Below are 57671 nucleotides of genomic sequence, written 5' to 3' on the forward strand. Positions count from 1 at the left end.
GTGCGCGGTGATCGAAGTCGCCCGCCATTTGGCCAAAATGCCCACGGCCCACTCCACGGAGTTCGCGCCCAAAACCGCGCACCCGGTCATTTGCAAAATGGAGGAGCAGAAAAAGATCACCGCCCTGGGCGGCACCATGCGCCTCGGGGTGTACCCCTGCAAATTGAAGGGCGACGGTCTGGCCCACGCGGCTTACCGCCGGGACACCGTGGGGGAACGCCACCGGCACCGCTACGAATTGAACAACAAATACCGGGCGGCTTTGGAAAAAGCCGGTCTCCGCGTGACCGGGGAATACGAAAAACACCATTTGGCCGAAGTGGTCGAATTCAGGAACCACCCGTGGTATGTGGCCGTTCAATACCACCCGGAGCTTAAAAGCCGGCCGTTGCACCCCCACCCGCTTTTCCGCGATTTCGTCGGGGCCGCTCTTCGCCGCCTGTCGCCCCGCCTCGCCCGGTAAATGCGTCGTCGGGTTCGACGGTGGTTTCGCCCCGTCGGCCTCTACGCGTTGGGTCTTCTGTGGGGGGCCGCGCTGTTGGTGGCGGTTCGTCGACACCTCGACGCCGATCGCCGCTCCCGTTGGCGGTCCGACGGCCTCCGCGCTCTCGCGCTCGCGGCCGCCGGCTTGGGCGATCCGGGCCTCCCCCCGTCTTTCCGGTCGACGCGGGTCCGCCGTCTTTCCGGCGAACCGGACACCCGCTTCGCCGCGCTTTGGACGGCCGCGGGAGATCCGGTCGTCGTTTTCGGGCCGGCGCCTTGTTCCCGCGCGCCCGCCGCGTGGACGGACGGAAGCGCCGACCGCCTCGAAGAGGACCCCGGGGACTCCACGGCGAGCGTGTTCCTGTCGCCTCTCTGGCGGGAGGGGAAAAAAGCGGGGGTCCTCTCCTGGGGCCGGTGGCGCCCCCTCCCGGGGGCGGCCGGGGAGGCCGAGGGTCGGGCCCTGTGGGCGGCCTTCCTTTGGTGGGCCGCGGCGGGCGCTTTGGGGATTTGGGGAATCGGCCGTCGTCGGACCTTGGTCAAATCACGGCCGGCGGTCGCCCCCCTGGACAATCCCCCGTTTGAGGGGTAGATATGGAGGAAGGACGTTCGCGTTTTGGGCGAACGGCGCGTCCCGGTGACCGTGCCCGGGGCGACAACAGGAGGTAGCGCTTCATGGCCACCCGTGGCAACATCGGCCGAAAACAGGCCAAAGAAATTTTGTTCGAAGCGCGCCTGGTCAACGCCGACGGTTTGGCGGCGGCGGAAAAAGAAACCCTGAAGTCCGACCGCCCCCTTCAGCAAGTCGTGGTCGATTTAAAATTGGCCGACAAAGTGGACGTGCTCCAGGCGCTCTCCCGGGAGTGGCGCACCAAAGCCGTCGACTTGGCCGAGATGGAAATCGATCCCGAAGTCGTCCGCATCCTTCCCGAATCCTCCGCCCGCAAAAGCCTCGTGCTCCCCTTCGCCAAGGAAGATCAGGTCCTGCTGGTGGCCATGGCCGATCCCCGGGACTTTTTGGTTTCCGAGGACATCCACCTTCGAACGGGCCTGGAAGTCCAGCGCTATCTGGCCATGCCCGAGGACATCCTCAAGGAATTGGACAAAGTCTACGGCGTGGGCGCCGCGGGCAAAGCCGAAGAACTGCTCAAGTCCGTCACCGATTCCGCGATTCCGGAGGGCGAAGGGTTGGAGCGGGTGCAGGAGAAGTCCGACGTTACCGAGGTCGACGCCTCCGCCCCCGAAGTCGAGAAGATCGTCAACGCCATCATCTTGTCGGCGTTGCAAATGAAGGCCTCCGACATTCACGTCGAACCGTTTGAAGACCCCGCCGGGAAGCACTCTAAAATCCTGGTGCGGTTCCGGGTGGACGGCTTTTTGCGCATGGCGAATTTTCAAGTGCCTTGGATGTACCGCGCCGCCGTCATGGCCAAGATCAAAATCATGACCAACAGCATGAACATCACCGAGCGGCGCATCCCGCAATCCGGGCGCATCCAGGTCATGGCGAAAGGAAGCCCCATCGAGTTCCGCGTTGAAATCATCCCCACGGTCTATGGCGAAGCCTGCGTCATGCGTATTTTGGACCGAAAAGCGGTCCAAGTGGACATTCAACGCTTGGGGTTCTACCCGGAAACCTTGGACAAATTTCTGGGTCTTCTGAAGGGCGTCGGGGGCAAAAAGAACTTCGGCATTGTCATTGTTTGCGGTCCGACGGGGTCCGGCAAATCGACCACGCTGTACGCGGCGCTCAACCACATCAACCGGCCGGACATCAAGATCCTGACCGCGGAAAACCCCGTCGAATACAACCTGGACGGCATCGTGCAGGTCCAAGTGAACCCCGACCTCCACATGGGGGAAGACAAGTGCTTCGACTTTGCCACCGCCCTGCGATCCTTTTTGCGGTTGGACCCCGACGTCATCATGGTCGGTGAAATCCGGGACCAGGAGACGGCCCACATCGCCATGGAAGCCGCCATGACCGGTCACTTGGTGTTCTCCACCATTCACACCAACGACGCGCCGTCGACGGTGGCCCGGTTGGTGGACATGGGCATTCCCTCCTTCATGGTGGCGAGCACGGTCAAATGCGTCTTGGCTCAGCGGCTTTGCCGCCGCGTTTGCGTCGATTGCAAAACCGCCCGGGCGCCGACGCCGGACGAAATTGAAGTCTACAAGACGGCCAATTTCCCCCTGCCCGCCAACGCCCAGCTTTATTACGGAAAAGGGTGTTCCACCTGCAACGATTCCGGGTTTAAAGGCCGGTGCGGTATTCACGAGCTGTTGGTGGTGGACGATCCGGTCCGCGCCGCGGTGCTCAAAGACGTGAACGCCGACACGGTGCGGGAAGCGGCCACGGCGGTGTCCCCCCAGAAAATGCGGACCATCATTGCCGACGGGCTGCAAAAGGCCTTGGACGGCATGACCACGGTCCGCGAGGTTCTGGGCGGCGCCAGCGAAGAAATCGAAGGGAAAGAAAAAAAGAAATAAATTCGCGTTGATTTCGGCGCCCGCGGGGTTTTCCCCAGTTTTGGTGGAAACCTGGCCGCGGGCGTTTTGGCTTTTTGGGGGGGGCGAAGGACGACCGACCGTGCACCCGGCGGGGACTCGTTTGCCCCCGTGGGCCTGGAGCGTTGCCGAAAATCCGGCGGCCAAGCGGAACAAACAGTAAAGACATGACGAATTGAAAAAAAGTTTAAATATTAGTATTGTGGTATCCATTCAGCGCACTGCGCGGGAATTCGAGGGAGGGCATCATGAGGCGGAAAATCAGCGTCATCGGAGCGGGAAACGTCGGGGCCACGTTGGCTCAGCGGTTGGCGGAAGCGGAGTTGGGCGATGTGGTGATGGTCGACATTCCCCAAACCGAAGGCATGCCGGCGGGGAAAGCCCTCGACATTTTGCAGTCCGGCGCGGTGTACGGCTACGACAGCCGAGTGACCGGCGCGACGGACTACGCCCCGACGGCCGGGTCCGACGTGGTGGTGATCACGGCGGGCATTCCGCGAAAGCCCGGCATGAGCCGCGACGATCTTTTAAACACCAACGCGGGCATCGTGAAAGCGGTGTCGGCCCAGGTCGCGGCGCACTCGCCCCAGGCCATTGTCATCGTGGTGTCGAACCCCTTGGACGCCATGGCCCACGTGGCGCTGCGCACCACGGGGTTCCCCAAAAACCGGGTCATCGGCATGGCGGGGGTGTTGGACTCCGCCCGCATGGCCACCTTTTTAGCGGAAGCCTTGGGAGTGTCCGTGGAGGATATTCAGCCGACGGTGCTGGGCGGCCACGGAGACACCATGGTCCCCTTGGCGCGTTACACCACGGTGGCGGGCGTGCCGGTCACCGAGCTGCTGGCGAAAGACAAGTTGGAAGCCATTTTGCAGCGCACCCGGGACGGCGGCGCTGAAATCGTTAAATTGCTCAAAACGGGTTCCGCCTATTACGCGCCCTCGGCGAGCGTGGTGGCGATGGTCAAGTCCATCCTGCTCGATAAGAAACGGATTCTGCCCTGCGCGGCCTATTTGGAGGGCGAATACGGGGCGCGGGGTCTTTTTGTGGGCGTCCCGGTCAAGTTGGGCGCCCGGGGCGTGGAACAGGTTCTACAGCTTTCCTTGACGGCGGAGGAGTCGGCGGCTCTTCAAAAGTCCATCGCCGCCGTTCAAGAGTTGGTGGACGTTTTAAAAAAACAGAACATCGTCACTTCGTAGACGGCGGCGCCCCACGCGGCGCGCCCGGGGAGAATGGGCATGAGCACGGAAACCGTCCAGTGCGGCAAGCGGGAATACACCTTGGAATGTCAAATCACCAAGAACGGCCATCGGTTCCTGATGATCACGGAACGCAGTTTCGGCCGGATGTCCAAGGTGATGGTTTTTCAGGATCATTACCAAGCTTTCCGGGAAGCCCTGGACCGGGTTTGCCAATCCGCCCCGGGTCCCGCCGGCGAGGCCGACGGGTCCTGCCCACGGGAGGCGTCCCCCCTCGGGGCGGCCCCGGCCGAGGTTCCCCAGCCGACGTTGAGTTGACCCCTCCGCGTCTCTCCGGACCGGGCGAGACCGGGGCGAAATTGCTACACTGACCCGCGCGTCCGACGACGCCTTCCATGCTTGTCGCCATCGACATCGGAAACACCAACATCACGCTCGGCGTTTTTCCCGCCGATCCGGCGGTGGCCCGTCCCTCGGGCCGTCCCTCCCCCCCGAAAGCCGTCCACACCTGGCGCCTCTCCACCCGCGCCCACCTGACCGTCGACGACTACGGCCCGTCTCTCCTTTCCTTGTTGAAAAGCGCGGGCCTCGGTCCGGGCGGGTTCGCCGGCGTGGCCGTGGCCAGCGTGGTCCCGGCGTTGGACCCCGTGTTTCGCGAAGTGTCCGCGCGCTATCTGGGCCGGGAAGCCCTCTTTGTGGGCCCCGATGTGCTGACCGGGGTGCGGGTCCTTGTGGACGCTCCGGCCGAGGTGGGGGCCGATCGTATCGTCAACGCCGCGGCCGCCTTCGACCGGAAGCGGCGGGCCTGCATCGTGGTGGATTTCGGCACCGCGACGACCTTTGATTGCGTGTCCCCGCGGGGGGAGTACCGCGGCGGGGTGATCGCCCCGGGGCCGGTGATGGCCGCCGAGGCTTTGGCCCGGCGAACCGCCAAACTGCCGCACTTGGGCGTTTTCCGCCGTCCCGTCCGGGCCCTGGGCACCAACACCCTGGACAGCATCGCCTCGGGCCTTTACCACGGCTACGTGGGCCTCACCCGGGAAATTTTGCGACGACTCGTCCGTGAAATGAAAGGCCGGCCGGCCGTTTTGGCCACGGGCGGCCTCGCCCCCTTGATCGGTCCCGAAATCGGGGATATAAAAGAGATTGTACCGGACCTGACTCTGGAAGGGCTGTGGTTGATTTGGCGGTTGAATCAAGGAAAACGCCGCGGGACGTGAGTCCCGCGACAAACCCGGGAGGGCACCATGCGATTGACGAGTTTAAAGGCGGTTCCCATGGCGGCGCTAATGTTGGCCGCCGGGACAACGTTGCACGCGGCGAACGCGGACGCCGATCTCTACATCGACGGCGGGACGCTGGCCCACTGGTTCAGCGAGCAATTGTCCAACGCCAGCGCCTTTAGCGCGGCGGGTTCCCTGCCCCGCCCCGGGGTCGTGCACGACCTGTTGGGCGTCGAAGTCGGTTTGTCCGGCGCGGTGACGTCGACGCCTTTGGACGTGGACGGTTTCCACGGACTGCCCTTGACCCGTTACGATGGAACCACCGTTGACCTGCCGAGCCGCCTGTTGATGCCGGTGCCGGTGTTTCACGTTAAAGTGGGGGTGCCGGGGGGGTTCGACGTCGGCCTTCGCTTTGGGTCCGCCAATTCCAACGAGAACACCAACGACGCGAAAAGTGAATTTAAGAATCGGGTGGTCGGCGTGGAAGTCCGTCGGCGGCTGTTGGGCGGCGGTTTGACCGGGGTGGCCCTGCCGGACGTGGCCCTGGCGGTCTCCTACGACCGTTCCACGGGAAAAGTGGATCGGACGGAAGTCTACAACGGTCCCCTGAGCGGGGGCGGTTCCTTGAACGCCACGACCCGATGGAAATCGGATTGGAACACCTCCGCGCTGGCCCTCCGGGCCACGGCGTCCAAGACGTTGTTGATGTTCACGCCCTATCTGGGGGTCGGTTACGCCAAATACATGGGCGACACCGACACCTCCATCAACATCGCCGGCACCGTGTCGGACCCCGCGCCCACGGCCATCGACCAAACGTCGACGGCCAAGGCCAAACCCCGTTCGGGGGAGGCGCAGGTGACGGGCGGCGTGGAAATCGCCTTCTTCCCGCTGGTCCATTTGAATCTGGGCGGCGTGGTCGGCCAAAAAAATTGGGGCGCCAACGTCGGGTTGGTGGTGGGTTTTCGATAAGACCGGATTTTAAAAGCCCCCTTCCCCGTCCCGGGGAGGGGGGCTTTTTTTTAAGGGCGGGGGGGTTGTTTTCGGCGGAACAGATCCGTTTTAAGGTTGGAAACCCGGTCGAGGAACAGTAGACCGTCCAAATGGTCCATCTCGTGCTGAAGGGCGACGGCTTCGAACCCTTCGGCGTCGATGGCGATGGGGGAACCGTCGCGGTTAAGCGCTTCCACCCTTACGGCGGCCGCGCGACGGACGTCCGCCAGGAATTCCGGGATGGACAAGCACCCCTCCCGGAAAACCAATTCCCCTTCCCGTTTTACGATTCTTGGATTGACGAGCGCCAGGAGGCCGTGTCCCTTGATGGGGGGGTGTCCTTTTCGGGGGGGATAGCGCGTCGCGTCCACCACCACCGCCCGCGTCAGAGCGCCGATTTGGGGCGCGGCCAATCCCACCCCGGGCGAGGCGTAAAGGGTGTCCGTCAGGTCCGTTAAAAGAGCGGCCAGGGCCGCGTTCACGACGGGGGCTTCCGCGCAGATTTTTTTTAACCCTTCGTCGGGGAAGAGCAGGATGGGGCGAACGGCCACGAGGAAAAGACTAAAGGGCCGACGCGGCCAGAGGTTTGACTTGAACGGTGACGCCCCAGGCGGCGGCGCCGTCCCGGAGGGCGGATTGAAGGGATTCCGGGGTCAAACCCCGCGGCAATTCCCCCTCGATGTAGAGGATGTACCCGGCGCTTTTTCCGGCGCCCGTTCGGTGGGTCGATAAATCGGTGATGTTGACCTTGGCCCGGGCCAATCGGTCCGTGACGTGGTACACAATGCCCGGGCGATCGGCGCCGTAGACCGACACCAACACCCCTTCTCCGCCGGATTTGGGGGACCGTGTTTCCCGGCCCGAAAGCGCTTTGACGTGGGTCACGAGCCCGGTTTTCTTTCCAAGACGTTTTAGCGTTTTTTCAAGCGGGGCCGTCGAGACCGGGCCGGAGAAAATCAGAAGGATGGCGAATTCGCCCTGAAGCCGGGTCATGGCGCTGTCTTCCAAATTGCAACCGTGGTCGAACAAGGAGTGGGTCACGGCGGCCACGAGCCCCGGGCGATCGCCGCCGGCGGCGGTCAATAAATAGCGTTTCATGGGATTTTTTTACCACATTCCCGTCGGAGAAGCAACCGCGTCCTCTGGAACGTTCCCCCAAAAGGGTACAATGGGTTTTCCATGATTTCCGGTTGGATTGAAAAACTTCGAAAAGCCCTCGGCGACGACGCCGTGCGGACCGCGCCCGGGGACCTCTTCGCGTACGCCTTCGACGCGGCGCTGGAAAAAAGGCTGCCCGGCGCCGTCGCCCTGCCCCGCACCGCCGAGGACGTGGCGCTCGCCGTCCGGATCGCCGTGGACCACGGCGTGCCGTACGCCGCCCGGGGCGCCGGCACGAACCTCTGCGGCGGCGCCGTTCCCGCGACCGGCGGTTTGGTGATCCATTTGGCCCGGCTGAACCGCGTCTTGTCGATCGACCGGGACCGTCGGCGCGCCTGGGTCGAGCCGGGCGTCGTCAACCTCCACCTCCACAAACTCCTGGCCCCGCTGGGGCTCTTTTACGCCCCGGACCCCGCGAGCCAGAAGGCCTGCACGCTGGGCGGCAACGTCGGGACCAACGCGGGAGGCCCCCACTGTCTGAAATACGGCGTCACGACCACCCACGTCACGGGCCTGGAGATGGTTCTGCCCGACGGGACGCCGGGGCGTTTCTCCATCGACGACCCCGGGTTCGACCTTCCGGGGTTGCTCGTGGGGTCCGAGGGGACTCTGGGCGTCGCGACGAAGATTGAATTGAATCTGATGCCCGCGCCGGAAGCGGTGGAGACCTTTTTGGTCGCCTTTCCCTCCATGGAGGCGGCGGCTCAAACCGTGACCGACACGATCTCCACCGGCATCGTGCCCGCGACCTTGGAAGTCATGGACCGCCTCACCGTGGACGCCGTGGAGGCTTTCGTCGGCGCGGGCTATCCCCGGGGGGCCGAGGCCGTTTTGCTGATCGAGTTGGACGGCCCGCGGGCGGTGATCGCCGAAGAAGGAGAACGCGTTCGCGCGATTTGCCGGAAAAACGGCGCGACGGAATTCCGCCGGGCGGCCAACGAACGCGACCGGGAAAAATTCTGGGAAGGCCGCCGGGGGGCTTACCCCGCCATGGCGCGCCTGGCGCCGAACGTGCTGGTGGAAGACGGCGTCGTCCCCCGCACCCGCCTGCCGGAGGCCGTCCGCCGAGTTCGCGCCATCGCCGACCGGGAGAAACTGCGCATGGGACTCATTGCCCACGCCGGGGACGGGAACCTCCACCCCAATTTAATTTTCGACGAGCGGGATCCCGCCGAAACCCAGCGCGTCAAAGCCGCCGGCCACGAAATGCTTCGGGTGTGCGTGGAGTTGGGCGGGTCCATATCCGGGGAGCACGGCATCGGCCTGGACAAGCGGGAGGCCATGCGTTGGTTGTTCACCCCCCCCACCCTGGACCTTTTTCGGCGCCTCAAAACCGCGTTGGACCCGGCGGGCCTCTGCAACCCGGACAAGCTCATTCCCGCGGCGGACCCGGCGTCGGTCGCCGTCGAACTCCCCGTCGAAGAAAACGAGGTGTTGAACGCGACGATCTCCTCCGCGGTCCAGGCGCAACAATGGCTGCGACGGGCGGCGGCCGAAAAGCGCCCCGTCACCCTCGTCGGACACAAGAAGCGTTTGGCGGGGGAGGCGCGGGGCACGCTCCTGGACACGACCGGCCTGTCGGCGGTGGTGCGCCACGACCAAGCCAATTTCACCCTGACGGTGCAGGCGGGGGCCCTCGTTTCGGACGTGCATCGCCAATTGGCCGCGTCGGGCCAGTTCCTGTATGTTTTTGGCGAGGGCACCCTGGGGGGCGTGGTTTCGCGCAACGCCGGACGCGGGCCGCGCTTGCGCGATCAGATCCTCGGAATGACCGTCGCCCTGCCCGGGGGGGATCTGGTGGCCCTCGGCGCCCCGGTCGTCAAAAACGTCGCGGGTTACGACGCCGCCAAATTGTTCATCGGCGCCTGGGGTTCTTTGGGGATGATCATCGATTTGACGTTCCGGCTTCACCCGGTGCCCGCCCCGGCGGGGGAAGTCTCCGACCCGACCCGCCCCCCTTTTTGGAACGTTCCCGCGCTCGGGACCGTCCGGAACGCCTTCGATCCGGACCATTTGATGAACCCGATGCTGTTTGAACGCCCATGACCGACCGCGCCGCGCCCGATCTCGTGACCACCAAAGCGGTTCTCCCCGGTGGGGAGGACCGGCGGTCCTACGACGACACCCTGCACTGCAACCGGTGCGGGTTTTGCACGTCCTATTGCCCCACCTACCTGGCCACGGGGGACGAAACCCTCTCGCCCCGGGCGCGCAATCAGTCGTTCCGGGCCCTGCTCGAAAACCGCCTGGCGCCCGAGGACGCCAAGCGGGCCTTCGACACCTGCTTGTTGTGCGGGATCTGCACGTCGGTTTGCTTCGCCCAGGTGCCCACGGCCAAGCTCATGTCCGCCGCCCGGGAGAAGGCCCAGGAAACCCTGGGCGCGCCGTTTCTGGCCCGCCTGGTGGTCCGGGGGCTTCTGCCCCGTCCGCGCCTCTTTGAAGCCTTTTTGAAATGGGTCTACGCGCCCAAACGATGGGGACTCTCGGGCCTCTTGGCCCGTTGGGGAATTTTAAACCGGTTGTCTCCGCGTCTGGCGGCGGCCGAGGCCATGGTCGAGGAGGTGCCCGCGCGGTTCCTCCGGGCGGAACTCTCCCCCGCGCCGGTCGACGCCGAGGCGGTTCAATTCATCGCCTGCGGTCCCAACGTCGTTCTCCCCGAGGTGGGGCGGGCGACGGCCCGGCTTTTAAAGAAAACCGCCGCCCGGTCGGGGGCCGCGCCCAACGTGTGCTGCGGCCTGCCGGGTTTGAGTTTGGGCGACCGGGAAGGGGCCCGGGCGTTGGCGCGCCAAAACATCGAAATTTTGGAGAGGTATCCCCAAGCGCTGGTCCTGGTGGACGATTCCTCCTGCGCCGCGACGATCAAGGAATATCCCGCCCTTTTTGCCGACGACGCCCCCTGGCGGGAGCGGGCGGAGGCCTTGCGCGCGCGAACCCGGGACCTCTTGGAATGGTTGGCCCGGGCCGGGACGCTTTCGCCGGAAACGAAGGGCCCGGTGACCTACCACGACGCCTGCAAGGCCCGCCAGGGCCAGGGGCTCGTCCAGGAACCCCGGCGCGCCCTGACCGGGGCGGGGGTGGATTGGCGGGAGCTTCCCGAGGCGGACCAATGTTGCGGCGGTGGGGGGACCTACAGTTTCATCCAGCCGGGGATCTCCCGGGCCGTGGGCGCCCGAAAAATCGATCGGATTCTTTCCACCGGCGCGGGGGTCGTCCTGACCTCCAGCGTGTCCTGTCTGCTGCAGCTGCGGGCGGGCCTTCGGCGGGCCGGCTCCCGCGTCCGGGCCCTCCACATCGCGTCGTTTTTTTTCCCGGACCCTTCGGCTGGTTCTCCGGGGCCCTCCGACGATCTTTGACAGCCCCCCGCCGGTGTGGTAAACTGGCCGACAGCGCGTCGCCCCGAGGGAACTTTCGACCGGTCGGCGTGTTGAAGTAAGCGATCCCCCTTTTCCCAATCCGAAAGGAGCCTTTCATGGAAGTCCAACTCAGCGACAACGCTTTCGACAAAGACGTTTTGAAATCCCCCAAACCCGTGCTGGTGGACTTTTGGGCTCCCTGGTGCGGTCCCTGCCGCGTCCTGGGTCCGATCGTCGAAGAGCTCGCCAAGGAATACGACGGCAAAATCGTCGTGGGCAAGCTGAACACCGACGACAACCCAAACACCGCCTCCCACTACAACATCTCCGCCATTCCGACCATGCTCTTCTTCAAGGGCGGCCAGGTCGTGGACCAAATGGTCGGCGTCTACTCCAAAAAAGACATTAAAGCCAAGCTCGACGGCCTCCTGAAGTAACCCGATTGAACCGCCGCTTCCTCCCGCTGGCCGCGTTGCCCCTGTTGTGGCCCGCCCTGGGCGGTTGCGGCCGTCCGGAGCACGGCGGCGGGGCGGTCGCGGCCGACGCGGCGCCCGCCGGCGCGCCGGTCTTCTCCCTGCCGAACCTGGCGGGGAAAACCGTGTCCTTGGCGGAGTTCAAGGGGCGCGTGGTGTTCCTCGATTTTTGGGCCACCTGGTGCCCGCCGTGCCGGGCCTCCGTGCCCGAGGTGGAAAAACTCTTTGGCGATTACCGGGGACAGAATCTTCAAATCCTCGGCATGAACCTGGACGAAGACGCCGCCGACGTCGCCCGGTTCGTGCAGAAAAAGGGTCTGTCCTACCCGGTGATCCTGGCGGGCGGGTCCGGGGTGGCCGACCTTTACGGGGTCCGGGGGATTCCCCATTTCGTGCTCATCGACAAAAACGGCAAGGTGGCCGAATGGTGGGCCGGGTACTCCCCCGACATGCCGGCCGCCTGGCGGGCGGCCATCGACCGACTTTTGGTGGCGCCCCCCGCCGCGCCGGCCCAGAGCGGTCCCCGCACCTACTGATTTTTCCCTCGGGACAACCGTGACAAGTCCCGCCCGCCAAACCCTCTGCCTCATCGACGCCCACGGCTATCTCCACCGGGCGTACCACGCCCTGTCGCGGATGGGCCGTCCGATGACGAATTCCCGGGGCGAGCCCACCGGCGCCCTCTTCGGTTTCGCCAAGCTGCTGATCAAAATTCTCCGGGAGAACCGACCCGACCGCGTGGCGGTTTGTTTCGACGCGCCCGGGCCGACCTTCCGCCACCGGGCCTACGCCGAGTACAAGGCGCACCGGAAAGAGATTGAGCCGGACCTGAAGTTTCAGCTGCCCCTCGCCCAGGACCTGGTTCGGGCCTGGGGGCTGCCGATGGTCGTCAAACCCGGCTACGAAGCCGACGATTTGATCGCCACCCTGGCCGCGCGGGGGGTGCGGGACGGTTTTGACGTGTTGGTCGTCACCGGGGACAAGGACGCCCTTCAGCTCGTGGACGACCGCGTCTCGGTCTTGAACGAGGCCAAAAACATCGTCTACACCCCGGCGGAGGTGGAGAAAAAATACGGCCTGCGGCCCGACCAGCTCGTGGATTATTTCGCCTTGACGGGGGACGCGTCGGACAACGTGCCCGGCGTCCCCGGCGTGGGGGAAAAGACGGCGACCAAGCTTTTACAAGAATTCGCCACCCTGGAGGCGATCTACCGCCAACCCGACCGGGTCCCGGAAAAAGTCCGACAAAAACTTCTGGACCACCGGAACGACGCCGAGATGAGCCGCCGGTTGGTGGTGTTGGACCGGGAGGCCCCCATCGACGATAAACCCGCCGATTGCCGTCCGCCCGAGGGGTCGCGGCCCGCGCTGATGGATTTTCTGCGGCGGTATGAATTTAATTCCCTGTTGGTCGAACTGGGTGGCGGGCCGCGCCCGACCCCCGCGGTCCGTCCGTCCGGGACCCGGACCGACGGTGTTTCGGCGGCGGTTGAACTTCCGGCCCGCCCCGCGCCCGCGGCGGCCGCCCCGCCGGTGGAACGGCGGGTCCGTACCGTCCTCACCCCCGCGGATTTAAAAGACCTGGCGGCGGACATTGGGGGCGCCGATCAATTGGCCGTGGACGTGGAAACCACCGGATTGGACCCCTTCGCCTGTGCGTTGGTCGGGATCGCCCTCTCCACGCGGCCCGGGGAAGCCTGGTATGTCCCGGTCGGCCATCGCCTTCTGGGGGAGCCGCCCTCCTGGCCCCTGGACAAAATTCGCCCCGTTCTCGGCCCCCCGTTGGCCGACCCGAAAATTCCCAAAGTGGGACAAAACCTCAAATTCGACGGGCACGTGTTGGAGCGCCACGGGTTGCCCCTGGCCGGTGTCGCCTTCGACACGCTGGTCGCGTCCTATTGCCTCAATCCGTCCCGCCCGAACCACGGCTTAAAAACCCTGGCGTTGGATTTGTTGGGCGAGTCCATGACGCCCATTGAAAATCTCATCGGTTCCGGCGTCAAGGCGCTTACCATGGACCAAGTGCCCATCGAGCGGGCCGCGGCCTACGCCGGCGCCGACGCCGAAGTCACCTTGCGTCTCAAGGCGTTGATGGAAAAAGACCTTCGAGACCAGAAAATGGAACGGCTCTTTTATGACGTGGAAATGCCCCTGGTGGGCATCCTGGCGGACATGGAAACCGCGGGGCTGGGGCTCAACGTGCCCTACCTGCAAAAACTGTCCCGGGAGTTCGGCGACGCCCTGTCGGGCCTGGAAAAAGAGATTCACGGGTTGGCCGGGGAAACCTTCAACGTCAATTCGCCCAAACAATTGGCCGTCGTGCTTTTTGAAAAATTGAAATTGCCGGTGGTGCGGAAAACCAAAACGGGGTATTCGACGGACGAGGAAGTCCTGCGGAAATTGTCGGACCGGCACCCCCTGCCCGCCCGGATGGTGGCCTACCGGGAACTGGCGAAACTCAAATCCACCTACGTCGACGGACTCCTGGAACTGGTCGATCCCAAAACCCACCGGGTTCACACGCGATTAAACCAGGCCGTGGCCGCCACGGGGCGGTTGTCCTCGAGCGATCCCAATCTTCAAAACATCCCCATCCGAACGGAGGAAGGCCGTAAAATCCGCCGGGCCTTCGTGCCCGCCGAGGGGAATCTTTTTCTGTCGGCGGATTACTCCCAGATCGATCTTCGGGTGCTCGCCCACATGTCGGGGGACCCCGCGCTGGTCCGGGCCTTCCGCCGGGGGGAGGACATTCACGCGGCGACCGCCCGGGATATTTTCGACCTCGGGGCCGACGCCCCCGTCACCGATGAGCAACGGCGCGTCGCCAAGTCGGTCAACTTCGGCATCGTGTACGGTCAAACCCCCTTCGGGCTGTCCCAGCAGCTGGGCCTTCCTCTCCCCCAGGCCCAGGATTACATCCGGCGCTACCTGGAGAAATACGCGGGCGTAAAAGACTGGGTGGAAGCCACCTTGGCGCGGGCGCGGAAGGACGGCTACGTCACCACGCTTCTCCACCGCCGACGGTACCTCCCGGAGATCAACGCTTCCAACGGCAACCTGCGCGCCTTTGCCGAGCGCACGGCCATGAACACCCCGATCCAGGGGACCAGCGCGGACCTGATCAAGGTGGCCATGCGGGAGGTGGCGGCGTGGATGGCCAAAAGCGGCGGGCGGGCCCGCCTGTTGCTCCAGGTTCACGACGATTTGCTTTTCGAAGCTCCCCCGGGGGAATTGTCGACGTTGGCCCCGGCGGTGAAACGGGTGATGGAGTCCGCCGTGCCGCTCGACGTTCCCGTGGTCGTGGACGTGAAGACGGGCCCCAATTGGGCGGACTTGAAAAAAGAGAGAGCCGGCGCGTGAACGGCCGGCCGCGGGAAAGGCCCCGTGCCTGAACTTCCCGAAGTCGAAACCATTCGCCGGGACTTGGCCGCGCTGTTGGCGGGCCAAACCATCTTGGCCGTCCGGGTTCGGGATCCCCGGGCGGTCCAGGGGTTCGGCCCCGACGGAGCGCCGCGGCGCGCCGTCGAACCCGGGGACTTCGCCGGGCGCCTCGTCGGCCGACGGATCGCCGACGTCCGGCGACGGGGAAAATACCTGGCGATCGTTTTGTCGGACGGAGTTTTGCTGGCCCATTTGCGGATGACCGGCCAATTGATCTGGGGGCCGCCGTCGGCCCGGGCCCGGGTCGTTCTCGAATTTCGGGGAACGCCGACGGTGCTCAATTATTGCGACACGCGCCGTTTCGGGGAGCTCTGGACCGTGGACGCTTTGGCCGACGACCCCGCTCTGGCCGCCCTGGGACCGGAGCCCCTGGAGGATTTCGACGTCGACGCCTGGGGGCGGGCGCTCCGCCGGTCGGACGCCCGCGTGCAATCCGCCCTGCTCGATCAACACCGGATTGCCGGGTTGGGGAATATTTACGTGACCGAGGCGTTGTTTTTGACGGGCGTTCGGCCCACGCGCCGTTGCGGGCGACTTTCCCCCTCGGAGATTCCACCGTTGGTGGCAAACATCCGCCGGGTCCTGTCGGACGGTCTCCGCCACCGGGGCGTGTCGTTTCGGGACTACCGGGACGCCCGGGGCGAGCGGGGTCAAGCCCGGGCGACCCTGAACGTTTACGGAAAGGCGGGGCGGCCCTGCCCCCGCTGCCGCTCGGTTCTGCGGGGCGTGAAAGTGAACGGGCGGGGAACGGTTTTTTGCGCGAGGTGCCAAGAATGAAAAAAAAGATTCGCGTGATCGGCCTGACCGGCGGGTTGGGCTCCGGAAAATCCACGGTGGCGGCGGCCCTGCGGGCCCGGCGAATCCCGGTGGTGGACGCGGATCGAATAGTCCGGCGGGCTTTGGCGCCGGGCGGCGCGGCCCACGCCCGGGTGGTCCGCTTGTTCGGCCCGGGGGGCGGGGGTCCGGGGCGTCCCCTGGACCGAAAAAAAATCGCCGCCGTTATTTTTTCCGACCCCCCCTTAAGACGCCGACTGGAGGGAATTCTTCATCCGCTGGTCGCGCGGGAAATCCGCCGGGCGATCGCCCGGCGCCCCAAGTTGCTTGTGCTCGACGTTCCGCTTCTCTTTGAAAGCGGCCTTCACCGTTTGGCCGACGCGACCGCCGTGGTTTGGGCGCCTTGGCCTCTGCGGTATCGGCGGGTGGTTCGAAGCGGCCGGTTGACCGCGTCGGACGCTCGCCGTCGGGAAGCCGTCCAAATGCCCCTGGCGGAAAAAAAACGGCGGGCGGATTACGTGATCGATAACCGCGGGACTCTCCAGGACTTGGCTCGAGAAATAGGACGATTTCTAGAGGCGATAAAAAAATAAAAGCCTTTCCTTTTACAAAACATTTACAAACCCTTCCCCGGTTCTTTCCCCCGGACCTTCTATACTAAGGCTCTATGAACCGCCGTCGAGTCCGCCCCCCCCATCGATCGTTCTCGAACCCCGTTCGGCCCGTCTGGCGTCTGGGGATGGCGGCCTCCGTCTTTTTGACTTCCATCGGGCCCCTCGCCGCGGACGATTTGTGGTCCGATCGCCGCCGCGCCGCCCGTTCCCGGTTCGCCGACGAGATCGCCCCCGCGGCCGATTCCCTGAAGGCCGTTCTCCCGTCGGCCGAGGAGGCCTGGAGCGGCCGGATTTTCGGCCCCACCGAGGCCGCGGCCGGTGCGTCGATCCCGGGTCCCGGCCTGTTGCCGGCCTGGGTCCGCTCCACGGTCGGAATGGACGGCGACGTGCGGGACGTTCGTTTTCCGAATTCAGCGCCCCGGCGGGTCGTCATCCACATTCAGGATTTGCACGACGTGGAGGAAGCCCAGCGTCGGGTGGCGGGCCTCCTGGAGCAGCTGGCGGCTTCCCGGCCGGGGCCCCTGCCGGTGGTCCTGGAGGGCGCCGCGGGCGCTTTTGAGCTCCCCGCCTTCCGGGCTTTCGCCGACGATCGGGCCCGGGCCCGCGCGGCGGACCTGTTGCTCCGCCACAACGTGTTGTCCGGCCCCGAGGCCTTCGGCCTAACCACGGCCCGGGACGCGCGTCTGCGCGGGGCGGAAGATCCGGATTTGTACCGGGAAAACGTCGCCGTCCTGCGGGACGCTTTGCCGCGCCGCGAGGCCGATGCCGCCCGTTTGGCCGCCGTCGTCCGAGTTTTCGAGGGTCTTCGGGAAAAAAAGCTGCCCCCGGCCCTCCTCGCCCTGGAACGGAATTCCGACGCCTACGAAGCCGGGGCCCTGCCCCTGGCGGCCTACGTGAGCGCCCTCTCGTCGCCCGAATCGGCGGGGGGGGAAGGCCCGACGGTTCGCCGCCTGCGGCGCGTGTTGGACATCGAGCGCCGGGTTCGTCCCGAGCGCGTGGCCGAAGAGCGCGTGCGCCTCGTGGAGCGGTTGGCGCCCCTTTTGTCCCCGTCGGAAACCCGGGATTTGATGCGCGCCGGGTTGGACCACCGCCTCGGACGCGGCGCCCCCGATTTATTTCACGCCGCGTTGACCGCGTTGGCCGCCTCGCACGGCGTTTCCTGGTCGGAATTCCCCGCCTACGCCGCCTACGAAACCTCCCGAGCCGAGGCGGAAAAAATCGATCCCGCGCGCCTTCACGAAGAACTGGCCGCCCTCGCGGCCGCGCGGCGGGCCGCCCTCGCGACGGACGACGGGGCGCGTCAGCTCCTGGCGGCCGGGGAGGACCTTCGCTTGATCCGCCGCTTGACGGCGTTCGGCCTTTTGCCGGGGGATCTGCCGCGTCTGCAAGAACGGCAAAAAGAGTTGGAGCAATGGGCCGAGCGCGTGGCCGACTGGTCGCGGACGGACGTTCCCTCCGTCGCGGAAAGCGTTCGGCGGAGCGCGTTGTTTTATTCCTTGGCCGAACGCCGGAACGGGGCCTTGGCCGACCGGTTGATCGAAACCTTTGAGGACGCCGCGCCCGCGGGCGCCCCGTCCGTCGTCGTGCTGGTGGCCGGCGGTTTCCACGGCCCCGGCGTTCGGGACGCCCTTTTGGGTCGCGGGGTGGGTTACATCGGGCTCGTGCCCCGCGCCTTGGGATCGTCGGCGGCTTCGTTGGACGATTTTCGCCCCGGGTCTTCCCCCGTCGATCGAATGTGGTCCGGCGCCCGTCGGGCCCTCCACCGCCCGCTCGTTTTGGCGGCCGACCCGCTGGACGACGCGCCCGGCGCCTCGGAGCGGGCCCGCGGACTCTTGGCGGGCGCCCTGGCCGCGGTGTCCCTCGCGGGGGCGGCCGTGGACGCCCAGGCCGGTCCTCTTGCCCCGGGCCAACGCGTGTCCTTGGCCCGGTTCTCCCCGGAAGGGCGCGATCGATTGAACGCCCTGGCGCAAACCGCCCAGGAACGGGCCGCCGATCTGACGCCGCCCCTGGATTTGACGGTGGGCGTCGGGGGGCTGACCCTCGTTCGCGCGCCGGAAGGGGGACCGCAACTTCGGCTGCCCCTGGCGTTGGCCGGGCCCGCGGGCCCGGACCGACGGACGGCGGTGGTGACCTTTTCGCCGGACGGTTCGACGGTGGTCGATTTGGTTTTCGAGCGGGCCGCCGCCGAATGGCGCGCGTGGGCGAAGGACGAATGGCGGAAATTGATCGGTATTCCGGTTCGCCAAGGGTTGGCGGTTTTTCGAAGTTCCCTGGTGTCCCCCTGGAGCCCCGGGTTGGACGAATGGATGGGCCGCCGGTTGGCGGCGCTCGGCACCCGGAGCCTCTGGTCCGTCGGACAAGCCACGGGCGGCGTGGCTTCTTTCGGGTTGCTGGAAATAAACCGCGCCGCCCGTTGGACCGGTTGGAGCGGCCTGGCCCGGTGGACCGAGAATTTGCGCGAACGCCTTCTTTTGGACGAGGAGCGCCGGTGGGTCGGCCTCCTCCTTCGAAACGCTCCGTTGGGCGTCCGGTCCGCCCTCTTCCACCGCCTGGCCCTCGCCCACGGAATGCCCTGGGACCGGGCTTGGACCGAAGCCCTGCGGGAGTCGTTGCCGCGCCTGGGCCCCGGCGTGCCGCCGTTGTCCGTCGTCGGCGTGGACCTCCGCCCGGCGTTGCCGGGGGACCCCGGCGGGGCCACCGTCCATGTTCTTTTGAACGGGCAACCCCGAACCCTTCAGTTTTCGGCTTCGCGTTCGGCGGCTCTGGCCGATCGCGCGATGGACCACGCGTTGGTTCAAGTGTCGTGGGGTCGGAACGCGGCCGCTCCCTGGGTGACGCTTCAGGCGGCCGCCTTGGCCGACACCACGGTCATGGCCTCGGTGTTGCGCCACACGGTGCGGGAGTGGGACGCGCTCTTGACCGACCCGGACCTTTCCTTCAGCGAAGCCCACGCGTTGGTTCGCGAGGAGGGCGAGGATTTGCGCCTGGATTTGGTCCTTGAGCGCCGACGGTGGATCGACCCCGTGCAGACCTTCGAAAACGGTTTGTTGAACGGAAACTTGGTGGACGTGGAAATCGATCGGAGCCGCCTCCGGGGCCCCGCGTGGACGCCGGCCGACGCGGCCGCCGCCGTGCGCGTGCGTCCGTTGTCGACCAATCGGACCATCGAGCAGGGACGCCAGGGATTCTTTTCCGATTTCGGCCTCTCGCCGTATTTGTTGGGAACCACCGGCCCCTCGGCCTCGGAGATTTTGGAGGACGTGAATCGTTTGACCGCGCGGCTTCGTTCCCTGGACGTGCCCGAGCCCCGGGCCTGGGCGGAGCGGCTCGCGGAAGTTTCCTTGAAGGAAAAAATCGACGCCCTGCGCCTGTTGGCCCGTTATTTCCGGGCCCGGGACCGCCAAGGGGAGTTCTTCCCGTTGGGAAGCAAACGCGCTCCCCGGGTGCGGGCGTTGTCGGATTTTGTGTTGGGGCTCGCGCGTTCCGTGGGCCGGGAAGCCGGTCAGCTGGCCGCCCTTCGCGGGGGGGCCGTGCGACCGGCCGCGCCGGACGCGCTCCTCCGCGCCCGGGCGCAAAGCGCCGTGGAGCGTTTTCCGTCTCTGGCGCGCACCTTGTTCGCTCTGTTGGAAGAAGCCGGCGTGACGCCCGTTCCCGGAAAAGAAGCGGAGCGGACCGCCTTTGCCGCCGATTTGTTGATGGTCTACGCCCACGCCTTTGACGAGGGCTACGGCCGTCTCGCCGTTTTGACCACGGCGTTCGCCGCCCGGGAAGCCCCGGACGCCAAGGGCCTGGTCGTGGGGGTTTTCCATGTGCGCGACTCCCTGCGCGATTCCCTGGCCGCCGGCGAACTGGTCCGCTCCCTGCTCGAGCGTGGGCGTCAAGGGACGTCGGCCGGATTCGCCCCCGTCGTTCTCCTGGACGGGGCGGGTTTCGAGAACGCCACCGCCCGCCAACTGTCGTCGGAACTTCAGTACCGGCTGGCCGAGGAGGCCCCCGGCGCTCCCGCGGATCTCCGGGACGCCGCGCTCCGGAGCCTGGCCGAACGGCTTGTCGTGGTCCACGCCGACGCCGTCGCCCAGGACGGCCGCGTCAGCCTGCGCCGCCTCCTGAGTTGGACGCGTTCCCAATGGGCGGGACGAACGGTGGGGACGGTTCAGATTTTCACCCGGGACCGCGACCGTATTTTGGACGACGTCCGCGGCCGCCTCGTGGATTGGATCCTCTATCTGATCGAACCCCTGGGGCTCCGGCGCCTGTCCTCGTCCCTGGAGGACGCGGCGGCCGAGGACCGCCTGCGCCGTTTCATCGCGTCGAACGCCTAAGAATTCGCTAAAATGTTTTTCATCAACTTTTCTTCCAAAGGACATCTCCCATGACCACCCACAACGTAACGCTCATTCCCGGCGACGGCACGGGGCCCGAAATCTCCGCCACGGTTCAGAAAGTGTTGGACGCCACCGGCGTCAAAATCGCTTGGGACGTCGTGGAGGCCGGGGCCGATGTCGTCGAAAAATACGGCACCCCGCTCCCCGATAACGTGCTGGCCTCCATCCGGAAAAACAAAGTCGCCCTGAAAGGCCCCCTCACGACTCCCATCGGCACGGGGTTTCGCTCGGTCAACGTCGCCCTCCGAAAAGAACTCGACCTCTACGCCTGCCTCCGCCCCTGCAAGTCCTACGCGGGCGTCCGGTCCCGCTACGAGAAGATCGACTTGGTCGTGGTTCGGGAGAACACCGAAGATCTCTACGCCGGGGTCGAATACGAGGCCGGAACGAAGGAAGCGAAGGAAATCATCGGCTGGGCCAAAGGAAAAATTTTTCCCGACGCCGCCATCTCCATCAAGCCCATCTCCCGCACGGGCACCGAACGGATCGTGAAATTCGCCTTCGACTACGCCGTGGCCCACAAACGGCGGAAAGTCACCGCCGTGACCAAGGCCAACATCATGAAGTACACCGACGGCCTCTTCTTCCAGGTCGCCCAGGAAGTCGCCAAAAAATACCCCGGCATCGAATACGAGGAACGGCTGATCGACAACATGTGCATGCAGTTGGTGCAAAAGCCCGAGCTCTACGACGTGATCTGCCTGCCGAACCTCTACGGCGACATCCTCTCGGACCTCTGCGCCGGCTTGATCGGCGGCCTGGGCATCGCCCCGGGCGCCAATCACGGCAAGGACATCGCGCTTTTTGAGGCGGTCCACGGCTCCGCCCCCAAATACAAGGGGATGAACAAGGTGAACCCCACGGCCGTCCTGCTCTCCGGCGTTTTGATGCTGGAGCACCTGGGCGAAAAAGCCGCGGCGCAGAAACTCGAAGCCGCCATCGCCGCCGTGATCGCCGAAGGAAAGTCGGTGACCTACGATCTCAAGCCCCAACCCACCGATCCCACCGCCGTCGGTACGAGCCAAATGGGCGATGCCATCATTCGGGCCATGAAGAAATGACCCGGGCCGCCGGGGTCCTCCCGGGTCGATCAACGCGGCGCTTCGCAATCGTTCGGGGCGCGTTCCTCGCCGGAATTGTCTGTTGGACGGCGGGGCGCCTTTGGGCGTTGCAGGACGGACAAGCCGCCTTTGATCTGTTGGGTCAGGTGGACGTATCCGGAGCCCCCGTTTTTACCCAAAGCGGGATCAACAACAGTCAAGGGCCACGCCGAACGCCCGCGGGTTTCGGCTCGCGGCCGGACTGGCGTTGGATCCGGTCGCCCACCGTTTGTTCGTGAGCGACGCCCAAAATCATCGGGTGCTCGTTTTTAACCTGAACGCGGAAAACGGTCTGGAAGATCGGACCGCCGACGTTGTTTTGGGGCAACCGAACTTCTCGGCGAACGCCTCCGGGAACACCGCGCATTCGATGAGCGGTCCGTGGGCCGTGGCGGTCGATTCCTCCCGGGAACGGCTCTACGTGGCCGACGCCGGCAACAATCGGGTGTTGGTGTTCAACGTGTCATCGCCGACAAACGGGATGGACGCGACGGCCGTGCTGGGACAGACGGGGTTCGGACTGTCGGGGGCCACTCGAACCGTCGATGGGATGTCGGATCCCGAGGGCTTGGCGTACGACGCGGACGGACGTCGTTTGTTCGTCGGCGATGTCGGCAACCGCCGTGTTCTCGTTTTCGACCTGGCCGCGGTGGCCACCGGCCTTTCGGCGGCGGCCGTTTTGGGGCAATCGGATTTCGTTTCCTACACGAGCGCCGCCGATCAAGGGCATTTCGTCGCCCCGTACGGCTTGAGCTACGATTCCAAATCTCGACGATTGTTCGTTTCGGACTCGGTGGCCCACCGAATTCTGGTGTTCGACGCGGCGTCCGTGGTCAATGGGGAACCGGCCGTGGGGGTTCTGGGTCAGGCCACTTTTGCTGGGACTTCGCCCGGAGGCCCCAACCGGAATCGATTCAACAACCCCCTGGGAACGGCTTTCGACCCCGCCAGCGGTTCCCTGTTTGTCGTGGACGAAGTCAACGCGCGTGTCCTCGTCTTTGACGTTAACCGTTTGGACGATGGCGAAGACGCCGTGGGCGTCCTGGGTCAGCCGGATTTCCTTACGTCGAATTTGGCCACCTCCGCGGCGGGGGTCAGCGACCCCGTGTCTTGCTTTTTTGATGTTTCCTCCCGGCGGCTCTGGGTGGGGGAGGGTTCTCCGAACTGTCGGGTCGTCGTGCACCAGGTTTTTCCGTTCCCCTCCTACGCGGGCCCCGCGACGGTGCGGGCGTATCCCAACCCTTTTCGGTCAACGGCGGGAAATTCGTCCGTGACCATCGATCGATTGCCGGCGGGGGCTGCGGTGAAAATCCATGCCCTGGATGGACGGGAGGTCCGAGAATTGATGGCCGACGCCTTCGGTTCTTTAACCTGGGACGCCAAGGACGCCGGGGGGACCTCGGTGCCGAGCGGCGTGTATTGCGGGTTGGCGACGTCGGGCGGGGACACGAAGACCTTTAAAATCGTGATTCAGCGGTGAGGAGAATTCCCTTGAATGAAGCCGGAACAATGAGAAAACTTTTTTTAGCGACGATCGGGATGGTCCTCGGGGTGGGAGGGGCCTTCGCCGGGGACGGAAGTTCGACGGCGGGGTTTTTAAACCTGCCCTCCTCGAGTCGGCTGGCGGGGTTGGGGGAAGCGGGGCTGGCGTTGGTCGACGGATCCCAAGGCCTTGGCGTGAACCCGGCGAGTTTGGGGCGGTTTAAGGGGCAGGGAGTGGGTTTGACCCACGGGATCTACGTGGACGAAAGCGCCCTGGAAGACCTGACCTACGCCCGGGCGACGAAGGCGGGGGCGTTCGGGGTGGGGGTTCGGTATTTTTCGGCGGGGAAGATCGACGAATTGGACACGACGGGGGCGACGGTGGGGAGCTTTACGCCAAGCGACTTGGCCCTGACGGCGGGGTATGGCCGTGCGCTGAAGTATTTGAAAGTGGGCGGGGCCGTGAAATACATTCGGTCGAAGCTGGTGGACAGCGCGAGCACGATCACCCTGGACCTGGGGATCGAGTCCAGGCCCCTGCTGCAAAAGAAACTGCGGCTGGCGCTGGTGGGACAGAACCTCATTGGGAGTTTGAAGTATGAGACGGAGAAAAGCGACCTGCCGCGGATGATCCGCGCGGGCGGGACGTACAGCGTGAAGGACCCCTGGGACGTGGCGTTGGATTTTGGATTTCCCAAGGACGGGGACACCGAATGGTCCCTGGGGACGGAGTATCGATTAAGAATGGCCGAGCCCTGGGGCGTGGCCCTCCGGACCGGCTACAACAGCCGCCGTGCCGACGTGAGCGGGGGGGAAGGATTCGCCTTGGGTTTGGGCGTTAAACGGAACAAAATGACGGTGGACTACGCCTACGTGCCCTTCGGCGACATCGGATCGACCCATTGGATTACGATCGGGTGGGCCTGGTGAGCGCGGAACTGTCCTGCGTCATCGTCAAGCCCGACGGGGTGGGGAAAGCCCTGGTGGGGAAGATATTGGGCCGGCTGGAGGAGGAAGGGTTTCGCCTGTTGGCGGTCCGAATGGTTCGTCCCACGGTGCCGACCATGTCCGAATTCTACGCCGAACATCGCGGGAAACCTTTTTACGACGGTTTGATGAAGTTTATGACCTCGGGGCCCTTCGTAGTCACGGCGTGGACGGGGGAGAACGCCATCGCCCGCATTCGGGCCCTGGTGGGCGCCACGGACCCCCGAAAAGCCGCGCCGGGAACCCTTCGGGCGACCTGGGGAACGGACAATCGCCGAAATTTGATCCACGCCTCGGACTCCCCCGCCAGCGGCCAGCGGGAAACGGCGCTCTTTTTCACCCCCGCCGAATTGGCCCCCTACGACCCCCAACGCTGGGCCGCCGAGGACATGGCGCCACCGAAAATTTAAACCGACACCACCTGAATCTTGGGGTCCACCATCCGCTGGAGAAGGTTTTGGATGGCGTAAAGGGTTCCCGAGGTCGCGCTGGCGCAGCTTCCGCAGGCCCCCTGGTAGTGCACCGTCAACACGTTGTCCGAAAATTCCAACACTTCCAACCCCCCGCCGTCTCCGGCCAAGGCCGGGCGCACGTTCTCATCGATCACCGCGTTGATGAGGGCCAGTTTTTCGTCCGTGGAGCCCGTTGCCGCGGCCGCGCCCTCGGCGACGGTCGGCGCCGCGGTGGTTTCGATGGCGGCCACGAGCCGGGGTTTGATCAAGGGCCAGTCGGCGTCCGGAAATTTGGTGATCGTGACGAACCGGTCCATGACGAACACCGAGGCCACGGGGCCCGAGGCGAAAATCGCTTCGGCCAAGGGGTGGCCCTTGGCGGTGTCGGTCGATTCAAAGGACAGCGCGCCTTTGGCGACCAACGCGGCGTCGGTGATGAATTTGAGTGAATCGGGGTTGGGGGTGGCTTGGGTTTCAATCACGTGAACCATGGAGTTCTCCTTTTTTCCGTCGGTGAATTGTACCTTTTTTGTCGGCGGCGGTCCAGAACCCGGGAAAACCCTTGACACGGATCGTCGGGCGTGTATAATGAGTGCGGAAAAACCCACCGAGATGCTCTTCCCAATTCCGTTGTCCATCCCGAGGTGAACATCCCCAACGGCGCGCACGGCGCGACCGCGGGTTTTTCCGCTGTTTCATCTTAAAACACAGTCGCCCCATCCCCCAACTCTAAGGAGCGCTTCATGGAGTCACACACCCACACCCCCCATCCCCACCCGGCGTCCGCCGGCGGGACCCACAAGCCCCTGAACGCCGAGGCCCTGACCAAGGCGTCCATGTCCGAAATCATCAAGATCGGCGAGGATTTGAAAATCCCCGCCGTCGCCGGCATGCGGAAACAGGAGGCCATCGCGCGCATTCTGGAAGCCCAGGCCCGGGATTCCAACAACGGCGCGATCGTGAAGGGCGGCGTGTTGGAAGTGCTTCAAGACGGTTTCGGTTTTTTGCGGAGCCCCGACTACAATTACCTGCCGGGTCCGGACGATATTTATATTTCGCCCAGCCAGATCAAGAAGTTCGGCCTGCGCAAGGGCGACACCGTCACCGGCCAGGTCCGACCGCCCAAGGACCAGGAGCGCTTTTTCGCCTTGTTGCAGGTCCAGACCATCAACGGCGAGCCCGTCGAGAAAGCCATTCACCGGCCTCTCTTCGACAATCTGACGCCCCTTTACCCCCAAAACCGGATCAACCTGGAAACCAAAAAAGACGAGATCAACACCCGGATTCTGAACCTCGTGACGCCCATCGGCAAAGGCCAGCGCGCGTTGATCGTCGCCCCGCCCCGGACCGGCAAGACGATCTTTCTTCAGAAGATCGCCAACTCCATCACGGAGAACCACCCCGAAATCGACCTGATCGTCCTGTTGATCGACGAACGCCCCGAAGAAGTCACCGACATGCAGCGGAGCGTGAAGGGCGAGGTCATCAGCTCGACCTTCGACGAACCCCAGGACCGCCACGTGCAGGTGGCCGAGATGGTGTTGGAAAAAGCCCGCCGGCAGGTGGAGTGCGGCAAGGACGTTTTGATCCTGCTGGACTCGATCACCCGGCTGGCCCGGGCCTACAACTCGGTCACCCCGAGTTCCGGCCGCGTGCTGTCGGGCGGCATCGACGCCAACACCATGGAGCGGCCGAAGCGGTTCTTCGGCGCCGCCCGGAACATCGAAGAGGGCGGGTCGCTCACCATCATCGCCACCGCGCTGGTCGAAACCAACAGCCGGATGGACGACGTGATCTTTGAAGAATTCAAAGGCCGTGGGAACATGGAAGTTTATTTGGACCGGAAACTGGCCGACCGCCGCGTGTTTCCCGCCATCGACATCCACCGGTCGGGCACCCGGAAAGAAGAATTGCTCCTTTCCCCGGACGAGCTCAATAAAGTGTGGATTCTCCGCAAAGTGCTCTCCAGCCTCTCGCCGGTGGACGCCATGGAACTCCTCATCGACAAGGTGGGGGCGACGAAGTCCAACAAGGATTTCCTGCGGTCCATGGAACTGTCCAGCATGGAGAAATAAGCGAGAACACGGCCGGTTTCGGCGGTCCCGGCCCCCCGATTTCCGTTGTAATTTTTCGAAATTCGGGGTATCCTTAACGAGAGCTTATGCGTCGACAAACCGATGTCCTGGTGGGAGGCATTTTCGCGGCCGCGGCGCTGGTGGTCACCCTGGCGCCGGTGGGCGGAGCGTCGTTTCAATTCAGCGCGGGCGAATCTCCGGCGTTCTCGGAATCCTACCTGCTGACCGTGGCGCGCGGGCCCGCCGGGCCCTCCCCGGAAACCTTTCAAACCTTAAGCGATATGGGTCGCGTGGTCGTCGGCCAGTACGAAGTCCGGCCCCAGGACACTCTCGCGAGCATCGCCGCCACCTACGGTTCAACGGCGGACTACCTCCGAAGCACCAACCATTTGGAATCCACCAAGCTCCCGCCCGGCAAAACCCTGCTGGTTCACAGCGGCAAAGGCATGCTTTATCAAGTCCGGGAGAAAAAAGGACGGCCCGAAAGCCTTCGGCAGATTGCCCAGCGTTACAATCGGTCGGCGGTGGAGATCGCCCGGGCCAATCGGCTTCCCGGGGTCGCCTTGCTCGGCGATTTCGAATTGGCGGACGGCAGCGTGCTTTTCTTGCCGGGAGTGCGCTTGCGATTCACCGATTACATGGTCCCGGTCGCCTGGGTTCCCGGTCGGCGTATGATTTCTTCCGGATTCGGCGTCCGCCGCCATCCGTTGCTCCGAACCCGGCGTTTCCACACGGGCCTCGACATGCCCCGCCCCTTCGGTTTTCCCGTCAAAGCCTCGCGGGAAGGCACCGTCATTTTTTGCGGGTGGCGGGGCGGCTACGGCAAACTCGTGATCATCAAACACCAGGGCGGTCTGCGCACCTGGTACGGCCATCTTTCCCAAATTGACGTCGCCGAGGGCCAGCGCGTGACCAAGGGCCACCCGGTGGGCCGGGTCGGCGCCACGGGGTTGGCCACGGGGCCCCACCTCCACTTCGAAGTGCGGGACCGTTTCGGCAATTCCCTCAACCCCAAAAAGTTCATTTTTTAGGTATAATAAGCCATTCCCTGACGCCCCGCGGGGCTTTGCCCGCCGGGGCTTTTTGTTGGAAACACGTCTCCCCCATAGAGAGGTTGAAATGAAAGAAGGCATTCACCCCAATTACAATACCGTCACCGTGGCCTGCGCCTGCGGGAACAGCTTTGTGACGCGGTCCACCGCGTCCCAGATCCGTCTTGAAATTTGCTCCGCCTGCCACCCGTTCTACACGGGCCGGCAAAAACTCGTGGACACCGCCGGTCGCGTGGAGCGCTTTGAGAAGCGTTACGCCGCCACCGGGGGCAAGACGATCGTCCGCAAGCCCGCCGCCAAAAAAGCGGCCGCTCCGGCCCGTCCCGCGGCCAAAAAAGCCGACAAGGTCCTCCGCACCGCGCCCAAGGCCGGCGCCAACAAACCGAAACCCAAAAGCGAAAAAACCGCCGTTAAGGCCGGTAAGTAGCTCTCCGTCCGTCGGCCGCCCCCGGTGACCGGGGCGGCCGGGGTCTCATGAACCCCAAATTCCAACAACTGGTCGAGCGTTACGCCCAGGCGCAACACCGCCTGGCCGATCCCGCCTTTCAAGGCACGCCGGAGTACAACGCGTTGGCCCGGGAGTACAAGCGTTTGGAACCGGCCGCGGCCAAAGCGGCCGAGCTCCGCCGCGTGGAATCCGACATCGAAAAATCCCAACCGCTGCTCCAATCCAACGAAGCCGATCTCCGCGCCTTGGTGGAGGAAGAGCTTCTCACCCTGCGCGGCCGCGAAGCCGCGCTCACCCGCGAGCTGGAGGAATTCCTATTGCCCCGGGACCCCCAGGACGAACGCGACGTCATCGTGGAAATCCGGGCGGGCACCGGGGGGGACGAGGCCGCGCTCTTTGCCGGCGATCTCTACCGCATGTACACCCGTTACGCCGCCGACCGGGGCCTGGCGGTGGAGCCCTATTCGTCCAGCCCCACGGGGTTGGGGGGGTACAAGGAAATAATTTTCGGACTCCGCGGATTGGGCGCCTACGGACGATTCAAAAACGAAAGCGGCGTTCACCGGGTTCAGCGCGTGCCGGACACCGAAGCGTCGGGGCGGGTCCACACGTCGACCGCCACCGTGGCCGTTTTGCCGGAGGCCGACGACGTGGACATACAAATCAACCCGGCGGACCTGCGCATCGACGTCTATCGCGCCTCGGGGGCGGGCGGCCAGCACGTGAACAAAACCGAATCCGCCGTCCGCATCACCCACCTGCCGACGGGCGTCGTCGTGGCTTGCCAGGACGAGCGGAGCCAAATGAAAAACCGGGCCAAGGCCTTCGCCATGCTTCGAACCAAATTGTACCAGGCGCAACAGGAACGCGTGGACGCCCAGCGCCGGGACCTGCGCCGCAGCCAAGTCGGGTCCGGGGAACGCACGGAGAAAATCCGCACCTACAATTTTCCCCAGGACCGGGTGACCGATCACCGCTTGAATCAGAATTTCCACAACCTGCCCCGCATTTTGGAGGGGGGCTTGGACGACATGTTCCAGGCTCTCGCCGAAGCGGAAAAGGCCCAGAAGCTGGCCGCCTTGGAAACGCCCCAATGACGCCCACCATCGGCGACGGAATTAAGCGCGCGACCCAGCGATTGTCGGACCGGGGCGTTTCCAACGCCGAACGGGAGGCTTTGGAGCTTGTGGCCCGCGCCGCCGCCTTTTCCAAAGACACCCTGCCCGCCCGTCTTCGGGACCCCTTGAGCCCGGAGGCTTCCATTTTTCTTGATCAGTGGACGGTCCGCCGGGTCGCGGGCACCCCGCTGGCCCATTTGATCGGGGAATGGGATTTCCTGGATTTCACCGTCACCGTCACCCCGGACGTTCTCATCCCCCGGCCCGAGACCGAAGGTCTTTTTGACTGGGCCGTCCGCGCTAGCGGCAGTCCCAGATCGTCGGATGGGGCCGTCCGCGCTAGCGGCAGTCCCAGATCGTCGGATGGGGCCGTCCGCGCCCGGGACGCCGTTTCGGGGGCCAAAGGCCCGGCGCATTGGGTCGATTGCGGCACCGGCTCCGGGGTGTTGGCTCTGGCCGCGGCCCGGCAGTGGACCGATGCGCGGGTAACGGCCATCGATCTTTCGGCCGCGGCCCTGGCCGTGGCCCGGTGGAACGCCCGCCGATTGGGCGTGGAGAACCGAATTCAATTTCGACAGGGCGATCTCTTGGACGGGATCGACGACCAATCCGTGGACGGTCTCCTGGCGAATCTGCCCTACGTGGAAGACGGGGAATGGTCCGGCCTGGCCACCGAAGTCCGCCAGGAACCCCGGCGCGCCCTGTTGGGCGGCTCCGATGGGCTGGACGTGATTCGACGCTTTGTTCCCCAGGCCGCCCGCGTTCTTCGTTCCGGCGGGGCGGTGTACCTGGAAGTGGGGCGAGGCCAAGCCGAGGCCGTGGCCGCGCTGTTGCGCGGCTCCTTCAGCGACGTGCGATTGGAGAAGGATTTCGCCGGCATCGACCGGTACGTGGGGGGCGTGCGATGATGCGTTTGGACGGGTTTGTTCTTCGGGGCGGCCGCCGCTTGGCGGGCCGCGTGCGGGTGTCGGGTTCCAAGAACGCCGCCCTGCCCTGCCTTTTCGCCACGTTGTTGACCGACGATCCTTGCGAATTGACCAACGTGCCGGACCTTCAGGACATCCGAACGGCGGTGCGTCTGTTGGAACGCTTGGGCAAGAAAGTGACTTTTGAGCGGGGCACGGTGACGGTTCGCCGGCGCGGCGCTTTGCAACACAAGGCGCCGTACGATTTGGTTCGCCGCATGCGGGCCAGCGCCGTCGTCCTGGGCCCCCTCTTGGCCCGCCTGGGACGGGCTCACGTGTCCCTGCCGGGTGGGTGCGCCATCGGCGCCCGGCCCATCAATTTTCATTTAAAGGCTTTCGAAACCCTGGGCGCCAAGGTGACCGTCCAGGAAGGCTACGTGGCCGCGGCGGGACGATTGCGGGGAAAAACCCTTCGGCTTCCTTTCGCCAGCGTGGGCGCCACCGAAAACGTCCTGATGGCCGCCGCCTTGGCCCGAGGCCGAACGGTGCTCAAAAACGCCGCCCGGGAACCCGAAATCACCGATTTGGCCGACATGTTGATCGGCATGGGCGCCCGGGTGGCGGGCGCCGGGACCGACACCCTGGTGATCGACGGACGCGAGCGCCTGGGCGGGGTCCACCATCGCGTCATTCCGGACCGGATCGAAGCCGGCACCTTTTTGATCGCCGCCGCCATCACCCGGGGAAACCTTCGGGTGATCGACGCCCGGGCGGACCATTTGACCGCGGTCCTCGCGGCGCTCCGAAAAGCCGGCCTCGGGGTGCGCGCCGACGGGTCGGATTTGGTGGCCCGTTGGACCCGGCCGCTCCGCCCCGTGTCCATCACGACAAAGGTCTACCCCGGTTTTCCAACGGACATGCAAGCCCAGTGGATGGCCCTCATGGCCGTCACCCGGGGCAAAAGCGTGATCACCGAATCTATTTTTGAAAACCGGTTTCTTCACGCCCAGGAACTTCAGCGCTTGGGGGCCCGGGTGGACGTGCGCGGCTCCCGCGCCACGGTGGAAGGCGTGGCGTCCCTGTCGGGTTGCCCGCTCATGTGTTCGGATTTGCGGGCCGGCGCGGCGCTCGTGCTGGCCGGCCTGGCGGCCCGGGGGGTCACCAAAGTGCTCCGGGTTTATCACCTGGATCGGGGCTACGAAGCCCTGGAAAAAAAGCTGCGCGCCGTGGGCGCCGACATCCGGCGGGCCCCCCTGTGAGACGGGGCCTCGTTCTCGTTTTTGTGGCGTTGGGCGCGGGCGCCTCGGCCGTGCGGGCCGAGGACGCCGCCCCGGACGCCGGCGCCATCGCCCCCGGCGTTCAAACGACGGAGGTCATCACGTTGTCGACGGAGACCGAAACGTTGACCGAAAAGCCTTCCTGGTTGGAACGCGCCGAAAACCTTTTCCAGGAGGGTCTGGCGGCCGAAGCGTCGGGCGATATTCGCACGGCCCGTCGCCGCTACAGCCGCACGCTGAAGACCTTGGCCGACCAGGCGGACGACGCCGCCGTCCTGGACATGCGCAGCGAAATTGCGACCTTTTTGAATATGGCGGACGTGGGCCCTCTGCCCCGGCCCGGGGATTGCCCCCCGGCCACGGAAGTCCAGCCCGTGACCCAGGAGGAACTCAACGCCGCGCCGGTGGTCGAGCCCGTGGTCTCGTCCACCAAAAGCTACGCCATCCATTTGGACCCGGAAGACCCGCTCGTGAAAAAATTCATCGGTCTCTACACGGGGCCCCTGCGCGGACGGTTTCAAGACGCGTTGCGGCGCATGGCCCGCCATCGGGGGATGATTTTGTCGGAAATTGAAAAGGCCGGCCTTCCCCGGGAGCTTTTGTATCTGCCCATCGTGGAAAGCGAATTTCAAACCTTCGCGGTCTCCCGGGCCGGGGCGGTGGGGATGTGGCAATTCATGACGTCCACGGCCAAATACGCCGGATTGAAAATCAATTACTGGGTGGACGAGCGGCGCGACCCCGCGAAAGCGACCCACGCCGCGCTCCAAACGCTCAAAAGCCTCCACGATTGGTTCGACGATTGGCACTTGGCTCTGGCGGCGTACAACCGGGGCATGTACGGCATTCAACGCGATTTGGAATTCACCCGTTCGACGGATTTCGCGCTGTTGTCCAAACGGCAAGGCCTCCCCATGGAAACCGAGCAATACGTGCCCAAGCTCATGGCGGCCGTGTTGGTCGGGGAGAACGCGAAGGCCTACGGATTCGACGTCGGGGCCGCCGCCGCGGCGCCCCCGCCGGACGCGGTGATCCTGGAAAAACCCCTGGACCTCAAGATCGCGGCGGCCTGCGCCAAGACGACGGAGGAGACGCTGCGGGAACTCAATCCGTCGGTCCGCCTTTGGTGCACGCCGCGGAACGAATCCCGTTTCGCCTTCAACGTCCCCGCGGGGACCCGGGCGCGCTTTTTGGAAGAACTGAACAAAGTGAAGGACTGGACGCCGTCGCCCGGCTATCTCAAATACACCGTGCGGAAGGGCGACGTGCTGGGCCGCATCGCCCGGCGTTACCGCACGACCGCGGCGGCCATCCAGCGGGAAAACAAAATACAAAACGCCCATCGACTCCGACCGGGGCAGGTGATTCTCATCCGCCCGGGCCGGGGATTTAAAGACGACTGACCGACCCCAAACGAGGACCTCTCATGAACCCCATCAAAATGGAACCCATACTTTTCGGCACCGACGGCTGGCGCGGCTTGATCGCCCGGGATTTTACCTTCGCGAATCTGCGGCGCGTGTCCGACGCCCTCGCCCGCGCCTTGCCGTCGAAGTCGCGCGTCGTGGTCGGCCACGATCACCGCTTCCTGTCGGAGGAGTTCGCCCGCGCCGCCGCGTCGGTGCTGGCGGTCCGGGGCCACCGCGTGATCCTCGGGCAAGGCCCGACCACGTCCCCGGCCCTGTCCTTCGCGCTCAAAGGCGCCGGCGCCCGGGCCGGCGTCATGATCACCGCGAGCCACAACCCTCCGACTTACAACGGATTTAAAATCAAGCTGCCACCGGGCCGCTCGGCGGATCCGCTGTTTACGACCAAGGTGGAAACCCTGCTGGAACCCGAGACGCCGCGCCCTCCGATGGTGGAGGGGGAACGGCGGGACCTGTCGAAGCCGTATCTCGCCCATTTGGTTTCGCGGTTGGACCGGGCCTTCTGGAAAAAAGCGCGTTCGACCCGGGTGGTTTTTGACGCCATGCACGGGACCGGCGGTGTTTTGTGGGCGGCCGTGGGCGCGGTGTTGGGGTTGGGCGGCGGCGCCGTCCGCGTGGAGCGGGACCCCCTGTTCGGGGGCGTTTCGCCGGAGCCCATCGAGAAGAATTTGGCGGTGTTGTCCGAAGCGGTGCGCGCCCAGAAAGCCGTGTTGGGCGTGGCCGTCGACGGCGACGGCGACCGGTTGGGCGCCGTGGACGAAAAAGGCGTTTACCTGCCGCCCCACGCCGTGTTCCCCCTCATCCTGCGTCATTTGGTGGAGAACCGGAAAATGAAGGGGGCGGTGGTTCAGGCCGTTTCCCTGGGATATCTTTCGGAGCGTCTGGCCAAGGAATACAAGTTGCCTTTTGTTGAAGTGCCGGTGGGCTTCAAATACGTCGCCGATCAGATGGCCAAAACCCGCGTGCTCTGGGGCGGGGAAGAATCCGGCGGGTACGGCGTGGGGCTCTGGGGTCCCGAGCGGGACGGTTTGTTGACGGGCCTCTTGTTGGTCGAAGCGGTGCTGGCGGCGGGAAAGCCCCTGTCGGTGCTCCGCAAGGAACTGACGGAAAAATGCGGGGCCTCCGAATTTTCCCGGGTGGATCACCCGCTCAAAGCGCCGGTGGTGGACAAGGCGGCCTGGGTGGCCACCGTCACCAAGCGGATCCCGGCCAAGGTGGGCGGCGTCGCGGTCAAGGAAACCCGCAACACCGACGGCCTTAAAGTGGTCCTGGTGGACGGTTCCTGGGTGTTGCTGCGACCCAGCGGCACGGAACCGCTTCTGCGCGCCTACGCGGAATCTCCCACGACGATCCTCACGCAGCAATTGCTGACCAAGGCCCAGGAGTGGGCCGGGGCCAAGAATATTTAACGAGAATTTTTTCCCCGCTCCGGGAGTGATTCTGGGCCGTGCGGTTCCGCCGGCTTGTCCCGGGGCCGAACCTTGAAAAATCGAAGGCCTATAGCAAAACGACTCTATTTTTAAATACGTTTTGCTATTGACCATTTCGGTATTCGGGGTATACTTAAGTGAAGTTTAGCCGAGACCTCGACACCCATCGACATCACGATTGACAGCGACGACGCGGATCTCCGGCCGGAAACGCGGCGCGTTTCCGGGCGGGGTCGCGATAGGGCCGCGCGGGGGCGGGATATTTTTTTGGCGGCCGGGAATGGGAGGCCCGCCGCCGGAGGAGCTCCGATGAGCGTCCACGTCCGGGAAGGAACAACATGAGCCGACGGTGCCACCCATGACCCCGGCGTCTCTTCCGGAATCGCAGCCTCTGATGTTGGCGTCCTTGATGGGGCGGGGCCGTTGGGCCCCGACCGTCGTCCTTTTTTTGGGCCCGGTGGGGTTGCCCTTGTTCGGCGGGGCCATCGTCTGGGCCATGGTACGCGGCCCCTGGCCCGCCGCCGACGTCTTTCCCCTGTTTGTCGGTCTCGAACTCCTCTTGTATTTGGGGGCCGGACTCGGCTGGAGCTTCGGCGCCGCGCTCTCCGCCACGGGTCTCGGCCTTCTCGGCTTTTTCTTTTCGACGGTGCCCCAGGCCCGCCTGCTCTTCGCCGCCCACATCGCCCTTCTTTGGACCGTTTTTGCCGTGTTAAGCCTGTTCGACCGCCGGCGTCAAACCGCGTGGAATCGATTTCACGAGGAGTGGGACGGGCTCGAGATGGATTTGACCCACACCCAGACGGACGTGGACAGCACCCGCGCCTTGATCGAAGACAGCCGCGCCCGCATCGTGGCCTTCGACCGGCTCCAGCTTTTCACCGACGATCTCATCGGTCCCTACCACCGGGAAGAACTTCTCGGCAAGGCCCAGACCGGCTTGGGCGCCATGTTCCCCCGGGCCCGGGTGTCCCTCCACATGTTTCCCAAGCCCGACGCTCCCAGTCCCGAGGACGAATTGGGCATGAAAATGCTCCAGTGGGGCCAACCGCGCCTTCTGGCCTCCCGCGCCGGCTCCGTGCCCACCTGGGACCAGGGCCTGGTCATCGTGCTGCCGGTCAAGGGAAGGGAAAATTTCCTGGGGTGGATCCTTTTGGAATCCAAAAACCCCGACGCGCCCTTTGAAATTCACGACTTGCGTTTGGCGTCCATCGCCTCGGACTTGATCGCCCTGGCCCTCGGCAACACGGAACGGTTCTCCCAGACCGAAGCCCTGGCGATTTCCGACGAGCTCACGGGCGTCTACACCCGGGGCTATTTCAACGAACGGCTTCAAGAGGAATTCGCCAAAGCCCGGCACAAAGGCCGGCCCTTCACCCTGGTTCTCCTGGACATCGACCATTTCAAAAAAGTCAACGACCTCCACGGCCACCACATCGGCGACGAAGTGCTTCGGTGGTTGGCGCGCCTCGTGACGGGCCAGGCCCGGGAAACGGACTTCGTCGCGCGCTACGGCGGCGAGGAATTTGTCGTCCTCATGCCCAACACCCGGGGCGCCGACGCCTTTCGGTTCACCCAGCGGTTGTGCAAGACCATCGCCACGACGCCTTTCCGGTGGGGCACCAAGAAAATCAAAATCACCTTGTCCGCCGGGGTCGCCTGCCTGAAAGACGAGGTGACGGCGGAGGAAGATTTGATCCGGCGGTCGGACGAAGCCCTCTACGCCGCGAAAAACAGCGGCCGCAACCGGGTGTGCAATTATGACGCCTGAACTCGCCCACGCGCTTTTGTTCTGGGGGGCCGCGCCCGTGCTGTGGGCGTCCATCCATTGGCGGGACGCCCGGGGCTTCCTGATCGCCGCGGTTTTCGGCGTTTTCGCCCTCTTTCACGCCTGGGGCGACGCGGGGGCCCTCTGGGATTTGCTATTCCATTGGGGCACGTACGGCTTGGCGGCCCTCGTGCCCTATTATTTTCGGCGGTACCAGAACGGACTGGAGCGGGAATTCGCCCGCCGGAAGTCCCATTTGTCCGAACAACGCTCCAAAAGCGCCCACCGCCACGACGCCATCGTCCGGGAGAAAAACGAACTGCAGGACAATCTGGAACGCCTGCAAAACCGTTTCGCCCTGGTGCAGGTCATGGCGACGAAGCTCGAAGCGGGCGAAATTCTTCAGACCTTGGGCCACATGTGGAAAAAGCGCACCGGCGTCAAAGGGTGCCTGATTCTGCGCCGCCAGTTGAACGGCAATTGGACCACGGCCTTCACCGACGGCATTTTTAACGCCCAGGATTGGATTCGTTTTATGACCGCGCACCCCTCCATCGCCCGTTCGCGGCGCATTCGGCGTTACGCCGCCAACGGCCGCCAGCTGTCGTTTCCCGGCCAACCCTTCGGGTCCACGTGCCTGCTCATCCCTTTCACCTGGGACAAGGACATCCTGGCCATGGGCGTGGTCGAAGTGGAGCCCCAGCGGATGGAGGACAGCTTGGAAGGATTCAACATCGAACGCAAACTCGTTTCCATCGGCCTGCGGCGGGCCGATCTCTACGATTTGATGACGGAGCGCAGCCGCTACGACGCGTTGACGGGGGCGTTCCTCCGGCGAAGTCTGACCGAACGGTTGGAAGACGCCGTCCGAAAGTCCCATCGCTACAACACCCCGCTGTTTTTCGCCTTGATGGACATCGATCACTTCAAGACGCTGAACGACCGTTGGGGCCACGTGATCGGCGATCGCGTTCTGGTCCACTTGGCCCAGATGGTCCGCCGATTGGCCCATCCCGGCGTGACCCTGGGCCGCTTCGGCGGCGACGAGTTCGCCCTCATCATGGAAATGGATTCCCAGCCGGAGGTGTTCGCCTGGTTTGAACGCCTGCGCCAGCTGACGGCGGAATCGCCGCTCCGGGACCGGGAAGCCTTGATCCGCTTCACGATCTCCGCCGGAGTGAGCGCCTACCTTCCCGGCCGGCCGGCGCTGTCCGATTTGATGGCCCAGTCCGACCACGCCTTGTATCAGGCCAAGCGGGCCGGGCGGGACCGGGTGGTGGCCTGGCGGGCGCCCGGATCGGCCTCCTCGTCGACGGCGGCCCCGGTGAAGAGCTGACCATGTCGCGCGTCGTCCTTCAAAACGTGTCCAAGTGGTACGGCCTGGTTCCCGCCGTGCAGAACGTCAGCCTCGAAGTCGAGGACCGGGAATTGTTCGTCCTGGTGGGCCCCTCGGGGTGCGGCAAAACCTCCTTGCTCCGGTTGATCGCCGGCCTGGACGACGTGTCCGACGGCAAAATTCTCATCGACCGCCGCGTGGTGAACCACGACGCGCCCAAGTCCCGAAACATCGCCATGGTTTTTCAGAATTTCGCCCTCTACCCCCACATGACCGTTTTCGACAACATGGCCTTCGGCCTGCGCATGCGCGGCTATTCCGACGAAGAGGTCTCCGCGCGGGTGCGCCAGGCCTCCGACATGCTGGAGCTGACCCCGCTTTTGGACCGCAAGCCCAACGAAATCTCCGGGGGTCAACGACAGCGGGTGGCGGTGGGCCGGGCGATCGTTCGAAAACCTCGGGTGTTCCTTTTCGACGAACCTTTTTCCAATTTGGACGCCAAGATGCGCGCCGAAACCCGGGGCGAGCTTCTGCGCCTGCACCAACGGTTGCAGACGACCATGATCTACGTGACCCACGACCAGGTCGAAGCCATGACCCTGGGCGACCGCATCGGGGTTTTAAAGGACGGCGCCGTTCAGCAGGTGGGGACGCCCTTGGATCTTTACCGGCGACCCAAAAACCGGTTTGTGGCGGAGTTCATCGGAAGCCCGTCCATGAATTTTTTCCACGTCACCGTGCTGGACCGGGGCGACAGCTTGTGGCTCGACCAAGGGCATTTCCAAATCAAACTGCCGCCGCGCTACCGGCGGTCGGGGTTTCTAAAGGACGGACAGGAAATTCTTTTGGGCATCCGGCCCGAGGACATTCACGACCGGCTTTTCCAGTCGGGGGGTGTCACGGAGGGCAATTCGGTCATCGCCATCGTCCAACTTCTGGAACCCATCGGGGCCGAGACCCACGTTCACTTGGACGCGGGGGGGTCTCGCTTTTTGGCCCGGGTGCATCCGGACAACCCTTTGGAAATGAATCAACCGATGGAAGTGGTTTTTGATTTGGACAAGTTGCACTTGTTCACGAAGAACGGGAAGGAACGGCTGCACTCGGAAGTTTAGGCGGTGTTTTCAGTCTGGGATTTTATCCCAGGCCAGCGGCCGTGAACCCCCCGCTATCGCTGTGGGTATCGTGCAAGGGGTACGCGGGTTTTAAATTGGTGCCGGAGGGGGGACGACGCCAGAAACGGGCGTGGCGGCAGGGACTGGACTTTTAAGCCTGGAACACTGTTCCAGGCCGGCCGCTGTGAACCCCCACTTTCGCGGTGGGTTTCGTGCTGGAGGTACGCGGGTTTTAAATTGGTGCCGGAGGGGGGACTTGAACCCCCACGTGGCCTAAGCCACTTGAGATTTTGAGTCTCACGCGTCTGCCATTTCGCCACCCCGGCAAGGGCGCTGCCAAAACCGAACAATAACATTTTCTCTTTTCCGTCGAGGATTGTCAACAAACCATGCGCCTTGGACTCCACGTGTCGGTCAGGAACGGTCCCGTGACGGCTCTCCGTCGGGCGGCGGGGCTGGGCGCCCAAACCCTGCAGATGTTCGCGCGACATCCCCGGCGGTGGCGGGGGCCCGGGTGGGACGACGACACGGTGTCCGTCTTTCGCCGCCTTCGGGAATCCCTGGGTCTTTCGCCCCTCCTCATTCATTCCGCCTTTGTTCCCAATCTTTCCGTGTCGGAGGAAAAGTCCCACCGGCGGTCCATCCTTCATTTGGCGGAGGAGCTGCGACGGTCCGAGGCCCTGGGAGCCGACGCCTTTGTGATTCACGCGGGGGCGGCCTCGCCGGGGCGGAAGCCGGCGGAAGGGGTGGAACGGTTTCGGGCCGCCGTCCGCGAAGCGACCGTTTTGGCGCCCGGCCGGGTGTCGATTTTGTTGGAGAACGTGCCCGGCGGCGGCCGCCGCCTGGGGGGGGATTTCGGGGAGGTGGCGGCGCTCTTAAACGCGCTCCCTTCCGATCGCCGTCCCGGCCTCTGCTTCGACACCGGCCACGCCTGGGGCGCGGGTTGGGATCTTTCCACCGCCTCGGGCATTGAGAGGACGGTGACCGCCCTGGAACGCTCGGTGGGCCTTTCCGCGATTCGCGTGTTCCACGTCAACGATTCGGCGGCGCCCCGGGGAAGCGGACTGGATTGGCACAACCATCTGGGAAAAGGGCTCATTGGGATCGACTCGCTTCGGGCCTTTTTTGCCCGGGCCGGGCGCCGCGACGCCGCCTACATCATGGAAACCCCCCGGGACGCCATCGACGCCGACGAGCAAAATTTCAAGGCGATGACCCGCGGGCTCGCGGGCTTGTTTGACGGCGAACCTTCCGATAAAATGTCGCCGAATGACCTCCTCCTCTAATTCCGCCGGTCATCGCGCCCGCCTGCGGGAGCGATGGCGCCAAACCGGTCCCGCTGGGTTCCCCGACTACGAACTGCTGGAGCTCTTGTTGACCCAGGCGGTGCCCCGGCGGGACACCAAGCCCTTGGCCAAAGAGCTGCTCCGCCGGTTCGGAACCCTCAAAGGGGTGCTGGACGCCTCGGCGGTGGAGCTGGAATCCGTTCCGCGCATCGGCCCCGGGGTTTCTTTTTTCTTTTCCATCCTCCGGGGAACCATGGAACGCTATTTCGAATCCGAGGCCCGAAAAACCGATCTGCTCAATTCTCCGGAGGCGGTGATCCGCTACTGCCGGGCGTCCCTGGAAGGGCTTAAGAACGAAGTCTTTGACGTGATTTTCGTTTCGACCAAAAACCGGGTTCTGGGCCGGGAACGCCTTTCGGAGGGGACCATCGACCAGGCCGCCGTCTACCCCCGGCGGGTGGTGTCCTCCGCTCTGGCGGCCAACGCGGCCTCCCTCATATTTGTTCACAACCACCCCTCCGGGGACCCCACGCCCTCGCCGGAGGACAAGCAGTTGACCCGCCGCCTGGAGGAAGCCGCCCAGACCGTCGGAATCCCCGTGTTGGATCATTTGATCGTGGGGAACGGCGCCCACTTCAGCTTCCGCGAACAAGGCCTCCTGGCGTGACGGCCCGGGGATGGTGGGCCGCGGCGGCGGTGTGGTGCGGGATTATTTTTGCCCTTTCGGCCATCCCGGATCGAAGCCAGGGCGGGGCGCCCCTGCCCGCCACGATGTCCCGAAAAATGGCGCATTTGATCGAATATGGTTTTTTGGCTTTTTTGACCGCCCAGGCCCTTCGGGCGGGGAATCGTCCCCGTCGGGTCGTTCTGGGGGGCGCCCTGCTTTTTTGCGTTCTCTACGCCGCTTCCGATGAATTTCACCAATCTTTCGTGCCGGGTCGGTACGCCAAAGTGCGGGACGTGGCCCTGGACGCCCTGGGGGCCGCTTTGACCCTCTCCATCTACCACCGCCGGGTTTTGGTTTTAACGAGCGGGAAGGAAACACGGAACCCATGAAAAGCTTTACCGATTACCTCTGGTTCACGACGCCCAAACGCAAAGACCTTCTGAACATCACGGACGAGATCGAATCCCGGGTGAAGAACAGCGGCGTCCGGGAAGGCTTTTGCCTGGTTTCCGCGATGCACATCACGGCGGCCATCTGGGTGAACGACGAGGAATCGGGGCTTAAAGAAGACGTCATGGCCTGGCTGGAGAAGCTGGCCCCGGCCTCCTTCCCCGGGGATCCGGCCCGGGGAAAAGCCCTCAGCCCCCTGGCCCCGGCCGAAGATTACAAACACCACCGCACCGGCGAGGACAACGCCGACGCCCACCTGAAACGAACGCTGGTGGGGCACCAGGCCTTTTTGCCCATCACGGAGGGGAAACTGGATTTGGGGCCCTGGGAGCAGATCTTTTATATGGAATTCGACGGCCAACGCCGCAAACGGGTGGTGGTCAAGATTTTGGGCCTCTAGGGCGTCGGGTCGTTTTCCGACGAGGCTGTGGTATAATGGGGACATGGAACCCCGCCCCGATGATTATTTCAAAGGGATCAACTTCGACAAATCCTGGGAAGAAGAGGATTGGGAGAAGTTTTTTGACGCCCAGGAACGCCTGATCCGGGATTACCATTGGGTGGGCACCCCCCCGGAGCGCCCCGCCGCCGATCCGTCCCTGTCGTTCCGCCAGGTCCTCCGCCGCTTCGGCATGGATCCGGACAGCCCCAACACCCCGCCGCGGTCCTTTTACTACACCGGGGAAGAGCCTTCGGAGGAACCGAACACCCCGCCGGGCCTTAAATTCTGGCAACAGGGCGCCGATCACGAATCCCTCCCGATGTATTGCCAGGCCAAGTGCTACGCCTACCGCGTGGTGCTCCTGATCGACGCGCGTTTTTCCAAATTTTTGGCCAAGACCTACAAAAGCCGCTCCCATCGGGAATTCCAAAAAGCCCTGACCGAATGGCGCCGCGTGGCCCAGGCCATTCCCCGCTTGGTGGCCGAAGGGCACCGCCTGGGCTACGACCCCGCCGGGGTCAAGGGAAACATCGTGTTCTGCCGGCGGGCCCTGGCCCGAACGGACGTCTGCGTTGGCCTCCTTTCCAAGATCCCCGTCCGCCATTGGTCCCGGCCGGACCACCAGCGATTCACCCAGGAAACCCTGCGGCTTCGAAACGCCCTGCACCGGTGGATTGATTTGTTGCGGGACCGGTTCGCCCCGCACCGCTCCCAACCTTAACTTTATGTCCCTCCCCGTGACGGCGTTGGTCGTTGTGACGGTCCTCCTGGCCGTCGGGCTCCTCTGGGCCCTTTGGGGGCGCCGGCCTTCGCCGCCGGACAACGGTTTAACCCTTCTTCAACAACAGTTGGATCTCCTGCGCCAACAATCGGCGGAATCCAGCCAATCCCAGTCCCGGGCCCTCGCCGAAAACCTGTCGCGCCTGACCTCCGAGGTCAACCGGCAAATGGAAGCGGTGTCCCGGCAGGTGTTGGAAGGCCAAAAGTCCGTGGGCGACCGCCTGGACAACGCCGCGCGCGTTGTGGGCGAGGTTCAAAAGAACCTGGGGGCCCTGGGCGAAGCTTCCGAAAAGATTTTCGAGGTGGGCAAGGACATCGCCGGGTTGCAGGACATCTTGCGGGCGCCGAAACTTCGGGGCGGCCTGGGGGAGTATTTCCTAACGGACCTCCTTTCCCAAATCCTCCCCGCCCGGAACGTCACCTTTCAATACGCCTTCCGGTCCCGGGAAACCGTGGACGCCGTCATCCGCCTGGGCGAACGCCTGGTCCCGGTGGACGCCAAGTTTCCCCTGGAGACCTTCCGCAAGGTGCTTGACGCCAAGTCCGACGAGGATCGACTCGCGTTCCGCCGGAAGTTCACCCAGGACGTGCGCAAGCACGTGGACGCCATCGCCGCCAAATACATTCTGCCCGACGAAGGCACCTACGATTTCGCCCTGATGTACATCCCCGCCGAAAACGTGTATTACGAATGCATCGTGAAAGACGACAACGCCGGGTCCGACAGCGCCCTGGTGGAATACGCCCTAAAACGCCGCGTGGTTCCCGTGTCCCCGGGGAGCTTTTACGCCTACCTCCAGGCCATCGCCATGGGGTTGCGGGGGTTTCAGATCGAAGAGAACGCCCGCCGCATCATGGACGACCTGGGGCGTCTTCGGGTGGATTTTGAACGATTCGCCGAGGAATTCGAGGTGCTGGGCAAGCACTTGTCCAACGCCAAGGTGAAGCACGACGACGCGGGTCGGCGGCTCGACCGGTTTCAAGAAAAACTGGAACGGGTGCAAGACGCCCCCGCGTTGGCCAAAGACCCTTCCGAACCCGCCGCCCTCCCTTAATCGTTGGCCGACCGCTAAAAAACCCTATCGTACGCCATTCCGGAATGATCGTGTCCGGAATCCATGTTTTTCTCCGACGGAAGAGAACCCCTGGATTCCGGCCAGAGGCATGCCGGAATGACGGGCCCTTGGGTTTGTCAGAGAAAAAAAATCCCCGCGGAGGGCCGCGGGGATCGGGGTGAATCGGTTTACCGTTTGATCGGCGGTGGAATTACGCCTGGGTCATGATCTTGAGCATCGTCGCGATGTCGTTGGCGATGGCTTCGGAAAGCTTTTGCAGGCCGATGATCAGGAAACCCGCGGCTTTGGTGACGCTCTCGGCGTTCCGGGCGATGATCCGGGTTCCTTTCATCATTCCCGCTTTCTGGTTTTCCGGCCGGTTGATCCAGGCCACCACTTCCGACATGACCACGCGGCCCTCGGCGTCCACCAGCCCCGGCACGCGGCCGGGCGTCAGCACGTGGACCACCGCTTCTTTTTGCACGGCATTGGCGAAGACATCGTTCAAGGGGTTGGCGCCTTCGGCCGCGACGATTAAATTGGTTCCCGGTCGGACCGCTTCGGCCAGCCCCGTGAGGAAAATCCGCATGTCCTTCTGTTCCCGGGCGCTCCAACCCATGTAACCAACCAAATTGACGTGGAGGGTGGTGGCCGAATCCTGGGCGGCCCGGGCCCCCGCGGCCAGCAGAGCGCCTTCGGCCAATTGTTCCTGACGGGCGGGTTCGTTGATCAGCCGCCGGGCGGCGGCGCGGTCGTTGGAAAGGAGCTGGACGAGGCTTTCGAAACCGCTCAGCCGGGTGGCGTCGTCCACCGACGTGTATTCCGAACGAAGGTCGTTGAAGTTTCGCGCGGTCCAATAATCGCCGCTTCCGACCGGGGTCGGAATCGTGAAATTGAAGGGTTCCGCTTTGGAACCCAAAAGCGTTTCCATGAGGGCCAATCGCGCCCAGGCGTTAAAGTCTTCCTCGCCCGTTCCGGGGGACCGGCGGCCGTTGGGCCCCTTGGGCGTTTCGACGCCCGCGGGCAGACCGAGGGTCGGCGATTTGGGGGTGGCCGGGATCCCCAGGTCCACGGGGAAGGACCGGTTCCGGGCGTCCACAAACGTGAGGGTGACCCGTCCGTCCGTCACGCCGACCGTGTAGGTGGTCAACCCGTAGACCGCTTGAACCCGGAAAACCCGTTGGCCGATCAAGGGAACCAGCCGATTGATTTCGGCTTTGACGGCGCTGTGGTTGGGGCTTAAGAGCGCGGGCGTCGGGGATTCGCGAAGAAGGAAGGACACCACGGCCGGAACGACGTCGTACCGCAGCCAGAAGGCGTTTCGCGGAGACAAATTCGTCGCGCCCAGAACGCCCAGGGCCTGGGGATTGTAAAACTCCAGGGCGGCCGGCAATCCGAACCGTTCGCGAACGCCCGGCCAGTCTTTGGCGGCGGCGTCGATGTAGGGAAGCAGGGAGGAGGCGATCCGGGAATCCTCCGCCAAGGTGTCGGCTTCGGCCGTTTGGCGGTTGTCCCGGGCGATGTGCCCCGCCTCGTGGCCCCAGGTGTTCAAAAGGCCCACGGCCGTGTTGTTGCGGTCCAAATAAACGACCCGCTTGGCGTCGGCGTCCGATTCGCCCTTCTTTTTTAAATCGTTGAACAATCCCAGGGCCGGCAAATTGGAGGTGATCACCACCGCGCCGACCTTGGAGGTGTCCAGTTTCCAGGTGTGGGTCACCTCCAAAAGCCAGGCCAAAATCTTGGCGTCGTCGGCCGTGTTCGCTCCCTCCAAATTAATTTTTTGAAGTTGAGCCGAGGCCTGCAGAAGCGGGTTGGACTTTGCCATCCATTGCTCGGCCCGCTTGATCGACGCCTCGCTGGGCGCCAACTGGGACATGTCCAGGCGGGCCACTTGGGCCCGTTCCAGCGTGGCCAGGGGCAGGTTCGGGGTTTCCACGTTGGCTTGGGAAAGGGCCAGGGGGACGCTCAAAAGGTTGAGGGACAGGAGGGCGGCGGTGGCCAGGCCTTTGACGAAGCCGGTGCGATCGGCCATCCATCGCGCGACGGAATCGCGTACGTTGAGAAGCGCGTGGGCCGCGACCCCGGCGGCCGCCGCCGCGGCGGTCATCCAATGGGACACGCCGCCGGTCATAAACAGGTCCAGCATCATGAGAGGGACGAAGGTAGTGGACGCGATGGCCGTGGCCCCCACGGCGCGCCCAAAGGTTCCCGGGGCGGGCTCAAACCGTTTCGTCGCCGGGTTGTAATTCAGAATGCCGCTCACGTAGTGGGCGCCGAAAAGGGCTACTCCCAACGTGGCGTCGTTCAGCAGATCGGAGCCTTCCGCGTAGCCGGTGAAGGGAAGAAGGAAGTTCACCGCCAGGAGGAGCACCGATTCCAGGGCGCCGAAAAGGGCGAAGGAAAGGTTTCGGGAATTCCCGAGGGACGGGAACCGGTCCAAAAGGGCGTTGGCCACCGGCGCCCACCAGCCGACGGCGCCGCGGGTCGGGCCGTGGGCGGGGGCCGCGGCGGCGGGTTTCGTGGCCGAGAAACCAAGGCCGGTTAGCACTTCCGTTTGAATAAACTGGGTCAATTTCGGCCAAAGGGTGTCCGGTTCTTCGTCGGGCATTTCGATAACGACGAGCTTGTCCTCAAATCCAAGCTTTTTGGCCTGGGCCTTGAGCACCGCGAGGGCCGTGGCGGCGGGACGACCGTCCGGCCGAAGGGCCTTGGTGTCGACGAAGGCGATCAGGAAGTCGGGTTTGCGGGCGCGCAGGGTGTTCTCGTCGAATTTCGTCGTCGCGGGCGGGATATACACTTCCGGGGGTACGGCCGATACGTTGGCTTTCAGGGCTTCGGCGCGGTAATGCCGCGTCCGCCCAAAACCGTTGGCTCCCAGGCCGGCGGAGAAGAACCGAATCGTCTTCAGGGCTTCGGGGTCCGGGGCCCAGCAGGACTTTGTTTGCGTCCTCCGGGAAGTCCAGTTTCATCCCGCTGCGCATGGTCAGGGTCGTGACGGTCCCTTCGGGGGACGTCACTTCCAACCGGGGCAGAATGGCGTTGATGGAGGATTGGAACTGATCCCGCTCGGCGGCCGGGACCAGGGAACTGTTGAATTTGAAGAGCGCCTTGCGCGCCAGAATTTCGGCGATGGCGCTTCGGCTTTCGTTGTTGGAGCAAATGAACATGCCCGTGACGTGATCGTCCTCGGTCAGCCGCCCGCCGCGGCGCAATTTTTCGACGCTCGCCCGGAGTTTCGCTCCCGCCCGGGCCAGGACCGCTTTTCCTTCCGCGTCGATGTATTTGGGGGCCGCCGGACCGGCGGTGGGCGCGTGTCCGGCGGTCAAGGCCGTCCAACCGAAGCGGGCGGCGGCCCGGTTGTGGACGGCGTGGAGGGCCACGCTAGCCAGCGCGCCCAGGGGGGCCAGGAACAGCCCGCCGAAAGGGTCCATGAAGGCCAGGAGCAAAGGCGCGTGAATGGCCATGCCCCGCAGGGCCAAGTTCCACCGGGTTTGCCGGGTGGCGGGGGCGGGTTCCAATTCCCATCGGCCCAAACGGTCAACCCCCGACTCCGCGGGCTTATAGCGATAGACCGACCGGTGGGAAAAGCCGAAGGCCACGTTAACGAGGGCGAAGAGGCCGGTGGCCGCGAAGAAGGAATGATCGATGGAGACGCCGAAGAAGGACCCCAGGGCGCTCATCAAGCCCACGGAGGCGTAGAAGAAGACGCCCGTAGCGAGGGATTCCACCAAGGGGGCCTTTTCGTTGACAATGCGGTTGAGGTCGGCCGGATTATTCTTGTCGAGGTTGAAGACCCAGGCGATCAGGGGCACCAGCCCCGGAATCGTCGCGGCAAGCGGTTTCTGTTCAAAATCAGCGGCTCTGACCAAATTGATGGCGACGCCATGGTAGCCGCCCCAATCCGCCGGCGGCGTCGATAGGAGAATTTTGTGGACGGTTGGCCGGCTACGCACAAATCGCCGAATGATCTCCGGGGTGGCCAGCGGTGTGGGATCGGTTGCACCTGTCACAGCGGCGATCAACTTAAGGGCCTTGCGCTGGACGTCGGGGTGGTTCCTTAGGTATTCAAGGTATTCAGAGACAGCTTGTTCCCCGGGCGATACGGGGGCGACGGAATGAGCGAAAGTTGTCACAAGCTGAAGGGGCGAGTCCTCGGGCCGCTGAGCGATGCGAGCCATAATCACTTTTAAATCATCGTTGTTCATCGGGCGGCCGGTGATTTCCTGGAAACGAGCCCGCCAGGCCTGAATATCTTGAGGCGTGAAAACTCTTACGTTGTTGGTAACAGGCTTCGGTTCCGTCGCGCGCAGGCGCCCCTCCAATTCGGTGCGCAGGGGCTCCGAGGGGAGGCTCTTGTCGATCGCCGGTCCCATGAGGTCTCTGATGTCGTCGGCGCTCAGCGTGGCTTTGATTTCAGAATGTTTGTATCGCTCTCTTTCGTCCGGGACGATTTCGCCGTTGGGCAATGCGACCTCCCGGCCTTCAAAGGCCCCATACCGGTAGCCGAGGCGTCCATGTGAGCGATCGCTAAAACGTTTGTCGCCCCCTGTCCCGAGCTCATGAAACTCAAGCCCCGGGACCTCTCCTATTCCCGCATCGGCCAGTCTCTTTTCCAGCAACATCCCCAGGAAGATGGCCGAAATCTCGTAAGGTTCAACCGACTTCCCTTTCAATTCGTTCAAACGGAATTTCTCATAGATTTGAGCTGCAATGGATTGATGCAGGTAGATGGTGATGCCTTTGGCGGCTTGAGTCTCATAATCCTTCAGAAACTCCAGCATTTCAAGGCCGTCGGCGACCTTGTGCGGTATGTTAAGGTCCCAAAGTACCGGCAGTATTGCGTCCAACACACGATCGGCGTCATCCGGCGTCAGGCTGATATGGAATTTCCAGCCCTGTTTGTCGCGCGGCAGTTCTCCCATTCGAACATCTGCATATCGCCATCCCCGCATCGGAACATATTTATCCTGCGGGGTTTTGAGGCGGATGGGGTCAGTCCCGTCCTCGCCCTTCCCGGGGCCCTTTCGGGCGGGCGCGTGCCCGGCGGTCAAGGCCGTCCAGCCGAAGCGGGCCGCGGCCCGGTTGTGGACGGCGTGGAGGGCCACGCTGGCCAGCGCGCCCAGGGGGGCCAGGAACAGCCCGCCGAAGGGATCAACGAAGGCCAGGAGCAAAGGCGCGTGAATGGCCATGCCCCGCAGGGCCAAGTTCCACCGGGTTTGCCGGGTGGCGGGGGCGGGTTCCAATTCCCATCGGCCCAAACGGTCAACCCCCGGCTCGGCGGGCTTGTAGCGGTAGAAGGAGCGGTGGGAAAAGCCGAAGGCCACGTTAACGAGGGCGAAGAGGCCGGTGGCCGCGAAGAAGGAATGATCGATGGAGACGCCGAAGAAGGACCCCAGGGCGCTCAAAATCCCGACGCCGGCGTAGAAGGCGAGGCCGGTGGCGACGGATTCGACCAGGGGGGCCTTCTCGTTGACAATGCGGTTGAGGTCGGCCGGATTGTTCCTGTCGAGGCCATAGACTCTGGCGATGAGGGGCACCAGCCCCGGAATCGTTGCGGCCGGCGGTGTCGCGGAACTTTCATTTAAGAAGGCATCCAATTGACGTTTAACGTTTTTGTTTAACTGCTGCCAGTAGGAAAGACTTTGTTCCCACTCGTTGTAAACCTTGTCGTTGGCGAGGACGTCGGCCACGGCGTCCCCCGTGGCTTCAATGTATTTTTGAACGGAAACAAGGAAATCGCGACCGGCTTCGGATTGAATGGCGGAAAGGATTTCCCGATCAACGGTGCGGTCGTCGATCATTCCCAAGTTGCGAGGGGCGTTCTTTCAGGCCGGGGCCCTCCCAGTGGCGCGCAATATCAAACAAGGTTTTAACGGTTTGCCGGGCCAGGCCGGGATCCATCCGGCCATGGGCTTTGATCTCGTGGAGCGTTTGCCCCTCGACAAATTCTTCGACGTACCATTGGATCTGCTCTTTGCCGTCGGGCGTTTCAATGAAATCGGCAAGGCCGAAGCGGGGCGTTCCGTGGCCTCCGATGGATTTCAGGGCATCAAGCTCTCCACGTGCGGGTCTTGAAGGCACAGGTTTTCTTTGGGAATTACGGACATCTTTTCCTTCCGCGACATAGGCGATGTCGAATTGGTCGGTCAAGTCGGTGGACGAAAGGGGAACCTCCAGGATCCGGCGAATCAGCATGGCGGCCGTCCCCTTGTCGACTTTCGTCAGAATTTCGCCGGCGGTGGTGGATAGGTCCGCCAGGCGCCGAGCCGTATCGGCCGGTTTTTCTCCGGGTTGCGTGGCGTAACGTCCGGCGATGGCGAACCGTCTAAAAGCACCGGCGGAGGACGAGGCCGGCCCTCCCGCCGTCATCGCCCGCCAGCCGAAATGGGAGGCCAGTTCGTTGTGGACGATGTGCAGGACGACGGAGGTGGCGGCGCCCAGGATCGTCACGAGGGGGCCTAGAAGGGGGAAGAGGTTTGTCCAGAGCAGCGGGGAGTGAATGGCCATTCCGCGCACGGCCAAGCTGAGGCGGGTGCCCCAGGAGGCAAATTTCGGTGTGCCGTCGGGGTTCGACTCGACTTCCCATTGGCCGTCCCGGTAGGTGTACACCCGGGCGTGAAGGGCGCCGAAGGCGAGGTTCGCCAGGGCGAAGAGCGAGTATTGGTTGAAAATCGTCGGATTCAGGGAAACCGGGACTCCGAGGAAACCGGAGACGATGACGTCCAGGTTGGACATCAGCACCATGGCCCCGAAATAGAAAAGACCGAAAAGGGCGGATTCGACGAAGGGGGCTTTTTCCGTCACGATCTTGTTCAGGTCTTCCGGGCTGTTGGGGTTCAGCCGGTAGAGGCGGGCGATCAGCGGGACGAGGCCGGGGATGGTCGCGGGCGGGCCGCGATCCCGGTGGACGTTGGGGGCCGCGCCGGTTTTTAGAATGGGGATTTCGCCCCGGCCGAACCGGACGGCTTGATTGTAGAGGGTCAAGGATTGGTAGGCCAACGAAAGCAGTTTGGTCGGATTGGTTTTGACCCCGAACATGGGGAAATGCGAATTCGCGTTGTGAACGGCGGCGTATTGGAACGGCCAATAAAGGTCCAAGAAGGCCTTTTCCCGGGTGTCAACGGCGTAAATATCCGAAAGTTCGGGTTGGGACAAGGACACGTGGTTCGACCGTCCCAGGAGAACGTCGACCTTGAACGGGGTCGATTCACGCCCCCGTTCCCTGGTGGCGAAATATTCAATGACGGATTTGACGAACAGCGCGGATTTCCCGGACCCGTAAGTGTCCACCACGACAAAGGACCGAGTCATCGGCAAGCCGCTGGAGCGGAATTGGCGATAAATTTGATTCGCGTAGTCGGCGAAAAGCGCGTCGCCTTCGATGAGAGCCGCTGTTTTTTGCTTGAATTTTTCCTCGATCCCCTCCCGAACGGCCGCCGATTTAATGCCCAATTGATCGAAGGGGAATAGACCTTCGGCGACGATTTCCCTAAAACTCTCGTCCATGATGTTCTTGATGGATTTGATGATTTGCGACAATTCTTTGTCGTCGTTGCGGCGATTGGGGCCCACCGGCGTGAATATGCCCGGATGGTAAACCACGGCGGCGGCCGACGTTTGGTCGTTCAGTTGGTCCGTGTAGCGACGGAATTCGTTAATGGACAAGGCGTCGCGGGCCAGGAAGATCGGCACCTGCCCCGTTTCCTGAAGGCGCGCCACGACGTACGGCGCGAAGGCGACATGACTGTCGACGGCTTCCTGGTCCCGGGTGACGACGTCCGGGGCCAGCAATTGCCGCAATTCTTCCCGGGCGTGCAGGAAGGAGTCCCGGTTGACCTGGTTCGACCCGCCCATGAGCATCAGCCAGCCGGAGAGAATTTGATTGATTTCGTTGTCGGTGAAGACCCGGGGGCGTCCTTCGGCGTCCTTGGGAAACTGGTCCGCGTCCAAGGCCCAAGGCAAAGCCGCCAAGTCTTTCAACTGGAAAAGGCGCTCCTTTCCAAAAAACCGCTGGTGGTTGGCGAACAAACTCTGGGCCACGGGATGGGGGGTGAGCACAATGATCTTGGTGGATTGGAAAAAGCTTTCAATGCTCCCGGCCTTCCACCAATTCCGCATTTCGGGTTGGCGAATCAAGGACGCGTCGTGGATGGGGATGTTCCCGGGGGCCCATTGTTCGCCCGGCGTTCCCCGGCCCCGCACTTGAATGAGTTCCGTGCCCTCAAAGGCGCGGCCCAGACGTTTGACGACGTTGCGGATGGCGATGTCTTGTAGGTGGCGGGCCGGCGTGTCGCCCTGCTTGGTGTAGTCCCCGCCGCTGGCCACGTTGGACGGAGCGGTGTCGTAGACGTCGCGCGCCATTTTAACCAGGCGGTCCAGTTCGTCGGGATGGGACTTGAAATATTGATAGTAGCCTTCTTCGTAAAATTCGTAGGCCCTTGATTCGTCCACGATTTGGTCGTTAATGACGTGCTTGATGGACCAGCCGCTGGGGCCGAACCATTCGTCCAGCCGCGCCCGAATCGCCGGGGCGTTGTAGCCGAAATATCCGGGGCGAAAGAAGTCCTCCTTGGCGTATTCTTGTAAGAAATCCGCCAAGGACATTTTGACCAGGCGCTTGGCGTTGCTGGGGGGGCCTTGGTCCCCGTTGGCCGCGGTGGCGGCCGTCCAGCCGAACCGGGCGGCCAATTGGTTGTGGACGACATGGAAAGCGACGCTGGTCAGAGCCCCCAGGGGGGCCAGGAAGAGGCCGCCGAGGGGGTCCATGAAGGCCAACAAGAGGGGGGTGTGAATGGCCGCGCCCCGGAGAGCCAACGCCCAACGATCGCGGAGGGACGCGGGGGCCGGTTCGGCCTCCCAGCGGCCCGTTCGGGTGACGCCCGGGAGGGGCGGCTTAAAGCGATAAACCGACCGGTGGGAAAAGCCGAAGGCCAGGTTGACCAGGGCGAAGAGGCCCGTGGCGGCAAAGAAGGCGTGGTCGATGTGAAAGCCCACCGCGGAACCCAGGGCGCTCAGGAGTCCCACGGCGGCGTAGAAGAAGACCCCCGTAACGACGGTTTCGACGAGGGGGGCTTTTTCGTTGATAATGCGGTTCAAATCCGCCGGGTTGGCGGGATTGAGTCCGTAAAGCCGGCCAATCAGGGGAACCAACCCCGAAATCGTCGCCGCCGGAGGCCCCCGGGGCGCCCCGGTGGACGTGGGGGCCAAGGTCCCGTTGGCGGACTGTTCGTCCAAGAGGACGACGTCGTTGCCAACGATGGATAGAGAGAATTGGTTGCGGGAAATGCCGCTGGTCGGGCCGACGCCCAGGTCCTCCCGGCCGAATTGAAGGGTTGCGCCGGTCCGTCGATGGCCGTTCGGGAGAAGCAGAGACAATCCCCCTTCGGGGGTCGACTCCAGCACTAGGTGGACGCCATTGACGACGAGGGGCACGGGCAGATGTTTTCGGGGGATGTTGACGGCCCCCGCGTTTTGGGACGGGCCGCCCAGGAGTGCCGTTGCCCGGACGTTCCTCCAGGCGTCAACGAGGGCGGTCAGATACTCGGCGGAGAAGGCTTCGATTCGCCCCGGGGTTTGATTGCGTTGGAGGGAAGAGACGGTCTGCTCGAGGGCATACACCTCATCGGACAACGGTTCGTTGGCCAATGGCCGGCCGAGCGCCGCCAAGTGGTCGTTCAAACGAGTGTCCAAGTGAAGCCGGACGGTCCGCATTTGGGCCAGGTCGTCTCCCAGCTCCAAGTTCCCGGAATCTCCCCGGCGCAGGGTCCCGGCGGCCGACACACGCTGCCCCGCTTCGTCCCGAATATCCGAAAGGGTGTAGCGGGCCGATCTCCCGCCCTCCGAGGCTTCGATGTCCACGGCCACGGCAAAGGCGGCGGCGTTTTGGATGTCGCTTAGGACGACCGCCCCGTCTTGGGGGACGACGCGAATTTTGTCGCCTTTAATGTAAACGTCCAGGGGGATCCGAAGGGCGCGGCCCTGGGCCAAGATTCCCAAATCCCCCCGGACCGAGGCCAGAAGGGTCGATTCCAATCGTTCCCGGCCGGAATTTCCCTCTTCAGCGGGGCTCACGTCCACCGTGGTGTTGTTGGGTGAAAAGTTTTCCACCGTGGCTTCGCTGCCCGACCAGGCCAGGGCGGCGTGTTTGCGGGAAACTTCCACGCCGCTCAACCGGAGCGTGCGTCCCTCGGCGGCGGTTTGGCGGCCCAGAGTCAAGGATTCCCCGGGTTGAAGGACTTCCCGGCCTTCGGGGCCGGTGGCGATCAATCGGTTTCCCTCGAGCGAGAGGGAAACGCGGTTTCCGCTCAACACCAGGACCGAGGGGAAAGTGCCCAGCCGGCGGGGCCCCGACGTTGGCGTGAGAATCGTGTTCCCCGTGATGGCGGGGACGACCGGCGCGACCGGGGTCTCGACGACGGGTTCCGCCGGCCGGGTGATCCGCAGGGCGTTGTTCAGGAAGAAGTCGGCCGTTCCCTGCCGTTCGTTGGTGACGCCGAAATCGAAGTAGGCTTCCGGGATGACGTTCCAGGTTTTTTTAACGGTCTCATTGTTGAATTCCGCCGCGCCGTCCCCCGGCTGAAAACGGGCGCGTCCCGCGGAGGCGGGGGCCAAAATCACGCCGGGGGTGAGGCGGGCGAGCTGTTCCCAGGCGGCCTTCCAAACGGGACTCAAATCGTAGCCCGAGGCGTTGTAGTCGCCGAAAACGAGAACGCCCTGATCGGTCATCACCAGCACCACGTTGGCGATCATGGCCCCGGTGGCTTCGTCGTAGGCCATGGCGAAGGCGGAGTTGGATTCCAGGGCGTGGGCCACGGGCATTTCCTGGTGGCCGCCCCCGAAGGGATTGAAGCACCCCGGAACCCGGTGCCCGGCGGCCACTTCGTCCAGGAGGCTTTTCTGGATTTTCACCGAGACCCGGGCCCGGGCGTCGTCTTTTAGTTTCTGCGTGGCCAAGAGGGACCGGAGGGCGATGAGGATTTCGTTGAAGTGGAGTTGAATTTGGAGGAACCGTTCCTCGGGGTTTTCCACGCCGTCCCGGGAGAGGCGGTCGATGGCCTCGTCCCGTTGGCCGAGGATCCGCTCGTTCACGAATTGTTCGGCGGCGGCGTAGGTGTCCAGGGCGTCGGCCGTTTGCGCGGCTTCGGCCGCCTTGACCAGTCCCAGGGATCGGGCGATCTGGACCAACTGTTCGGTTTGCCTCTGAACCTGGACAATCCGTTCCTGGGCCGACAGCGGGGCCACGTCCTGGGCCGGGACGACGATTCCCCGGTCCCACAACGCGGGGGAATAGCCCGCCGCCAGAAGCGCGGCCTTGGCCTCGCCGTTGCCGGGGATTTGGGCGAGGTTGTGCGCCGCGGCGGCGGCGTTCGCCGCCTCGGCCGTCCCACCGTTGCGGAGCGTCTCCAGCCAGGTCGTGACGGCCGACTTCAGCCGGTCCGCCAACCCCGCCGTTTCCCCGGTCGGGGCGCGCTCCGGCCGCAACGACGTGGTCAAGGACGTGGCCACGATCAGTTGCGTCAATTGCCGCTGGTCCAGCTTCTCCAAAATGGGAGCGTTTTCCTCGCCGAAAACCTCCAGAACCGCCTGCCGCTCGGCGGCGGCGACGACCGCCTCGACCGTCCTAGCCAGATTTTTCGGTCGGAGCGACCCGCCGGCGAAAGCGGCCGCCAAGGCGCGCATGGCTTCCAGGGAAGGTTCGAGTTTTTCCCGGGAATTGGCTTCCGCGTGAAGTTTAAGAAGCAGACTCCAACGGTAAAAGGTTTCGATCAAACGGTAATAGTCGATGGCCGGGTCGGTGCGTCGAAGGAATTCGAAAAACGGATCCCTTTCGCTCCAATAGGGAAGGCCCGCCAGGGCCTCGTCCAACAGTCCCACGCTGGGAACGCGGTTTTTCTCCGCCAGGAACATCAATAAATCCAGGGAAGCCGCGGGGCCGATGTGGCGGGAAAGGGCCCCGTCCACGTGATTGATGAGATGACCCTCTTCCGGCACGCTCCATCGCTCGGCGATTCCCCGAAGCCGCTCGGCCAGGGCCGCCATGCGCTCGGGGCGGGCCGTTGAGCTTCCGGTGTTCCGTGCCGTCGTGGCCAGGGCCCGGGCGGCAAAACCCATGAAGGATCCCTCGCTGGAGCGGATTTTTCTCGGATCGACTCGGACGCCGAGGGTTCCCAGCAAAGCGATTTCCTCCGGGGACAGGGCGCCAAGGTGTTTCAGGTCGTCGCTGGGAATGTTCAGGGCCCGCAAGGTTTTGGTCCGCTCGAAGGCCTGGACGAAGGCCGGGGCCTGGGCCAGGGGGCCTTTGAGCGGGCGATCCCGGGTGTCCTCCCAGGGGCTGAACGCCGATTCCAGGGCTCTTTCCACTTCGCTCGACAAATTGAAGCGCGCGCTCTGACCGGCCACGGCCAAATCCGCCAACAAGGGTTTTTGAAGATCCGGGTAGACCAACCCGAGCAGCAACAGGCCCACCGCGGCCTTTTCCTCCGTTTGGTATCGGGAGGGTTTATCCCCTTCAAAGAGCAGTTCGGAAAGACCGGTAAAAAATTCCAGAGGCGCCGTTTCACTTTCGCGGCCCACGGGGGATCGGGCCAGCAATTCCAGGAAGTGGACCTTGGTGAGGCCGAAAATCATGCCCTCGTTTTCCCGTACAAATTGCGATTTGAGAACCCGCTCGATGGCCGCCGCGCTTTCCCCGGGGTCGGGGGAGGACAGCAGTCGGTTGCCGAGGGTGTTTTGAATCGTTTGTGATTTTGTCTGATCGAAAACCTCCCCCAGGAGGAAGGAGATTTTCCAGAGAGTCTGGGCGTCCGGTCCCTCGGTCAACAATTTGGGGGAGTCCGCCACGCGCTGGAAATAGAGTTGACGGAATTCCCGGTGGAGGCGTTGTAGGTCGGCGGGGGCGGACAGAAGAGCCTGGGTGGCGGCGCCGAAATCGGCCCCCTCTTTAACCAGAACGTGTCCCGCGAGGGCGATCATGGCCCGCTCGGACCGGTCGTAGGCGTCCATGCGGTCGAAAAATTCACCGAGTCGAACCAGCGCCTCCGGATTGGATATCGCGTGGTGGACGATCCTCTCGGCCATGACCTCCCCGGGGACGGGCACGTCTTGGGTGGAAGTTCCCGCGCCTTGGCGGGCCATGTTCAGAAGCCGGTTCAAGGCCAGGGCCAGTTCGGGCTTTTCGTTCAGCCGTTGGTCGGGGGCCAGAAGGCGATCGAGTCCGGCGAGGGCCGTGGGCGAGGTGAATTTTCCGTACCTTCGGAGATTGGACAGGCCGGCCAGGTGGTCTTCCGTTGATCCCGTCAAAAAGGCGCCACCGCCGCGGCGTTGGGCCCAGTTGACCCCCGCGTGGCCCAAAACGCCTACCGCAAAGCCCCCGACGACGGGACCGAGAACGGAAGACGAGACCCCCGCCAGTTCTTGCAAACCTTGAAGGGGCGCGGCCCAGAAATGGGATGTTCCGAGGGAAAGAAGCGTGTTTCCCAATTCCCGAACGAGGAGGGGAAGGTTTTGAATGATTTCGGTTGGGCCGAAGGCGGCAAAGGAGGGGACAAAGGCGCCTGTCAAAAAGACCGTGACGGCCAAGGACGCGACTCCGAAAGCCGTGAACAGGGAAAAGATGCCAAGTCGATCGAGGGGGGTGGCTTCGCGTTGTTGAAGAGCTCCGTCTTTCCCGTAGTAGTAGACCTGTTTGTGCGTTGCCAACGTGATTTTGGCCGCGACGACCAAGGCGGCGGTCAGGGACCAAGCGGGAGAACCCGCCAGGAGAAGAATGGGGTAAACGTACAGGAGAAACCGGGCGTTCTCGCCGAAGGGGGCGGACCATAAAACCGTGCGGGCGGGATCGGTGCGCATCGATCCGGCGTAGTTCCCGGAGAAAAGCGGCCGACGCGCCAAGTCGCTCAAAGCGGAGCGGGCGCGGACCACGACCGATTCGGTCAGAGCGCCGGGGAGGGCCGCCGCACGGGCGAATAAGCCCGACATTCGGGAGGCCAAACCGCCGACCAAAGCGCCGAAGGCGGCCACGACCGATCCCGTTCTCCGAACCATGTCCACGGCGTGGCCGTTGCCCAGATCGACGTGGCGGTCGGCGGCCCCGTGGACGTTGTCGCAGGGCTCCAGGGCCTCGGCGGCCGATACGGATACCGCGCGGACGCCGTTTTGCAGGACTTCCTGGGCGCCGTGAATAAACCGGGGGGTTTCGCCCGTCGCGTCGGCCAGGGCGATGGGGTGGGAAAGATAAATGCGGTCGCCGGCGACCAATTTTTCCAGGGGAACGGGGTCGTGGGCCAGGATGTCCAGGTAATCGCTCTCGCCGGGGACGTCCGTGATTTTAGGCGTGACCACGACGTAGGAAATTTGTTTTTGCCGGAGAAGGCCGGTCAATCCCTCGGTGTGGAAGCCGCCGGCCACGAGCACGCCGGT

At 64.1% G+C, this 57671-nt stretch carries 41 protein-coding genes and 1 tRNA gene (2 of these 42 cut by a window edge); 36 read left to right on the forward strand and 6 right to left on the reverse strand.

The genetic code is table 11. From position 1 onward, the window contains the following. The 7 genes from IPP68_03340 to IPP68_03370 form a co-directional block, all read left to right on the forward strand. Positions 1–463, forward strand: partial view of a CTP synthase gene (locus IPP68_03340; protein ID MBL0349397.1) — the end only. It extends 1139 nt beyond the left edge of the window; only the last 463 of its 1602 coding nucleotides appear in the window; its start codon lies beyond the left edge, outside the window; it ends in the stop codon at positions 461–463. Next, positions 464–1072 (forward strand): hypothetical protein, encoded by a 609-nt coding sequence (locus tag IPP68_03345; GenBank protein MBL0349398.1) that lies wholly within the window; start codon positions 464–466, stop codon positions 1070–1072. A gap of 83 nt (positions 1073–1155) precedes the next feature. Continuing rightward, positions 1156–2973, forward strand: coding sequence for a type II/IV secretion system protein (locus IPP68_03350; protein ID MBL0349399.1), 1818 nt, complete (start codon positions 1156–1158; stop codon positions 2971–2973). 266 nt (positions 2974–3239) lie between these two features. After that, positions 3240–4190 (forward strand): malate dehydrogenase, encoded by a 951-nt coding sequence (gene mdh, locus IPP68_03355; protein ID MBL0349400.1) that lies wholly within the window; start codon positions 3240–3242, stop codon positions 4188–4190. A 39-nt stretch (positions 4191–4229) separates the two neighbouring features. Then, positions 4230–4508, forward strand: a complete 279-nt coding sequence (locus IPP68_03360; GenBank protein ID MBL0349401.1) for a hypothetical protein — start codon at positions 4230–4232, stop codon at positions 4506–4508. A 77-nt stretch (positions 4509–4585) separates the two neighbouring features. Further along, positions 4586–5410, forward strand: a complete 825-nt coding sequence (locus tag IPP68_03365) for a type III pantothenate kinase (GenBank protein ID MBL0349402.1) — start codon at positions 4586–4588, stop codon at positions 5408–5410. Positions 5411–5437: 27 nt separating this feature from the next. Continuing rightward, on the forward strand, positions 5438–6385 hold the full coding sequence (locus IPP68_03370; protein ID MBL0349403.1) for a hypothetical protein: 948 nt from the start codon (positions 5438–5440) through the stop codon (positions 6383–6385). Positions 6386–6435: 50 nt separating this feature from the next. On the opposite strand, the gene def is transcribed toward IPP68_03370, so the two are convergent. Together def and IPP68_03380 are read right to left on the reverse strand one after the other, a co-directional pair. Then, positions 6436–6957, reverse strand: coding sequence for a peptide deformylase (gene def, locus IPP68_03375; protein ID MBL0349404.1), 522 nt, complete (start codon positions 6955–6957; stop codon positions 6436–6438). 10 nt (positions 6958–6967) lie between these two features. Beyond that, entirely contained in the window at positions 6968–7504 is a 537-nt protein-coding gene (locus IPP68_03380) for an amino acid-binding protein (GenBank protein MBL0349405.1), read from the reverse strand. An 81-nt stretch (positions 7505–7585) separates the two neighbouring features. Between IPP68_03380 and IPP68_03385 the strand changes: the two genes are divergently transcribed. From IPP68_03385 to ndk, 12 genes are all read left to right on the forward strand, one after another. Then, positions 7586–9610 carry an FAD-binding protein gene (locus tag IPP68_03385; protein MBL0349406.1) on the forward strand — a complete coding sequence of 675 codons (2025 nt, stop codon included), beginning with the start codon at positions 7586–7588 and terminating at the stop codon, positions 9608–9610. Beyond that, positions 9607–10917 carry a (Fe-S)-binding protein gene (locus tag IPP68_03390; protein MBL0349407.1) on the forward strand — a complete coding sequence of 437 codons (1311 nt, stop codon included), beginning with the start codon at positions 9607–9609 and terminating at the stop codon, positions 10915–10917. Before IPP68_03385 ends, IPP68_03390 begins: the two co-directional genes overlap by 4 nt. Before the next feature lie 116 nt (positions 10918–11033). After that, complete coding sequence (gene trxA / locus IPP68_03395) at positions 11034–11354, forward strand: thioredoxin (GenBank protein MBL0349408.1); 321 nt, start codon at positions 11034–11036, stop codon at positions 11352–11354. Positions 11355–11359: 5 nt separating this feature from the next. After that, positions 11360–11926 (forward strand): TlpA family protein disulfide reductase, encoded by a 567-nt coding sequence (locus tag IPP68_03400; protein ID MBL0349409.1) that lies wholly within the window; start codon positions 11360–11362, stop codon positions 11924–11926. Between the two features lie 19 nt (positions 11927–11945). After that, positions 11946–14750, forward strand: a complete 2805-nt coding sequence (gene polA / locus IPP68_03405) for a DNA polymerase I (GenBank protein MBL0349410.1) — start codon at positions 11946–11948, stop codon at positions 14748–14750. Positions 14751–14774: 24 nt separating this feature from the next. Continuing rightward, the gene (gene mutM, locus IPP68_03410) at positions 14775–15608 is read left to right on the forward strand and encodes a bifunctional DNA-formamidopyrimidine glycosylase/DNA-(apurinic or apyrimidinic site) lyase (GenBank protein MBL0349411.1); all 834 of its coding nucleotides are present in this window, start codon (positions 14775–14777) and stop codon (positions 15606–15608) included. Continuing rightward, entirely contained in the window at positions 15605–16198 is a 594-nt protein-coding gene (locus IPP68_03415; protein MBL0349412.1) for a dephospho-CoA kinase, read from the forward strand. The genes mutM and IPP68_03415 overlap by 4 nt, the downstream gene beginning before the upstream one ends. Positions 16199–16272: 74 nt before the next feature. Continuing rightward, positions 16273–20541, forward strand: a complete 4269-nt coding sequence (locus IPP68_03420) for a hypothetical protein (protein MBL0349413.1) — start codon at positions 16273–16275, stop codon at positions 20539–20541. Between the two features lie 50 nt (positions 20542–20591). Then, complete coding sequence (locus tag IPP68_03425; GenBank protein MBL0349414.1) at positions 20592–21665, forward strand: isocitrate/isopropylmalate dehydrogenase family protein; 1074 nt, start codon at positions 20592–20594, stop codon at positions 21663–21665. A 247-nt stretch (positions 21666–21912) separates the two neighbouring features. Further along, positions 21913–23184 carry a hypothetical protein gene (locus IPP68_03430; protein MBL0349415.1) on the forward strand — a complete coding sequence of 424 codons (1272 nt, stop codon included), beginning with the start codon at positions 21913–21915 and terminating at the stop codon, positions 23182–23184. Positions 23185–23213: 29 nt separating this feature from the next. Then, complete coding sequence (locus tag IPP68_03435) at positions 23214–24116, forward strand: PorV/PorQ family protein (GenBank protein ID MBL0349416.1); 903 nt, start codon at positions 23214–23216, stop codon at positions 24114–24116. Next, positions 24113–24583 carry a nucleoside-diphosphate kinase gene (gene ndk, locus IPP68_03440; GenBank protein ID MBL0349417.1) on the forward strand — a complete coding sequence of 157 codons (471 nt, stop codon included), beginning with the start codon at positions 24113–24115 and terminating at the stop codon, positions 24581–24583. The genes IPP68_03435 and ndk overlap by 4 nt, the downstream gene beginning before the upstream one ends. Here ndk and IPP68_03445 read toward each other — a convergent pair. Next, positions 24580–25116: a NifU family protein gene (locus IPP68_03445; protein MBL0349418.1), complete on the reverse strand. Its 537-nt coding sequence runs from the start codon at positions 25114–25116 to the stop codon at positions 24580–24582. The genes ndk and IPP68_03445 overlap by 4 nt on opposite strands. 252 nt (positions 25117–25368) lie before the next feature. Here IPP68_03445 and rho point away from each other — a divergent pair, with 252 nt between their 5' ends. From rho to ugpC, 11 genes are all read left to right on the forward strand, one after another. Continuing rightward, complete coding sequence (gene rho / locus IPP68_03450; protein ID MBL0349419.1) at positions 25369–26700, forward strand: transcription termination factor Rho; 1332 nt, start codon at positions 25369–25371, stop codon at positions 26698–26700. Between the two features lie 86 nt (positions 26701–26786). Further along, entirely contained in the window at positions 26787–27731 is a 945-nt protein-coding gene (locus IPP68_03455; GenBank protein MBL0349420.1) for a M23 family metallopeptidase, read from the forward strand. Between the two features lie 88 nt (positions 27732–27819). Further along, positions 27820–28179 carry a 50S ribosomal protein L31 gene (gene rpmE, locus IPP68_03460; protein MBL0349421.1) on the forward strand — a complete coding sequence of 120 codons (360 nt, stop codon included), beginning with the start codon at positions 27820–27822 and terminating at the stop codon, positions 28177–28179. A 47-nt stretch (positions 28180–28226) separates the two neighbouring features. After that, entirely contained in the window at positions 28227–29297 is a 1071-nt protein-coding gene (gene prfA / locus IPP68_03465; protein ID MBL0349422.1) for a peptide chain release factor 1, read from the forward strand. Further along, the gene (gene prmC / locus IPP68_03470; protein ID MBL0349423.1) at positions 29294–30226 is read left to right on the forward strand and encodes a peptide chain release factor N(5)-glutamine methyltransferase; all 933 of its coding nucleotides are present in this window, start codon (positions 29294–29296) and stop codon (positions 30224–30226) included. The genes prfA and prmC overlap by 4 nt, the downstream gene beginning before the upstream one ends. Positions 30227–30231: 5 nt before the next feature. After that, a complete protein-coding gene (murA, locus tag IPP68_03475) occupies positions 30232–31482 on the forward strand; it encodes a UDP-N-acetylglucosamine 1-carboxyvinyltransferase (GenBank protein ID MBL0349424.1) in 1251 nt (416 codons plus the stop codon). Continuing rightward, positions 31479–32903: a transglycosylase SLT domain-containing protein gene (locus IPP68_03480; protein MBL0349425.1), complete on the forward strand. Its 1425-nt coding sequence runs from the start codon at positions 31479–31481 to the stop codon at positions 32901–32903. Before murA ends, IPP68_03480 begins: the two co-directional genes overlap by 4 nt. A 23-nt stretch (positions 32904–32926) precedes the next feature. Continuing rightward, the gene (locus tag IPP68_03485; protein MBL0349426.1) at positions 32927–34336 is read left to right on the forward strand and encodes a phosphoglucomutase/phosphomannomutase family protein; all 1410 of its coding nucleotides are present in this window, start codon (positions 32927–32929) and stop codon (positions 34334–34336) included. A gap of 379 nt (positions 34337–34715) precedes the next feature. Continuing rightward, complete coding sequence (locus IPP68_03490; GenBank protein ID MBL0349427.1) at positions 34716–36125, forward strand: GGDEF domain-containing protein; 1410 nt, start codon at positions 34716–34718, stop codon at positions 36123–36125. Continuing rightward, on the forward strand, positions 36115–37458 hold the full coding sequence (locus IPP68_03495; GenBank protein ID MBL0349428.1) for a GGDEF domain-containing protein: 1344 nt from the start codon (positions 36115–36117) through the stop codon (positions 37456–37458). Before IPP68_03490 ends, IPP68_03495 begins: the two co-directional genes overlap by 11 nt. 2 nt (positions 37459–37460) lie before the next feature. Continuing rightward, positions 37461–38573: a sn-glycerol-3-phosphate ABC transporter ATP-binding protein UgpC gene (gene ugpC / locus IPP68_03500; GenBank protein MBL0349429.1), complete on the forward strand. Its 1113-nt coding sequence runs from the start codon at positions 37461–37463 to the stop codon at positions 38571–38573. A gap of 238 nt (positions 38574–38811) precedes the next feature. Here the strand turns inward: ugpC and IPP68_03505 are convergent. Next, positions 38812–38899: transfer RNA gene (locus tag IPP68_03505), tRNA-Leu, on the reverse strand. Between the two features lie 63 nt (positions 38900–38962). Here IPP68_03505 and IPP68_03510 point away from each other — a divergent pair. Genes IPP68_03510 through IPP68_03535 form a run of 6 tightly spaced genes read left to right on the forward strand, consistent with a single transcriptional unit; the run spans position 38963 to position 43253 of the window. Beyond that, a complete protein-coding gene (locus tag IPP68_03510; protein ID MBL0349430.1) occupies positions 38963–39859 on the forward strand; it encodes a deoxyribonuclease IV in 897 nt (298 codons plus the stop codon). Continuing rightward, on the forward strand, positions 39843–40526 hold the full coding sequence (gene radC / locus IPP68_03515; GenBank protein MBL0349431.1) for a DNA repair protein RadC: 684 nt from the start codon (positions 39843–39845) through the stop codon (positions 40524–40526). The genes IPP68_03510 and radC overlap by 17 nt, the downstream gene beginning before the upstream one ends. Continuing rightward, positions 40523–40915, forward strand: a complete 393-nt coding sequence (locus IPP68_03520) for a VanZ family protein (protein MBL0349432.1) — start codon at positions 40523–40525, stop codon at positions 40913–40915. The genes radC and IPP68_03520 overlap by 4 nt, the downstream gene beginning before the upstream one ends. Beyond that, on the forward strand, positions 40912–41376 hold the full coding sequence (locus tag IPP68_03525; protein MBL0349433.1) for a YjbQ family protein: 465 nt from the start codon (positions 40912–40914) through the stop codon (positions 41374–41376). Before IPP68_03520 ends, IPP68_03525 begins: the two co-directional genes overlap by 4 nt. Before the next feature lie 43 nt (positions 41377–41419). Further along, positions 41420–42139 (forward strand): hypothetical protein, encoded by a 720-nt coding sequence (locus tag IPP68_03530; protein MBL0349434.1) that lies wholly within the window; start codon positions 41420–41422, stop codon positions 42137–42139. Between the two features lie 4 nt (positions 42140–42143). Then, complete coding sequence (locus IPP68_03535) at positions 42144–43253, forward strand: DNA recombination protein RmuC (protein ID MBL0349435.1); 1110 nt, start codon at positions 42144–42146, stop codon at positions 43251–43253. A gap of 2630 nt (positions 43254–45883) precedes the next feature. Here IPP68_03535 and IPP68_03540 read toward each other — a convergent pair. Both IPP68_03540 and IPP68_03545 read right to left on the reverse strand, forming a co-directional pair. Continuing rightward, the gene (locus tag IPP68_03540) at positions 45884–49054 is read right to left on the reverse strand and encodes a hypothetical protein (protein MBL0349436.1); all 3171 of its coding nucleotides are present in this window, start codon (positions 49052–49054) and stop codon (positions 45884–45886) included. Next, on the reverse strand, positions 49032–57671 hold the 3' portion of the coding sequence (locus IPP68_03545) for a hypothetical protein (protein ID MBL0349437.1). 1488 nt of this gene lie beyond the right edge of the window; the window shows 8640 of its 10128 coding nt (coding positions 1489–10128); the start codon falls outside the window, past its right edge — the gene reads right to left on this strand; its stop codon occupies positions 49032–49034. The genes IPP68_03540 and IPP68_03545 overlap by 23 nt, the downstream gene beginning before the upstream one ends.

This window comes from Elusimicrobiota bacterium (assembly GCA_016722575.1).
GTDB lineage: Bacteria > Elusimicrobiota > Elusimicrobia > FEN-1173 > FEN-1173 > JADKIY01.

Bases quoted from the DNA above. Each gene is read 5' to 3' on its own strand.
- IPP68_03490 (MBL0349427.1), top strand. From the start codon at position 34,716: ATGACCCCGGCGTCTCTTCCGGAATCGCAGCCTCTGATGTTGGCGTCC.
- mdh (MBL0349400.1), top strand. From the start codon at position 3,240: ATGAGGCGGAAAATCAGCGTCATCGGAGCGGGAAACGTCGGGGCCACG.
- IPP68_03510 (MBL0349430.1), top strand. From the start codon at position 38,963: ATGCGCCTTGGACTCCACGTGTCGGTCAGGAACGGTCCCGTGACGGCT.
- rho (MBL0349419.1), top strand. From the start codon at position 25,369: ATGGAGTCACACACCCACACCCCCCATCCCCACCCGGCGTCCGCCGGC.
- IPP68_03360 (MBL0349401.1), top strand. From the start codon at position 4,230: ATGAGCACGGAAACCGTCCAGTGCGGCAAGCGGGAATACACCTTGGAA.
- IPP68_03390 (MBL0349407.1), top strand. From the start codon at position 9,607: ATGACCGACCGCGCCGCGCCCGATCTCGTGACCACCAAAGCGGTTCTC.
- IPP68_03540 (MBL0349436.1), bottom strand. From the start codon at position 49,054: ATGATCGACGACCGCACCGTTGATCGGGAAATCCTTTCCGCCATTCAA.
- IPP68_03495 (MBL0349428.1), top strand. From the start codon at position 36,115: ATGACGCCTGAACTCGCCCACGCGCTTTTGTTCTGGGGGGCCGCGCCC.
- IPP68_03530 (MBL0349434.1), top strand. From the start codon at position 41,420: ATGGAACCCCGCCCCGATGATTATTTCAAAGGGATCAACTTCGACAAA.
- IPP68_03385 (MBL0349406.1), top strand. From the start codon at position 7,586: ATGATTTCCGGTTGGATTGAAAAACTTCGAAAAGCCCTCGGCGACGAC.
- radC (MBL0349431.1), top strand. From the start codon at position 39,843: ATGACCTCCTCCTCTAATTCCGCCGGTCATCGCGCCCGCCTGCGGGAG.
- IPP68_03425 (MBL0349414.1), top strand. From the start codon at position 20,592: ATGACCACCCACAACGTAACGCTCATTCCCGGCGACGGCACGGGGCCC.
- rpmE (MBL0349421.1), top strand. From the start codon at position 27,820: ATGAAAGAAGGCATTCACCCCAATTACAATACCGTCACCGTGGCCTGC.
- IPP68_03485 (MBL0349426.1), top strand. From the start codon at position 32,927: ATGAACCCCATCAAAATGGAACCCATACTTTTCGGCACCGACGGCTGG.
- prfA (MBL0349422.1), top strand. From the start codon at position 28,227: ATGAACCCCAAATTCCAACAACTGGTCGAGCGTTACGCCCAGGCGCAA.
- IPP68_03350 (MBL0349399.1), top strand. From the start codon at position 1,156: ATGGCCACCCGTGGCAACATCGGCCGAAAACAGGCCAAAGAAATTTTG.
- IPP68_03380 (MBL0349405.1), bottom strand. From the start codon at position 7,504: ATGAAACGCTATTTATTGACCGCCGCCGGCGGCGATCGCCCGGGGCTC.
- IPP68_03370 (MBL0349403.1), top strand. From the start codon at position 5,438: ATGCGATTGACGAGTTTAAAGGCGGTTCCCATGGCGGCGCTAATGTTG.
- IPP68_03415 (MBL0349412.1), top strand. From the start codon at position 15,605: ATGAAAAAAAAGATTCGCGTGATCGGCCTGACCGGCGGGTTGGGCTCC.
- ugpC (MBL0349429.1), top strand. From the start codon at position 37,461: ATGTCGCGCGTCGTCCTTCAAAACGTGTCCAAGTGGTACGGCCTGGTT.
- IPP68_03365 (MBL0349402.1), top strand. From the start codon at position 4,586: ATGCTTGTCGCCATCGACATCGGAAACACCAACATCACGCTCGGCGTT.
- IPP68_03525 (MBL0349433.1), top strand. From the start codon at position 40,912: ATGAAAAGCTTTACCGATTACCTCTGGTTCACGACGCCCAAACGCAAA.
- IPP68_03345 (MBL0349398.1), top strand. From the start codon at position 464: ATGCGTCGTCGGGTTCGACGGTGGTTTCGCCCCGTCGGCCTCTACGCG.
- prmC (MBL0349423.1), top strand. From the start codon at position 29,294: ATGACGCCCACCATCGGCGACGGAATTAAGCGCGCGACCCAGCGATTG.
- IPP68_03435 (MBL0349416.1), top strand. From the start codon at position 23,214: ATGAGAAAACTTTTTTTAGCGACGATCGGGATGGTCCTCGGGGTGGGA.
- IPP68_03535 (MBL0349435.1), top strand. From the start codon at position 42,144: ATGTCCCTCCCCGTGACGGCGTTGGTCGTTGTGACGGTCCTCCTGGCC.
- IPP68_03420 (MBL0349413.1), top strand. From the start codon at position 16,273: ATGAACCGCCGTCGAGTCCGCCCCCCCCATCGATCGTTCTCGAACCCC.
- IPP68_03455 (MBL0349420.1), top strand. From the start codon at position 26,787: ATGCGTCGACAAACCGATGTCCTGGTGGGAGGCATTTTCGCGGCCGCG.
- IPP68_03445 (MBL0349418.1), bottom strand. From the start codon at position 25,116: ATGGTTCACGTGATTGAAACCCAAGCCACCCCCAACCCCGATTCACTC.
- trxA (MBL0349408.1), top strand. From the start codon at position 11,034: ATGGAAGTCCAACTCAGCGACAACGCTTTCGACAAAGACGTTTTGAAA.